48 protein-coding genes and 2 tRNA genes are annotated in these 56,127 nt (G+C 64.7%); 20 read left to right on the top strand and 30 right to left on the bottom strand.

Going from position 1 to position 56,127, the window contains the following annotated elements:
* Positions 1–303 precede the first annotated feature (303 nt).
* Complete coding sequence (locus ACZ92H_RS27765; protein ID WP_465051773.1) at positions 304–702, top strand: bacteriohemerythrin; 399 nt, start codon at positions 304–306, stop codon at positions 700–702.
* A gap of 6 nt (positions 703–708) precedes the next feature.
* On the opposite strand, the gene ACZ92H_RS27760 is transcribed toward ACZ92H_RS27765, so the two are convergent.
* Positions 709–1,587: a hypothetical protein gene (locus ACZ92H_RS27760; RefSeq protein WP_465051772.1), complete on the bottom strand. Its 879-nt coding sequence runs from the start codon at positions 1,585–1,587 to the stop codon at positions 709–711.
* A 335-nt stretch (positions 1,588–1,922) separates the two neighbouring features.
* Here ACZ92H_RS27760 and ACZ92H_RS27755 point away from each other — a divergent pair, with 335 nt between their 5' ends.
* Positions 1,923–4,169, top strand: coding sequence for a TonB-dependent siderophore receptor (locus ACZ92H_RS27755; RefSeq protein WP_465051771.1), 2,247 nt, complete (start codon positions 1,923–1,925; stop codon positions 4,167–4,169).
* Positions 4,170–4,177: 8 nt separating this feature from the next.
* Here ACZ92H_RS27755 and ACZ92H_RS27750 read toward each other — a convergent pair whose 3' ends face one another.
* Entirely contained in the window at positions 4,178–4,936 is a 759-nt protein-coding gene (locus tag ACZ92H_RS27750; protein ID WP_465051770.1) for a nucleotidyltransferase domain-containing protein, read from the bottom strand.
* Positions 4,937–5,045: 109 nt separating this feature from the next.
* Between ACZ92H_RS27750 and ACZ92H_RS27745 the strand changes: the two genes are divergently transcribed.
* Complete coding sequence (locus tag ACZ92H_RS27745; protein ID WP_465051769.1) at positions 5,046–5,612, top strand: methylated-DNA--[protein]-cysteine S-methyltransferase; 567 nt, start codon at positions 5,046–5,048, stop codon at positions 5,610–5,612.
* Between the two features lie 59 nt (positions 5,613–5,671).
* A complete protein-coding gene (locus ACZ92H_RS27740; protein ID WP_131376965.1) occupies positions 5,672–6,046 on the top strand; it encodes a DUF1294 domain-containing protein in 375 nt (124 codons plus the stop codon).
* Between the two features lie 22 nt (positions 6,047–6,068).
* Here the strand turns inward: ACZ92H_RS27740 and ACZ92H_RS27735 are convergent, their stop codons facing one another.
* Positions 6,069–6,791, bottom strand: a complete 723-nt coding sequence (locus ACZ92H_RS27735) for a hypothetical protein (protein ID WP_131376968.1) — start codon at positions 6,789–6,791, stop codon at positions 6,069–6,071.
* A gap of 164 nt (positions 6,792–6,955) precedes the next feature.
* Here ACZ92H_RS27735 and ACZ92H_RS27730 point away from each other — a divergent pair, with 164 nt between their 5' ends.
* Both ACZ92H_RS27730 and ACZ92H_RS27725 read left to right on the top strand, forming a co-directional pair.
* Positions 6,956–7,135: a hypothetical protein gene (locus ACZ92H_RS27730; protein ID WP_465051768.1), complete on the top strand. Its 180-nt coding sequence runs from the start codon at positions 6,956–6,958 to the stop codon at positions 7,133–7,135.
* Positions 7,136–7,260: 125 nt separating this feature from the next.
* Positions 7,261–7,473, top strand: a complete 213-nt coding sequence (locus ACZ92H_RS27725; protein WP_131376982.1) for a hypothetical protein — start codon at positions 7,261–7,263, stop codon at positions 7,471–7,473.
* Positions 7,474–7,544: 71 nt separating this feature from the next.
* Here the strand turns inward: ACZ92H_RS27725 and cydX are convergent, their stop codons facing one another.
* The 5 genes from cydX to cydD all read right to left on the bottom strand — a co-directional run bounded on the left by cydX (position 7,545) and on the right by cydD (position 13,926).
* The gene (gene cydX / locus ACZ92H_RS27720) at positions 7,545–7,661 is read right to left on the bottom strand and encodes a cytochrome bd-I oxidase subunit CydX (RefSeq protein WP_034757467.1); all 117 of its coding nucleotides are present in this window, start codon (positions 7,659–7,661) and stop codon (positions 7,545–7,547) included.
* A gap of 20 nt (positions 7,662–7,681) precedes the next feature.
* Positions 7,682–8,836 (bottom strand): cytochrome d ubiquinol oxidase subunit II, encoded by a 1,155-nt coding sequence (cydB, locus tag ACZ92H_RS27715; protein ID WP_465051767.1) that lies wholly within the window; start codon positions 8,834–8,836, stop codon positions 7,682–7,684.
* 13 nt (positions 8,837–8,849) lie between these two features.
* Positions 8,850–10,427 carry a cytochrome ubiquinol oxidase subunit I gene (locus ACZ92H_RS27710; protein WP_131376988.1) on the bottom strand — a complete coding sequence of 526 codons (1,578 nt, stop codon included), beginning with the start codon at positions 10,425–10,427 and terminating at the stop codon, positions 8,850–8,852.
* 131 nt (positions 10,428–10,558) lie between these two features.
* Positions 10,559–12,241: an amino acid ABC transporter ATP-binding/permease protein gene (locus ACZ92H_RS27705; protein ID WP_465051766.1), complete on the bottom strand. Its 1,683-nt coding sequence runs from the start codon at positions 12,239–12,241 to the stop codon at positions 10,559–10,561.
* Positions 12,238–13,926, bottom strand: coding sequence for a thiol reductant ABC exporter subunit CydD (cydD, locus tag ACZ92H_RS27700; RefSeq protein ID WP_465051765.1), 1,689 nt, complete (start codon positions 13,924–13,926; stop codon positions 12,238–12,240). Before cydD ends, ACZ92H_RS27705 begins: the two co-directional genes overlap by 4 nt.
* Before the next feature lie 139 nt (positions 13,927–14,065).
* On the opposite strand from cydD, the gene ACZ92H_RS27695 reads away from it, so the two are divergent.
* From ACZ92H_RS27695 to ACZ92H_RS27685, 3 genes are all read left to right on the top strand, one after another.
* On the top strand, positions 14,066–14,617 hold the full coding sequence (locus tag ACZ92H_RS27695) for a GbsR/MarR family transcriptional regulator (protein WP_465051764.1): 552 nt from the start codon (positions 14,066–14,068) through the stop codon (positions 14,615–14,617).
* 293 nt (positions 14,618–14,910) lie between these two features.
* Complete coding sequence (locus tag ACZ92H_RS27690; protein ID WP_465051763.1) at positions 14,911–15,486, top strand: PEP-CTERM sorting domain-containing protein; 576 nt, start codon at positions 14,911–14,913, stop codon at positions 15,484–15,486.
* Between the two features lie 124 nt (positions 15,487–15,610).
* Positions 15,611–15,772 carry a hypothetical protein gene (locus ACZ92H_RS27685; RefSeq protein ID WP_290604774.1) on the top strand — a complete coding sequence of 54 codons (162 nt, stop codon included), beginning with the start codon at positions 15,611–15,613 and terminating at the stop codon, positions 15,770–15,772.
* A gap of 32 nt (positions 15,773–15,804) precedes the next feature.
* Here ACZ92H_RS27685 and ACZ92H_RS27680 read toward each other — a convergent pair.
* From ACZ92H_RS27680 to ACZ92H_RS27655, 6 genes are all read right to left on the bottom strand, one after another.
* Positions 15,805–15,879: transfer RNA gene (locus ACZ92H_RS27680), tRNA-Arg, on the bottom strand.
* A 94-nt stretch (positions 15,880–15,973) separates the two neighbouring features.
* Positions 15,974–16,050 (bottom strand) — tRNA-Pro (locus ACZ92H_RS27675).
* Between the two features lie 127 nt (positions 16,051–16,177).
* Positions 16,178–17,515, bottom strand: a complete 1,338-nt coding sequence (gene glmM, locus ACZ92H_RS27670) for a phosphoglucosamine mutase (RefSeq protein WP_465051762.1) — start codon at positions 17,513–17,515, stop codon at positions 16,178–16,180.
* A gap of 40 nt (positions 17,516–17,555) precedes the next feature.
* Complete coding sequence (gene folP / locus ACZ92H_RS27665; RefSeq protein WP_465051761.1) at positions 17,556–18,389, bottom strand: dihydropteroate synthase; 834 nt, start codon at positions 18,387–18,389, stop codon at positions 17,556–17,558.
* A 117-nt stretch (positions 18,390–18,506) separates the two neighbouring features.
* Entirely contained in the window at positions 18,507–20,387 is a 1,881-nt protein-coding gene (gene ftsH / locus ACZ92H_RS27660; RefSeq protein ID WP_131377003.1) for an ATP-dependent zinc metalloprotease FtsH, read from the bottom strand.
* A gap of 201 nt (positions 20,388–20,588) precedes the next feature.
* The gene (locus tag ACZ92H_RS27655) at positions 20,589–21,272 is read right to left on the bottom strand and encodes an RlmE family RNA methyltransferase (protein WP_290604778.1); all 684 of its coding nucleotides are present in this window, start codon (positions 21,270–21,272) and stop codon (positions 20,589–20,591) included.
* A gap of 42 nt (positions 21,273–21,314) precedes the next feature.
* Here ACZ92H_RS27655 and ACZ92H_RS27650 point away from each other — a divergent pair, with 42 nt between their 5' ends.
* Complete coding sequence (locus ACZ92H_RS27650; protein WP_010397237.1) at positions 21,315–21,785, top strand: YhbY family RNA-binding protein; 471 nt, start codon at positions 21,315–21,317, stop codon at positions 21,783–21,785.
* Between the two features lie 213 nt (positions 21,786–21,998).
* Here the strand turns inward: ACZ92H_RS27650 and ACZ92H_RS27645 are convergent, their stop codons facing one another.
* From ACZ92H_RS27645 to ACZ92H_RS27620, 6 genes are all read right to left on the bottom strand, one after another.
* Complete coding sequence (locus ACZ92H_RS27645) at positions 21,999–22,448, bottom strand: DUF4149 domain-containing protein (protein ID WP_465051760.1); 450 nt, start codon at positions 22,446–22,448, stop codon at positions 21,999–22,001.
* Positions 22,448–22,924, bottom strand: a complete 477-nt coding sequence (greA, locus tag ACZ92H_RS27640) for a transcription elongation factor GreA (protein ID WP_034757428.1) — start codon at positions 22,922–22,924, stop codon at positions 22,448–22,450. The genes ACZ92H_RS27645 and greA overlap by 1 nt, the downstream gene beginning before the upstream one ends.
* A 168-nt stretch (positions 22,925–23,092) precedes the next feature.
* The gene (gene carB, locus ACZ92H_RS27635) at positions 23,093–26,332 is read right to left on the bottom strand and encodes a carbamoyl-phosphate synthase large subunit (RefSeq protein ID WP_131377009.1); all 3,240 of its coding nucleotides are present in this window, start codon (positions 26,330–26,332) and stop codon (positions 23,093–23,095) included.
* Entirely contained in the window at positions 26,325–27,503 is a 1,179-nt protein-coding gene (gene carA, locus ACZ92H_RS27630) for a glutamine-hydrolyzing carbamoyl-phosphate synthase small subunit (protein ID WP_092610630.1), read from the bottom strand. The genes carB and carA overlap by 8 nt, the downstream gene beginning before the upstream one ends.
* A gap of 476 nt (positions 27,504–27,979) precedes the next feature.
* Positions 27,980–28,384 carry a GlcG/HbpS family heme-binding protein gene (locus ACZ92H_RS27625; RefSeq protein WP_131377014.1) on the bottom strand — a complete coding sequence of 135 codons (405 nt, stop codon included), beginning with the start codon at positions 28,382–28,384 and terminating at the stop codon, positions 27,980–27,982.
* Between the two features lie 60 nt (positions 28,385–28,444).
* The gene (locus ACZ92H_RS27620) at positions 28,445–29,356 is read right to left on the bottom strand and encodes a patatin-like phospholipase family protein (protein ID WP_465051759.1); all 912 of its coding nucleotides are present in this window, start codon (positions 29,354–29,356) and stop codon (positions 28,445–28,447) included.
* A gap of 182 nt (positions 29,357–29,538) precedes the next feature.
* Here ACZ92H_RS27620 and ACZ92H_RS27615 point away from each other — a divergent pair, with 182 nt between their 5' ends.
* The 4 genes from ACZ92H_RS27615 to ACZ92H_RS27600 all read left to right on the top strand — a co-directional run bounded on the left by ACZ92H_RS27615 (position 29,539) and on the right by ACZ92H_RS27600 (position 34,331).
* A complete protein-coding gene (locus tag ACZ92H_RS27615) occupies positions 29,539–30,201 on the top strand; it encodes a hypothetical protein (RefSeq protein WP_465051758.1) in 663 nt (220 codons plus the stop codon).
* A gap of 14 nt (positions 30,202–30,215) precedes the next feature.
* Complete coding sequence (locus ACZ92H_RS27610; RefSeq protein WP_465051757.1) at positions 30,216–30,485, top strand: barstar family protein; 270 nt, start codon at positions 30,216–30,218, stop codon at positions 30,483–30,485.
* Between the two features lie 364 nt (positions 30,486–30,849).
* On the top strand, positions 30,850–32,556 hold the full coding sequence (leuA, locus tag ACZ92H_RS27605) for a 2-isopropylmalate synthase (protein WP_131377020.1): 1,707 nt from the start codon (positions 30,850–30,852) through the stop codon (positions 32,554–32,556).
* A gap of 167 nt (positions 32,557–32,723) precedes the next feature.
* Positions 32,724–34,331 (top strand): methyl-accepting chemotaxis protein, encoded by a 1,608-nt coding sequence (locus ACZ92H_RS27600; protein WP_465051756.1) that lies wholly within the window; start codon positions 32,724–32,726, stop codon positions 34,329–34,331.
* A gap of 17 nt (positions 34,332–34,348) precedes the next feature.
* On the opposite strand, the gene egtB is transcribed toward ACZ92H_RS27600, so the two are convergent.
* Entirely contained in the window at positions 34,349–35,590 is a 1,242-nt protein-coding gene (gene egtB / locus ACZ92H_RS27595; RefSeq protein ID WP_465051755.1) for an ergothioneine biosynthesis protein EgtB, read from the bottom strand.
* Between the two features lie 121 nt (positions 35,591–35,711).
* Positions 35,712–36,695 carry an L-histidine N(alpha)-methyltransferase gene (gene egtD, locus ACZ92H_RS27590; protein WP_465051754.1) on the bottom strand — a complete coding sequence of 328 codons (984 nt, stop codon included), beginning with the start codon at positions 36,693–36,695 and terminating at the stop codon, positions 35,712–35,714.
* Positions 36,696–37,037: 342 nt separating this feature from the next.
* On the opposite strand from egtD, the gene ACZ92H_RS27585 reads away from it, so the two are divergent.
* The 3 genes from ACZ92H_RS27585 (at position 37,038) to ACZ92H_RS27575 (ending at position 43,900) form a co-directional block, all read left to right on the top strand.
* Positions 37,038–37,730: an ABC transporter ATP-binding protein gene (locus ACZ92H_RS27585; RefSeq protein ID WP_131377030.1), complete on the top strand. Its 693-nt coding sequence runs from the start codon at positions 37,038–37,040 to the stop codon at positions 37,728–37,730.
* Between the two features lie 179 nt (positions 37,731–37,909).
* On the top strand, positions 37,910–38,197 hold the full coding sequence (locus tag ACZ92H_RS27580; protein WP_092799326.1) for a hypothetical protein: 288 nt from the start codon (positions 37,910–37,912) through the stop codon (positions 38,195–38,197).
* A 291-nt stretch (positions 38,198–38,488) separates the two neighbouring features.
* A complete protein-coding gene (locus ACZ92H_RS27575; protein ID WP_465051753.1) occupies positions 38,489–43,900 on the top strand; it encodes a CHAT domain-containing protein in 5,412 nt (1,803 codons plus the stop codon).
* 17 nt (positions 43,901–43,917) lie between these two features.
* Here ACZ92H_RS27575 and ACZ92H_RS27570 read toward each other — a convergent pair whose 3' ends face one another.
* The 5 genes from ACZ92H_RS27570 to ACZ92H_RS27550 all read right to left on the bottom strand — a co-directional run bounded on the left by ACZ92H_RS27570 (position 43,918) and on the right by ACZ92H_RS27550 (position 49,224).
* Positions 43,918–44,682 carry a GNAT family N-acetyltransferase gene (locus tag ACZ92H_RS27570; protein ID WP_131377036.1) on the bottom strand — a complete coding sequence of 255 codons (765 nt, stop codon included), beginning with the start codon at positions 44,680–44,682 and terminating at the stop codon, positions 43,918–43,920.
* Between the two features lie 154 nt (positions 44,683–44,836).
* Positions 44,837–45,664: a formate dehydrogenase accessory sulfurtransferase FdhD gene (gene fdhD / locus ACZ92H_RS27565; RefSeq protein WP_465051752.1), complete on the bottom strand. Its 828-nt coding sequence runs from the start codon at positions 45,662–45,664 to the stop codon at positions 44,837–44,839.
* A gap of 66 nt (positions 45,665–45,730) precedes the next feature.
* Positions 45,731–46,423: a hypothetical protein gene (locus ACZ92H_RS27560; protein ID WP_465051751.1), complete on the bottom strand. Its 693-nt coding sequence runs from the start codon at positions 46,421–46,423 to the stop codon at positions 45,731–45,733.
* Between the two features lie 93 nt (positions 46,424–46,516).
* Positions 46,517–47,974, bottom strand: a complete 1,458-nt coding sequence (locus tag ACZ92H_RS27555; RefSeq protein ID WP_465051750.1) for a Ppx/GppA phosphatase family protein — start codon at positions 47,972–47,974, stop codon at positions 46,517–46,519.
* A gap of 167 nt (positions 47,975–48,141) precedes the next feature.
* Positions 48,142–49,224, bottom strand: coding sequence for a calcium:cation antiporter (locus ACZ92H_RS27550; RefSeq protein ID WP_131377456.1), 1,083 nt, complete (start codon positions 49,222–49,224; stop codon positions 48,142–48,144).
* A gap of 281 nt (positions 49,225–49,505) precedes the next feature.
* Between ACZ92H_RS27550 and ACZ92H_RS27545 the strand changes: the two genes are divergently transcribed.
* Positions 49,506–49,880, top strand: coding sequence for a hypothetical protein (locus ACZ92H_RS27545; protein ID WP_465051749.1), 375 nt, complete (start codon positions 49,506–49,508; stop codon positions 49,878–49,880).
* 5 nt (positions 49,881–49,885) lie between these two features.
* Here the strand turns inward: ACZ92H_RS27545 and ACZ92H_RS27540 are convergent, their stop codons facing one another.
* Both ACZ92H_RS27540 and ACZ92H_RS27535 read right to left on the bottom strand, forming a co-directional pair.
* Entirely contained in the window at positions 49,886–51,037 is a 1,152-nt protein-coding gene (locus tag ACZ92H_RS27540; RefSeq protein WP_131377051.1) for a GGDEF domain-containing protein, read from the bottom strand.
* 37 nt (positions 51,038–51,074) lie between these two features.
* Positions 51,075–51,350 carry a hypothetical protein gene (locus tag ACZ92H_RS27535; protein ID WP_131377054.1) on the bottom strand — a complete coding sequence of 92 codons (276 nt, stop codon included), beginning with the start codon at positions 51,348–51,350 and terminating at the stop codon, positions 51,075–51,077.
* A gap of 218 nt (positions 51,351–51,568) precedes the next feature.
* Here ACZ92H_RS27535 and ACZ92H_RS27530 point away from each other — a divergent pair, with 218 nt between their 5' ends.
* Positions 51,569–52,339 carry a spermine/spermidine synthase domain-containing protein gene (locus tag ACZ92H_RS27530; RefSeq protein ID WP_465051748.1) on the top strand — a complete coding sequence of 257 codons (771 nt, stop codon included), beginning with the start codon at positions 51,569–51,571 and terminating at the stop codon, positions 52,337–52,339.
* A gap of 153 nt (positions 52,340–52,492) precedes the next feature.
* Positions 52,493–55,369 carry a bifunctional diguanylate cyclase/phosphodiesterase gene (locus ACZ92H_RS27525; protein ID WP_465051747.1) on the top strand — a complete coding sequence of 959 codons (2,877 nt, stop codon included), beginning with the start codon at positions 52,493–52,495 and terminating at the stop codon, positions 55,367–55,369.
* 27 nt (positions 55,370–55,396) lie between these two features.
* Here ACZ92H_RS27525 and ACZ92H_RS27520 read toward each other — a convergent pair.
* On the bottom strand, positions 55,397–56,127 hold a 731-nt coding region (locus tag ACZ92H_RS27520), incomplete at its 5' end, for an IS1595 family transposase (protein WP_465051746.1).

Here is a 56,127-nt window from a genome sequence, read left to right as displayed (position 1 = left end):
GCGGCCGAGAAACGCCGCTGGCTGCGTGGCGTTGACTTGCCGTACTAGCCGTACTGTCTGCGTCAAAGACGCCTTGCCAGCGGCTTTTTTCAGCGGCGCTCGGTCACGGGGCGCATCGTGCAAACCCACTTCTGCGTGGGGAGGGAATTTGTACTTTTATTGTTAAGTCATCTGGCCGCCAGTGCCTGCCGCGCCCGCCTCTCTTCATCACACTCTTGATCCAGATCATGGATTTACCTTTGCGCTGCGCCCACACTGGAACAGCCCGCTTCGCATCGGGACGGGCTTAACCGGGAGTTCGGCATGCATGATTCGCATTGGAAAGAGGAGATGGCGCTGGGAGTGCCCGCCATCGACGAGGCGCATGAGGCGCTGTTTCTGGAGCTGGCGCGGCTGTCGCAATTGAGCGACCAGCATTTCAGCGTGGGCTTCCGCGACTTGATCGCGGCGGTCGAGCGCGATTTCCGCGAGGAGGAAGAGTTGATGGAAGAGATCGGCTTTCCCTCGCTGGCGAACCACCGCGAACAGCATGCGCGCGTGCTGAGCGGCTTGCACCACGCCTGGGCCGCCGTCGATGAAGGCGATCTGGCGCAGGGACGCCACGCACTGTCGCTGCTGCCGCAATGGCTGGTGTTTCACCAGGCCACCATGGACTTGGCGCTGGCGGCGGCGCTGGAACTGGTGCAGCGCCAGCCCAACTGAACGGACCTACAGCAGCAAGACCGTGGCTTGCTCCGGCAGCACGACGCGGTAATGGCCCGGGTATTTGTCTTCACCGTCGAAGATCTTGCAAAACACCGGCTGGTTGATGTCATTGACGGCCGGCTCGTTCATCGGCAAGGTGGCGATCAGCTGGTCGCCGTCCATCAGGCGCAGCGCGCTACCCGTTTCTGCCGCGCAAAAGGCCAGCGACTGCACCTCGTTGGCGAACGGCCGCTTGTACCATGGCGTGATGGCCCGCACGGCACGCCTGGCATCGTGCAAGACCTGGCCCACGCGCGTCACATTCCACGCATCGCGCGCCACGGCGGGCTGGATGACGATATTCGCCGTCAGCTCACCCTTGCCCTTATTCACGAGGAACGTGCCATCCTGCGCGGCGATATCGTCGTTGAGGGGCACGACAAACACGCCCCCTTCCGATACCTTGATGGGAATCGGTGCGCCATTGCCTTGCAAGGCCACGCGCACGTCGTCGATACTGGCGCTGAGCTTGGCCGGGATCAGGCGCAAGGCCATGACGACGTTGCCGCTCGACACTTGCCAGACTTTCTTGGCCGTCAGATAACTTTCACGATAGGCCGTGAAGCGCACGCGGGGCGGCTTGGCATCGGCACTGGCCGTGATGGTCACCGTTTGCGGCGGCAGCGGCTCCGCAGCGGGCGCTGGCGCGGCGGCGGTCGGCGGCGCGGCATCGGTCGTGGCGACATGGGTGGACGCTGCCGCGGCAGAGGACGACGCGCTGGCTGCGGCGGATGCGCTGGCACTCTGCTGCGGCGCGGGAACAGCCGGTGGCGGCGCGTGCTCCTGGGCCTGGCCCAGCGAGACGACACACCACCACCCTGCACAGGCTATCCATGTACGCATGCAATTTCTTTCAATTAGGAAAATATTTTGTCAGCTGCATTATCGCAGAAGCCTGCAAAAAACGCCGCGACCGGCCAGCATCCCTCGCCATGCACTCAATTGGTGCGCGCGATTGCTTAATTGGCAAATATCGCTTATATTGATAATGATTCTTATTCACGACAGTGCCACCAAGACGTGACAGGAATCACATGTACGTCCTTTCCATCGTCGCTGCACGATGGAACTGCTATCCGAGCCAGACCCCGGGCCAGCGTCATGCCATCCCCCCAGCTACTGCGCCATCCGCCAGACGAGATAGGAACACTCACGACTAAAAATATCTCAGGAATAAAATGCAATCGACTCCAGAACGTCCCCAACCCGCGTTGCGCCCCCTGCCCCGCTTGTTACACCTTGCCCTGTTCAACCTTGCCGCCGGCGTGGCCAGCGCCTGCCTCTCCCTGCCGGCGCGGGCGGCTGATGCCCCGCCGGACGACGCGCCCCTGACCATGCCGGCCGTCACCGTGCTGGGCCAGTCGACGGCCAGCACGGAAGGCACAGGCTCCTACACGGCGGGCGAGGCGCGCAGCGCCACGCGCATGGACCTGTCGCTGCGCGAAACGCCGCAGTCGGTCAGCATCATCACGCGCCAGCTGCTCGATGACCTGGGCGCCGTGCGCCTGGATCAGGCGCTGGCGCAGACGACGGGCATCCAGGTAGGCCAGAACGATACGGAACGCACGCGCTTTTATGCGCGCGGCTTCGGCATCGACAATCTCCAGATCGATGGCATGGCGCGGGGCGGCAATGCGCCGCTGCAAGACACCATCCTGTACGACCGCATCGAAGTCATCCGCGGGGCCACCGGCCTGATGGGCGGCAAGGGCGACCCGTCGGCCACCATCAACATGATACGCAAGCGGCCGACGAAGACCTTCCAGGCCAGCGCCGGCCTCATCATGGGCCGCTGGGATGACCAGCGCCTTGAAGCGGATATCTCCACGCCCCTGAACGCGGCAGGCAGCGTGCGCGCACGCGCCGCCCTGGCCTGGCAAAAACGCGATTCCTACCTGGACATGTACCACGAACGCAAGACGGTGGGCATGGTCGTCCTCGAAGCCGATTTGCGCCCAGGCAGCATGCTGACGGCCGGCGTCGACTTCCAGGACAACAAACCCACGGGTGCCACCTGGGGTGCCGTGCCCTACTGGAATGCGGACGGCAGCCTGGCCAACTTGCCGCGCAACACGAGCCTCACGACGCCATGGAGCACCTGGGCCAACAAGCAGCATACCGTGTTCACTTCGCTGGACCAGCGCCTGCCCGGCAACTGGAATCTGCACCTGGGCTATGCGCGCACGGAAAGCACGAACCGCACCACGGTCGCCTATGCGGGCGGCGGCCATCCCGACCCGGCGACGGGCGAAGGCATGCTCCTGTGGACGGGCGCCTATGGCCCGGGCAAGACCACGAACGACAACTTCGACGTGTACGCCAGCGGTCCTTTCACCTTGCTGGGACGCAAACACACGGCCATCGTCGGCTGGAACGGCGGCAACCAGCACGCCCGTTCGCTGGGCGGCGAAGCGGAAATCCACTATCCCGATTTCGTCCCCGACTACCGTAGCTGGACCGGCAACATTCCCCGTCCTGTCTTCCATCCTGACGGCTCGCACACGGAAACCGTCACGCGCCTGGCGGGCGGCTTTATCGCCACGCGCCTGAGCCTGGCCGATCCGCTGCACCTGATCATCGGCGCGCGCAGCAGCACTTACCGCACGGACACGCGCAACTACGATACCCAGGGCGTGTACACGGGCAGCAGCGACTTTGCGGAAACGCGCAATGAAGTCACGCCCTATGTCGGCGCCGTCTTCGACATCAACAAGCAGTATTCGGCCTACGCCAGCTTCACGCAGCTGTTCAACCCGCAAACGAGCAAGGACCGCAACGACAAGTTCCTGCCGCCGGAAACGGGCGACAACGCCGAGCTGGGCATCAAGGGCGAATTCTATGAAGGCAAGCTGAACGCGTCCGCCGCCCTGTTCCGCACGCAGAAAAAGAACCTGGCCGAGCTCGACCGCACTGTGCCGCCCGGTTTCCTGCTGCCCGATGGCAGCCAGGCCATGGTGGCCAACGGCGCCGGCATCACGGCCAAGGGCGTCGAGTTCGACGTCTCCGGCCAGATCACGCCGGCCTGGGAGGCGAACGGCGGCTACACCTATCTGCATGCAGCCGAGGCCGATGGCCGCCGCGCCGCCACCACGCAGCCGCGCCATCTGCTGCGCCTGGCCACCAGCTACCGTTTCGACGGCCGGCTGACGGGACTGAGAGTGGGCGGCAGCATGACGGCGCAAAGCGCCACCTACAGCGAGTCGTGGTATGGGCGTCCGCCAGCGGGAGACATCAGCAACATCCCGCAGGCGGGCTATGCCTTGTATAACGCCATGGCCGTGTATACGCTCAACCGGCACGCCAGCGTCCAGCTGAACGTGAATAATCTGCTGGACAAGAAGTACTACCGCAACGTGGGCTTCTTCGACGGCGTCTTCTGGGGTGAACCGCGCAACATCAGCCTCGCCGTGCGCGGCACGTACTGACGTGAACGTCAGGCCGGCGCGCTGCGCCAGTGCGCGGGCGCCGGCAAGGTGAAGCCTGCGAGCAGGGGACCGCCGACGGGCGCCAGCACGGCGGCGCTCACTTGCTGGAACGCCAGCTGGCCGGCGGGCAAGTCGCTGGCCACCAGGCGCAGCGCTCCGTCCAGCCGGGCGGCGGTGGCGGCGTCGAACGCCTGCAGGCGGCGAAACAGGTGCTTGCCGCTGCCGCTCCACTGCCCCGCCGCGCGCAGATGCAGGTCGGCCAGCCATTCGTAGAGCTGGCAGGCAACGGCCAGCGCTTCGCCCTGCTGCGTGCTGTCGACCAGGTCTTCCAGCGCAGTGGTGATGGCGTAGCGGCGCCGCTGCAGGCCCTCCACGTCCAGCACGGGCGGGCCGGCAGCGTCGATGGCATGCGCCAGCCCATGCAGGCGCGCGCAGGCATCGCCGGGCGCGAGAATGTTTTCCCCTTCCACCACCATGCGCGCCAGCGGCACCTTGCCGCCGGGGGCATCGATTTCACCGCAAAAATAGGTGAAGGTGGCCAGGTCGTGCCCGAACAGCTCCACCGTGCGCCCTTCTGCCACGAGGGTGTCGCGCCAGGCGCACTCGACGTGGTCGAACAGCAGCAGCAAATCGATATCGGAACTGGCCGTCTGCCGGCCGCTGGCGAACGAGCCGCCGATGATGGCCGCCACGGCCGAGGGATAGCGTTCGTGCACCAGGCGCGCGGCAATCGCGCGGATATCGTCGTAGGTGGGGATGTTTGCCACAGCCAGTTCTCCATGCCGAAAAACGCTATCCTACACGCGGTGGGCAGCATGCCGCCATCCTGCTACACTGGCGTTCATCTCTTCACCGCGGCGTGTACAAGGAACGACAATGGAATACGTATGTATCGTGGTGCCCTCGCCCGTGGGCGAGCTGACCCTGGTGGCGCGCGGCGCGGCCCTGGCCGCCATTTTGTGGGAAAACGACAAGCCGAACCGCGTGCGCCTGGGCGCGATGCGCGTCGACGACAGCCATGCCGTGCTGCAAGAGACGGCGCGCCAGCTGCGCGCCTACTTCGCCGGCACGCTGCAGAGCTTTGACGTGCCGCTCGACTTTGCCGGCACGGCGTTCCAGCAGGAAGTCTGGCGCGCCCTGCTGACGATACCCTACGGCCAGACGCGCAGCTATGGCGAGATCGCGCGCCAGATCGGCCGCCCCGCCGCCGTGCGCGCCGTGGGCGCCGCCAACGGGAAAAATCCCATCTCCATCATCGCCCCCTGCCACCGGGTCATCGGCGCCACGGGCGAGTTGACGGGCTTCGCGGGCGGCTTGCACGCCAAGGAAACCTTGTTGGCGCTGGAAGGCATTTCCCTGTCCAGCGACCGCGAGGCGCTCAAGACGGGGCATGCCCGGCGCCGCGCCAGGCAGGTCGATACGGCCCAGGGCTGTCTGTTTTAGGCGGCAGCACCGGTTCCCTTGTGGGATACTCTCGCCTTCCGCTCAAGCCAACATTGCCTATGCCCTACCTTGTCATCCTGTTCTTCGCCGTCCTGTATTTGCTGGCCACCTTCTTTTTCCATATCCCTGCCTTGGTCGCCCTCGTGTATGGCGTGCTGAGCCTGAGCTGCTTTGTGGCCTATGCGATCGACAAGTCCGCCGCCAAAGGGGGCCGCTGGCGCACCTCGGAACGCACCTTGCTGCTGCTGGGATTGTTGTGCGGCTGGCCGGGCGCCGTGCTGGCGCAGCAATGGCTGCGCCACAAGTCGAGCAAGCGTTCGTTCCGCACCCTGTTCTGGATCACGGTCGCCATCAATATCGGCGCCTTCGTGTATTTCAGCATGCATTACGCGGCCCCCGATATCGGCACGGACGTGGCGCCCATCGAATTGTAGAACCGGAGAGGCGCCTGGCGCCTTACTCGCCCAGCAGGCGCAGCGACTCCAGCCAGTCCGCCTTCCACTCGCGCAGCAGGGGCTGCGTGGCGAACGCCTTCTTCAGGTGCGCCATCGGCACGCGGTGCACGTCGTGCAAGCCGAACGCCAGCGTCACGGGATGCCACAGGTGGCTGTTCTTGCCGCCGCGTGAATTCTTGCGCACGCGGGCGCCGTCGTCGCCAAAGATGCCCACGCCGCTGGCCATCCCCTTGTCCAGGTCGATTTTGCCCACGCCGGCAAAGGCGATGAGGATCTGTTCGCGGCCCAGGCCCTTCAGGGCGCTGGGCAGGACGACGGGCGCGGCTTTTTCAACGTCTTCCCCGGCAGGCTGCGGATGCTGCAGTTCCTTGAGCAAGCGCAACAGGTCGCGTTCCTGGAAATGCAGGCCGTCCGCCGGCACGCGCAAGCCTTCCCCCTTGAGTTCGATGGCGATATTGCCCGAGTCGCGCGTGAAGCGCAGCCAGACGTCAGGGGCGCCCGAGGCCAGGTGCTGCTTGTCGCCGATGAAGACGACGGGCGCCGCATAGCGCGTCACGCCGTCCTGGAACAGCTCGGCCCATTCCTCGCTGTAGTCGAGCCACACATACGGCAAGCCGCCCTGCTCCAGCAGGCGCGCCAGGTTCCACGGGGAGCCTGTCTGTTCAGCCAGCCAGGCGCAGGCGTCCAGGGCGGTGGCACGGTAGGGCAAAGGGAGGGAGGTCATGGCGGTTCCGTCGATCAAAGTGGAGCGCAGTGTAGCAGACGCAACCATCGGCGCCGTCAACAGGCGCATCTGGCGCGCCTTTTTGACGCGATGTGCTAGGCTGGAAGCATCAGCACGCGCCATGGCCATCCCGGCAGCATGGCGCATCACCGCGAGGGGATATCATGCATTCCAGCACCAACGCCGCCACCGCACCCGCCCCGCCACCGGAGCGCGATTCGCCCACCCCGGCCAGCGAAAGCCACGCCGAGGAAATCCTGGATGAAGCGCTGAAGGAAAGCTTTCCGGCCAGCGACCCGATCGCCATTGCCACGCCCAAACCTGCGCCCAGGACGCCCGCCTGAGAGCGCCAACCCGCCTGCCACCATAAGGTGGCATTTTTTTATCTTCTCCTGAATCCAAACGGCGCGCCCGCGCGTAAATGGCTATGCCATCACCCAAGGAAGTGACCACGCGGAAAGGGAATGCCATGCAGCACTACAGCAAAAAGACGGATCCCATGGATCAGCGCCTGTATCTGGCCCGGCGCATCGACCAGGCCGATGCCCGCTTGCAGCGATTGCACGACGCGGCGGCCCGCGAACGGTGCGCGCAATGGATCACGGCCTGGGCCGTGGCGGCCGGCGCCGACGCGCCGCGCGGCATGAAATTGCGCATCCGCGGCGAATTCATTTTACTCTGATGAAAGTAAAAACCCCGCCCCGTGCAGGCGCAGGGGGCGGGGCTGGTTCATCCGACACGCGGCCAGTCACACTAGTCGCGGTACTGCTCCGGCGTCGTGTCGCCGTCGGCGATTTCGTACCACATCGCATTGAGCACGGCGAAGGTCGCCGCCAGCGGCAGACCCAGTATCCAGGCGAAATACCACATAATGATTTCCTTTCTTAAACTTAGTAAGCGTGACCGCTGTCGTCGGCAATGGCCTTGCCGTCAACCTTGCCCCACAGCACTTTGTACACCCAGGTGGTGTACGCCACGATGAGGGGGATGAAGACGGCAGTAACCACCAGCATGATGAACAGGGTTAGGTGGCTGGACGAGGAATCCCACACCGTCAGGCTGGCGCGCGGGTCGATCGAGGAAGGCAGGATGAACGGGAACATGGCCGCGCCCACGCTGAGGATGATGCCGACGATGCTGGCCGCGCTGGCCAGCAAGGCAGGCACTTCGCGGCGCGCGCGCAGGAAGGCAAAGGCCAGCAAGGGTCCCAGCAAGCCCAGCGCCGGCGCGATCCACGTCCAGGGATGCGCGGCAAAGTTGAGGAACCAGGCGCCCACGTGCACTTCCGCCGTTTTCAGCAGCGGATTCGACGGGCCATCGACGAGAACCGTGCTGGTGAAGCGGTAGCCATCGACCCACAGCCACAGGGCCACGCCGGCCAGCGCGTACAGCACGACGGTCGCCAGCGCCGCCACGCTGCCGTAGTTGCGCGAACGGTCCGCCACGGCGCCGTCCGTTTTCACTTGCAGCCAGGTGGCGCCATGCATCACCAGCATGGCCACCGAGACCAGGCCGCACAGCAGGGCAAACGGGTTGAGCAGCGCGAAGAAACTGCCGTCATAGAAGATGTGCATGTCCGGCGAAAAACGGAACGGCACGCCTTGCAGCACGTTGCCGATGGCCACGCCGCAGATCAGGGCCGGCACGAAACCGCCCACGAACAGGGCCGCGTCCCAGCGGGCGCGCCAGCGGGGATCTTCGCGCTTGCTGCGGAATTTAAAGGCCACGGGACGGATGATGAGCGCCACCAGGATGACGAACATGGCCAGGTAAAACCCCGAGAACGAGACGGCGTACAGCTGCGGCCAGGCGGCAAAGATGGCGCCGCCGCCGAGGATCAGCCACACCTGGTTGCCTTCCCATACGGGGCCGATGCTGTTGATGATGACCCTGCGCTCGAGGTCCGTCTTGCCGGCGAACGGCAGCAGGATGCCCGTGCCCAGGTCGAAGCCGTCCGTGATGGCAAAGCCGATCAGCAGCACGCCGATCAGCAGCCACCAGATCAGGCGCAGTGTTTCGTAAGAAATCATTTCATGCAAAATCATGGTCTGGCCCTCCTCAGGCGTGTTGGGTACGAATGGCTGGGGCCGCTGGCACGGGGGCCGGCGCCGTCTCTTCCGGCCCCTTGCGGATGGCCTTGAGCAGCAGCTTCATTTCGATAATCAACAGCACGGTATAGATGGCGGCAAAGCCGGCGATCGTGATCAGCAAGGTCGTCGCGCCCAGGTTGGACACGGCCACGGCCGTTGGCAGCACGCCCTCGATGACCCACGGCTGGCGGCCCACTTCGGCCACGATCCAGCCCGCCTCGATGGCCACCCACGGCAGCGGAATGGCGAACACGGCCAGCTTCAGCAGCCAGCGGTGCTTGTCCAGGGTGCGGCGCGTCGACAGCACGAAGAAGGACCCCATCAGCAAGATGAAGAACATGCCCAGGCCCACCATCACGCGGAAGGACCAGAACAAGGGCGCCACGGGCGGCACGGTATCGAGCGCGGCCTTGCGGATTTGCTCCGGCGTGGCCTGGCGCGGATCGTCCACGTAGCGTTTCAGCAGCAGGGCGTAGCCCATGGACTGGCCTTTCGATTCGAACATGTCCTTCGCATCCTGCGGCACGGGGCTGCCCGGCGCCACGCCGCGGATGGTCTGCAGCGCGTCATACGCCTTGATGCCGTCGCGTATCAGCAGTTCGCCACGCTCGACCAGCTGCTCGATGCCGGGGATTTCCGTCGTCAGCGAACGGGTGCCGATCAAGCCCATGACCATCGGAATGTGCACGGCGTAGTGCGTCTCACGGGCCTTTTCGTCCGGGAAGCCGAAAGCCGTGAAGGCGGCGGGCGCCGGCTCCGTGGTCCACATGGCTTCGATGGCGGCCAGCTTCATCTTCTGATGTTCCGACGACAGGTAGCCGCTTTCATCGCCCAGCACCACCACCGACAGCGAGGCGGCCAGGCCGAACGAGGCGGCCACCGTCATCGAGCGCTTGGCCAGCTGCACGTGGCGGCCTTTCAGCAGATACCAGGCGGAAATCCCCAGCACGAACACCGCCGCCGCCGTATAGCCGGCCGATACCGTGTGCACGAATTTTGCCTGTGCCACGGGATTGGTCAGCACGGCGCCGAAATCGCTCACTTCCATGCGCATGGTCTGCGGATTGAACGCGGCGCCGACGGGATTTTGCATCCAGCCGTTGGCGATCAGTATCCACAAGGCCGAGAAGTTCGAGCCGATGGCCACCAGCCAGGTGGTCACCAGATGGCCCCGCTTCGACAGCTTGTCCCAGCCGAAGAAGAACAGGCCGACGAAGGTCGCCTCCAGGAAGAAGGCCATCAAGCCTTCGATGGCCAGCGGCGCGCCGAAAATGTCGCCCACATAATGGCTGTAGTAGCTCCAGTTCATGCCGAACTGGAATTCCATGACGATGCCCGTCGCCACGCCCATGGCGAAGTTGATGCCGAACAAGACACCCCAGAACTTGGTCATGTCGCGCCAGATGGGTCGGTTCGTCATCACGTAGACCGTCTCCATGATGGCGAGGATCACTGACAGGCCCAGCGTCAGCGGAACAAATATAAAGTGGTACAGAGCTGTCAGCGCAAACTGCAGTCTGGATAAAGCGACAATATCGAAGTCCATATGATTTCCTTGGTGTTTCCCTGCTGTAATTGTAAACTTGGTATCTATCTGATGCTGTTCGATTGGCGCCGCTGTTGTAAAGCTGTCAGGCGGCACCGCCTGCGTCTCCCCTATTCTTCGCTTGTCCTTCGTCAATCGCCGCGCAAGCCGGCCAGCGCCGCCTCGTAGGCCGGCGTGCCGCGCCGCGCCTCGCCGACGATGCGGCCATCGCGCAATGTCAGCAGCCGGTCCGCCAGCGCCGCTTCGCGCCGCAAGTGGGTTGCGATCAGCAAGCTGCGCCCTGCGCTGCGCGCGCGCAGGCGCTGCAGGACATCGATCGCCGTCCGCGCATTGAGCGCCTCGGTGGCCTCGTCCAGCAGCCATAAATCTGATTCATGCAGGAACAAACGCGCCAGCGCCAGGCGCCGCGCTTGCCCGCCCGACAGGCCCAGGCCACCCTCGCCCAGCATGGTGTCGAGGCCGCCCGCGAAGGCCCGCACCTCGTCCTCCAGTCCGGCCGCGTGCAGCGCTTCCCACAGGCGCGCGTCGCTGGCGGACGGCGCGGCCAGGCGCAGGTTGTCGCGCACGCTATCCTGGAACAATTCGGTTTTCTGGGTAAACAGGCAGGCGCGGCCCGCGCGGACCGTGCCGGCCAGCGGCGCCAGCTCGCGCGCGGCAATGGCCAGCAAGGTGGACTTGCCCGCGCCGCTGGGGCCGATCAAGGCCACGCGTTCGCCGTCCGCGATGTGCAGCGAAATGTCATGCAAAATGGCCACCTGGCTGCCCGCATGCGCGGCGCTGACATGTTCCAGATGCAAACCCGGCGCGGCATCGACGGGCGGCGCGGCAAGGTCTTGCGGGGCCAGGCGCGGCGCCAGGCGGCGCATGGCCAGCAGCATGCGTCCCGCTTCCAGCGCGCCACGGCGCAGGCCGGCAAACGGTTCCACGGCCGTCAGGGCGATCAGCAGGGCCAGGGCCGCCAGCGGCACATCCAGCGCTTGCTGCTGCACCAGCGCGGCGGCGGCCAGCAGCACGCCAGCCAGGGTCACGCTGCCGGCCACGCCATACGCGGCACCGGCAGCCGTTTCCAGGCGCTGCAAGGCAACATCGGCTTGCGCCAGCGACCGGTCGATCTGCGCCAGCGCGGCGCACTGGGCATCGACGCGCCCGGCCATGACCAGATCGGTCTGGCCCGCCACCAGGTCGATGGTGTTGGAACGCAGTTTTTCGATGGCGCGGCTACGCACGATGGCGGGACGGCGCGCGCGGCGCGCGACGATCCAGCTGATGCCGCCGCCGGCCGCCAGCAGCCATGCGGCCAGGCCGACACCCAGCTGCCACTGCATCAGGCCCAGCGCCACGCCCGCCAGCAAGGCGGCGCACAGGGCCGTGAAGGCCGGCACCAGCAGGCGCAGGTACAGCGATTCGAGCGCGTCGATATCGGCCGTCAGACGGAACAGCAGCTTGGCGGGCTGGCGCAGCAGCCGGCTGGCCGCCGCGGGACGCGACCAGCCACGGAACAGCTGCACGCGGATGCTGGACAGCGCGGCAAACGTGGCGTCATGCGTGACCAGCCGTTCCGCGTAACGGGAACCCGTGCGGCCGATGGCCAGCAGGCGGATGCCGGCCGACGGTCCGAATACATCGAAGACGATGGCCGTCGAGGCGTGCAGGCCGGCAACCGAGGTGGCCGTAATGAACCAGCCCGACAGGCCCAGCAAGGCCATGCCGGCCACCGCCGTCAAGGCCGCCAGCATGGCGCCGCCGATCAGCTTGCCGGGCTGGGCCAGCAGCAATTGACGCAGCACCGGGTTGAGAAGCCGTGACTTGTTCATGCGCGCAGCTCCCGTGCCTGTGCCAGGGCGTCGACCAGCACCGTGCGCTGCAGGCGCCCGGCCAGCACGGGATCGTGCGTGGCGACGATCATCGTCTTGCCCTTGGCCAGGGCCAGCAAGGCGTCCGTCACGCGCGCCGCCGTCTCGCTGTCCAGGTGGGCAGTCGGTTCATCGACGAGCAGCACATCCGCATGCGGATGCAGGGCCACGCGGGCCAGCGCCAGGCGCACGGCTTCGCCGCCGGACAAGCCCTGGCCCCCGTCGCTGAGCATGACGTCCGGCTGCGCCTGCGCCACGGCAGCCAGGTCGGCCAGGTGCAGCGCCTGCGTCACCTGCGCGGCGTTGGCGCCGGTGCGGCCCAGGGTCACATTCTGGCTGACGGAGGCGGCAAACACGTGGGGACGCTGGCCCATCCAGGCCATGCGCTGGCGCAAGGTATTCACGCTGGCGTCATTCAGGCGCACGCCGCCGATGCGGATCTCGCCGCCGCTGGCGGGCAGCAAACCGGCCAGCAGGGACAGCAAGGTGGTCTTGCCGGCGCCGCTGGCGCCCAGCAGGGCCACGTGCTCGCCCGGGCGCACGGCCAGGTCAAAGCCGTCGAATACGGGCGCTTCGCCGGGATGGGCAAAGCGCAGTCGATGGATCTCGACGGCGGGCGCCGGCGCCTGGGCCATGGCAGCGGGAGAAACCACGGCCGCCGCCACCTCGGCGCCAGGCAAGGGCACGCCGCCGTCGGCCAGGTCGCGCATGCCGGCCAGGCCCGCTTCGCCGGCCGCCTTGTCATGCCAGACGGCGGCCAGTTCGCGCAGCGGTTCGAAGAAGGCCGGCGCCAGCAGCAGGATGAACAAGCCCTGTCCCAGGCTCAGTTCGCGGCCCCAGGTGCCGAAATGGATGCTGCCCAGGAGAGAAAAGCCGATGAAGGCCGCCACCATGGCGACACCCAGCGCGGAAAACAGTTCCAGCACGGCCGATGATAAAAAGGCGATGCGCAGCACCACCATCGTGCGGCGGCGCACGGATTGCGACGAGGCATCGAGCCGCTCGGCCGTGGCGTCGACGGCGTCCAGCGCGCGCAGGGTGGCCAGGCCGCGCAGGCGGTCCAGCAAAAAGGCGTTCATGCTGCCCATTTCCACCATCTGCGCGCGGCTGGCCGCTTGCGCGCCCATGCCGACGAGGGCCATGAAGACGGGGATCAGGGGCGCGGCAATGAGCAGGATCAGGGCGGCGATCCACGACAGGGGCGCCACCACGGCGAGGATCACGAGCGGCACGATCATCACTTTCCAGCGCGCCGGCTTGTAGCGCACCAGGTAAGGCACGATCGCCTCGGCCTGCTCGGCCATGACGCTGGCCGCCTGGCCCGACTGGGCGCGCTGGCGGTCCAGCGGCGAACGGCGCGCCAGCGCCTGCGCCACGTGCGTGCGCAGGGTCGACAGGTGGGCACGCGCCGCGCCGTACATGCGCCGCGCGCCCCACGCCTCGGCCGCGGCCCTGAGCACGCCCAGCAGCAGCACGCCGGCCGCCGGCGCCAGCGCGGCGCGCCAGCCGGCGCCATCGAGCATGGCTTGCACGGCCCACGCCAGCAAGGCCGCCTGGGGCAGCCACAGCAAGGCGGCGCCCCCTTGCACCAGGCTGGCAGTACGGGGAAGGACAAAGCGGGGCAAGGACAAGGGTGCAGTCGGCATATTTTATACTTCTTGAGTTTTCAGAATTTTCTGTAAATTCGATTTTTTGTATAATACTGCGAAACATGACATATATCAATTGACCCCGTCAATATGCCGTGAAAAAATTCAAACACTTATGAAAACTCAACATATCCAAATGACGCCGCTGATCCTGACCTTCGTCAGCCATTTTGGCGAGATGGGCAGCCGCTGGGGCTTTAACCGCACGGTGGGCCAGGTGTACGCGCTGTTGTTTGTCGCGGAGCATCCGCTGCACGCGGATGAAATTGCGGAGCACCTGAGCTTTTCGCGCTCCAACGTGAGCATCGGCTTAAAGGAATTGCAGGGCTGGGGCCTGATCCGCCAGTCGCGCATTCCCGGCGACCGGCGCGAGTATTTCTCTTCCCTGGGCGATGTGTGGCAAATCTTCCGCGTCGTGGCCGCCGAACGCCGCCGCCGTGAAGTGGCGCCCACCCTGACGGTGCTGCGCGAATCGCTGCTGGCGCCAGCGACGGAACCGGTGGACCAGTATGCGCAGGAACGCATGCGTGAAATGTACGAGCTGGTCGACCTGGCCAATACCTGGTTCGACGACTTGCAGCGCCTGTCGCCCGAATCGATGGCGCAACTGATGAAGATGGGCGCCAAGGTACAGAAACTGCTCAATGCCAAGGACCGTCTGTTTGGCAAGAGTCCCGAAGAAAGCTGATCGATCCCCCGGCCAGGCGTACGGCGCCTGCGCTCCCCTCCCCCATCCGTACGCTTTGCCCCGCCATGACTGAACCATTCATAGCGGCCAGCGATATTGTCAAGTAAGACAATAGAATTATTTAAATTACATTAATCCACATCAAGCTTAAGCTTGCATATGTGCAGTCATCGCACGCACAGCAGCAGGGGCCGGGACGACCGCCTCGCCGAGAAGGCGCGCATCTTGCCGCAGTCAAGCTAGCCGCAGTCAAGCCGGCCGCAGTCAAGCCAGCATATAACAAGGGGATTTTCATGAAGAGCATCGAGCATATCGCCCTCAGGGCATCCGCATTCGCCACCATGGGCCTGCTTGCGGGGGCGGCGCAAGCCGCCACATGGGTCGACCTGGGACCGGCCAGCGGATTTCTCATCGGATCGAGCAGCGTCACGTATACGCCGTCGCCGGCCGTGCAGGTAAAATACTACAATGACAATATCACGCCACAGAGTCCGGCAAATATCCGCAGCATCGTCAATGCCCAGTTTGGCTTGAGCGGCCTGAATGCCGTCGGCGCAGCCGCGTCCTATTGCGACAATCCCACGTCAGGCTGTACCGCCGGCACCAGTGGCAGCTTCAGCGGCGGCGTGAATTCCTATACGAGCGCGGCCGCGTATGACTACCTGGCCATCCATTTTGGCAAGGGAGAACTGCTGTTTCACTGGGCGGCACCCGTGGCAGCCGGCACCACGTTCACGATCGCCGGCCTGCCCAAGGACTTGAGCAACTACCGCGCCTTCATCTCCCCCGTGCCGGAACCGGAAACCTATGCCATGCTGCTGGCGGGCCTTGGCATGCTGGGCTGGATGGCGCGGCGCCGCTCTTCGTGAGCGGCACGGCTATCGCCAATGCGGTTTTTACGCCGCATTGATGCCTGCCTGCCCATTCTTTACGCAACATTGATACCTCTCCCGCTATGCTCGATGACATCATCGATCATGCGGGAGAGCATGCATGCACAAGCCACCATTCCAGACGCGCACGCGATTGCCCGTGCGAGAACGGCTGCGTCTGACGCAGCTGGCGCGCAAGAAAATGCGGCCGCTATGGTCCGCGCTGTTGTGCGCGCCGCCGCTGCTGTATTTGCTGAGTGAGGTATTGTTTGCGCGGCCGTGAAGCGGCACGCAGGGAAATGGCCAGTCTGAAACTGGTCCGCCCAGAGGGAATCGAACCCCCATTCACGGTTTAGAAGACCGTTGTCCTATCCGTTGAACGATGGGCGGAAAGGTGCAGTATTTTAATCCATGCGCGTCAGCAATGACATGGCTGCGCGGAATAGAAAACGGGCTGTCATTTCTGACAGCCCGCTTATGACTTTGGTCGGAGTACAAGGATTCGAACCTTGGACCCCCTGGTCCCAAACCAGGTGCGCTACCGGGCTGCGCCACACTCCGAAGACAAGATAATAACGCCCCCACCCAATTTCGTCAATTGCCATAGGCGAATTAGATGGAAATAACTATCACCCCTACCGGGAGAAGCTTGCTGAAAACGTTCAGTGCAGCGCCGCCCTGGACGTTTTCAGCCTCCGACCTTGTCGGCGATGCGGCGCGCCATCGACTCGGCCTTCTCCTTGTCCTTGGCTTCCACCATCACGCGGATCAGCGGTTCCGTACCGGAAGCGCGGATCAGCACGCGGCCCGTGTCGCCCAGCTCGGCCTCGACCTGCTCCTTCTCGGCCACCATGGCGGCGTTTTTCTGCCAGTCGAAACCGGGCGCCACGCGCAGGTTGATCAAGGTTTGCGGGAACAGCACCAGTTCCTCCAGGCATTGCTGCAGGCTCTGACCGCTGCGCTTGAGCGCGGACAACACTTGCAGCGCGGAGACGATACCGTCGCCCGTCGTGTGCTTGTCCAGGCACAGCAGGTGACCCGAACCTTCGCCGCCCAGTATCCAGCCCTTTTCCTTCATGACTTCCAGCACGTAGCGGTCGCCCACCTTGGCGCGCGCGAAGCCGATGCCTTGCTGCTTGAACAGCACTTCCAGCGCCATGTTGGTCATCAGGGTGCCGACGGCACCGGCCACGGGTCCCGTCGCCAGGCGGTCCTTCACCATCACGTACAGCAATTCATCGCCGTTATACAGGCGGCCCGTGGCGTCGCACATGATCAGGCGGTCGGCGTCGCCGTCGAGCGCGATGCCCAGGTCGGCGCCATGCTCGACCACGGCCGCGGCCATGGCGGCCGTCGCCGTGGCGCCAAAGCCCGCGTTGATGTTGAAACCGTCAGGCTTGTTGCCGATGGCAATGACTTCCGCACCCAGCTCATGGAAGACGTGCGGCGCGATATGGTAGGCCGCGCCGTGGGCGCAATCGACGACGATCTTCAGGCCACGCAGGTCCAGTTCGTTCGGGAAGGTGCTCTTGCAAAATTCGATGTAGCGGCCCTGGGCATCGTCGAGGCGCTTGGCGCGGCCCAGCTTGTCCGACGTCACGCAGGCCATGGGCGCGTCGAGCGCCGCCTCGATTTCCAGCTCCACGCTGTCGGGCAGCTTGGTGCCCTGGCCGGAAAAGAACTTGATGCCATTGTCCTGGTAGGGATTGTGCGAAGCGGAAATCACCACGCCCGCCGCCAAGCGCAGTGCCCGCGTCAGGTAGGCGATCGCCGGGGTCGGCATGGGGCCGGCCAGCATCACGTCCACGCCGGCGGCCGACAGGCCCGCTTCCAGCGCCGCTTCCAGCATATAGCCGGAAATGCGCGTGTCCTTGCCGATCAGCACCGTCGGGCGCGCCTTGCCGCCCTGCGACTCGGCCAGCACCTTGCCAGCCGCATAACCGAGGCGCATGACGAAATCGGGGGTGATCGGAGTCGTGCCCACCAGGCCACGGATGCCATCGGTACCAAAATATTTACGCGTCATAGTATTTCTCTTTTATTGTGTATATTATAATTTTACAGGGTCAGTGGGCCATGCGCCAGACCTTCAGCGCATCGACAGTTTCAGCAACATCATGCACACGGATAATTTCTGCACCTTGCGCTACCGCAGCCAGGGCGCCCGCGACGCTGCCGGCCAGGCGCTGCTCGACGGGGCGTCCCGTGACGGCGCCTATCATCGACTTGCGCGACAGGCCGGCCAGCACGGGCAGGCCCAGTTCGCTGCGCAACTGGCGCGTGGCGCGCAATAAGGCGTAATTCTGCTCCACCGTCTTGCCGAAACCAAAGCCAGGATCGATGCACAGGCGTTCGCGCTCGATGCCGGCCGCCACCATGGTATCGACCCGCTCGCGCAGGAAGGCGATGACTTCGCGCACCACATCCTCGTACCGGGGCTGGTCCTGCATGGTTTGCGGCACGCTTTGCATGTGCATGATGCACAGCGCACAGTCGCTGCCCTGCACCGCCTCGATGGCGCCCGGCGCGCGGAAACCGTTGATGTCATTGATCATGTCGGCGCCGGCCAGGATGGCTTCGCGCATCACTTCCGGCTTGTAGGTATCGACGGACAGGGGCTTGCCGCAGTCGCGCAAGGCGTACAGCACGGGCATGACGCGCTGCAGCTCATCCTGCAGCGGCAGCGGCGGCGCGCCAGGGCGGCTCGATTCGCCGCCGATGTCGATGATGTCGGCGCCGTCGGCAATCATCTGCTCGGCGCGCGACAGGGCAAACTCCAGGTGTTGATATTGCCCCGCATCGGAAAACGAATCGGGCGTGATGTTCAGGATGCCCATCACCAGCGCCTGCGTGCCCTGCAGGTTGAAGCCGAAGCGGCCGAATTGCAAATAGTGTCGCATGTAACTCTTTTTAGTCGTCAGGAAAAAACTGCGGCAGCAACGAAAAAGGGCAAGGATCGCTCCTTACCCTTCTTGCTCACCCTTCTATTGCCGCCACTAATGAAGCAGCGGCTGCTATCAGGCCGGTGCCGTCACGTTGGGCGAGATGCCGCCCGTGCCGCTGTCGCCCGCATTGCGGCGCGGCGGAATGACTTTCGGTGGACGCGGCTCCAGGCCGGCCATGATGTCATTGATTTGCTCTGCATCAATGGTTTCCCATTCCAGCAAGGCTTTGGTCATCATTTCGACCTTGTCGCGGTTCTCTTCCAGCAACTTGCGCGCCAGGGCGTATTGCTTGTCGAGGATGTTGCGGATTTCCGCATCGACCTTTTGCTGGGTCGCTTCCGAGATCGTCTTCGTCGCGCCACCGAAGAAACCTTCGTTTTCGCTGTCTTCGTAGACCATCACGCCCATGCTGTCGGACATGCCGAAGCGGGTCACCATGGAGCGGGCCAGCTTGGTGGCGCGCGAGAAATCGTTCGACGCGCCCGTGGACATCTGGCCGACGAAAATCTCTTCCGCGATACGGCCGCCGAACAGGATGGAAATTTCTTCCAGCATCTTGTCCTTGTAGGCGGACAAGTTATCGTGTTCCGGCAGCTGCCAGGTCAGGCCCAGGGCCCAGCCGCGCGGCATGATCGTTACCTTGTGCACGGGATCGGCCTTCGGCAGCAGCTTGGCCACCACGGCGTGACCGGACTCATGGTACGCCGTATTGCGACGCTCTTCCTCGCGGATGATCATCGACTTACGCTCGGGACCCATGTAGATCTTGTCTTTCGCGTCTTCGAAGTCGATCATTTCCACCAGACGCTTGCTGCGGCGCGCGGCGAACAGGGCGGCTTCGTTGACCAGGTTGGCCAGATCCGCGCCCGAGAAACCAGGGGTGCCGCGGGCCAGGATATCGGCTTTCACGTCGGTACCGATAGGTACTTTGCGCATGTGCACGTTCAAGATCTGTTCACGGCCGCGGATATCGGGCAAGCCGACGGATACCTGGCGGTCGAAACGGCCTGGACGCAGCAGCGCCTTGTCGAGCACGTCGGCGCGGTTGGTGGCGGCCACGACGATGACGCCGGAGTTCGCTTCAAAACCGTCCATCTCGACCAGCAGCTGGTTCAAGGTCTGTTCGCGTTCGTCGTTCCCGCCGCCCATGCCGGCGCCACGGTGACGGCCGACAGCATCGATCTCATCGATGAAAATGATGCACGGCGAATGCTTTTTCGCGTTCTCGAACATGTCGCGGACACGGGAAGCACCCACGCCGACGAACATTTCCACGAAGTCGGAACCGGAAATCGAGAAGAACGGCACCTTGGCCTCGCCGGCGATGGCGCGCGCCAGCAGGGTTTTACCCGTGCCCGGAGGACCGACCATCAGCACGCCGCGGGGAATGCGGCCGCCCAGTTTCTGGAATTTGCTCGGGTCCTTGAGGAAGTCCACCACTTCGTTGACTTCTTCTTTCGCTTCGTCGCAACCGGCGACATCGGCGAAGGTGACGGTGTTGCTGGCTTCATCCATCATGCGCGCCTTCGACTTGCCGAACGAGAATGCCCCGCCCTTGCCGCCGCCTTGCATCTGCCGCATGAAGAATACCCACACGCCGATCAACAGCAGCATGGGGAACCAGGAAACAAAAATAGTTTGCAGGAAAGACGCTTCCTCGGGCGGGCGCACGTCGAAATGCACGCCATTGTCGCGCAAGTCGCCGATCAGGCCCTTGTCGAGACTCGTTGCGGTGGTACGCACCTTGGTGTCGTCCATCAGCTTGGCGGTGATCGACGAACCTTCGATCACGACATCCTTGACGCGCTTGGCTTTGACTTCATCCAGCAAATCGGAATAAGCGATGGCCTTGCTGCCGCCTGTGGCGCCATGACTGTCGAATTGCTTGAACAGCATGAACAACAGCAGCAATACGACTACCCAGATGGCAGATTTGGAAAACATGTTATTCACGAAGACTCCTTGGATGCAGTGCGCATCTCTTTACCTATAGCTAGAAACACGATTTTACTCGCAATAAGCGGGCCGTGCCAAAGCCCGCCGATCCGTGCGCGCGAAAAAATCGCGTTCACGCAAAAAAATGCAGTATAAACAATTTAGGCTTTTACGCCATCGTTCCTACAGCACTTCTCGTTCCCATGTGCGGATTCGGCCTTAAATATCAAGAGCGGAATCATCTTCTTCAACGGCATTTTTCAGCGGATTCTTGATTCCACGGCCCATCAGGAAGATTTCCGATGATTTATCGCGGCTGGCCTTGGGCTTTTTCTGCACCACGACCTTGAATTCGGCGCGGAATTTCTCCACGATCTGGCTGAAACCCATGTCTTTGAAACATTTCACCAGCAGCACGCCGGACGGTTTCAAATGCAATTGCGAAAATTCGATGGCCAGGTCGATCAGGTGTTCCATGCGCGCGGCATCGGCCGTGGCGATGCCCGACAGGTTGGGCGCCATGTCCGACAGGACCAGGTCGACCTTGCGGCCTTGCAACACCACTTCCAGCTGGCGCAGCACGCGCGACTCGCGGAAATCGCCCTGGATGAAGTGGAAATCGGCGATCGGCTCCATTTCCAGCATGTCCAGGCCAATCAGGGTACCATTGACCCCGCCGCCATCCTTGCCGGCCAGCTTGCGCCGCGTGTACTGGGCCCAGCTGCCAGGAGTGCAGCCCAGGTCGACGATCACCTGGCCAGGTTTGATCAGTTTTTCGTCTTCATCGATTTCTTTCAGCTTGTATGCTGCCCGGGCACGGTAGCCCTCTTTTTGCGCCAACTTCACATAAGGATCATTTATGTGGTCGTGCAACCAGTTTTTGTTTAATTTCTTCTTTGCCATTCGCGTAGAATACTGCTTTTAAGGGAATTACTAAATATTATTATGCTAAAACTTACACCCGTAGAGCGCAGCGCACTGCGCGCCGAAGCACACGCGCTGAAGCCTATCGTCATCATTGGCGAAGCGGGCTTGACACCTGCTGTCCTCAAAGAGATCGACCTTGGCCTGGATTCGCACGGCCTGATTAAAGTCCGCGTGTTCGGCGACGACCGCGAAGCCCGCGTCGGAATGTACGATACGATTTGCGGCAATCTCGGCGCCGCCCCGGTACAACATATTGGCAAACTGCTGGTAATCTACCGTCCGAAAAAAGAAGTGGTTAAGGAGAAGGTCAGCGCCGGCAAAGGCATGCGCGAAGTGACCATCGTCAAGGCCAGCGCCAGCGGCACCAAGCGCCCCAGCGTGACGAAAGTCATGATCAAGGGCAACGAGCGCGTTACCGAAGGCGGCTCCATCAAGCGTGCCAAGCCACGCCAGAAGAGCGCCAAGAAAAGCGCACTGGGCAGCAAGTAAGCCTGTTCACCCGGCCACCGCAAGGCGGCCGGGCTTGAAACAAGAAGCGGAGCATGGGATTTTCCATCGCTCCGCTTTTTTATTGCTATTACGATATTCACACCCCGGCGCTTGTCGGATTACGCGTGGCCTGCGGCCTCGCAAAGCCGACCTACGTGTAGCCAGGTAGGTCGGATTAGCGCGCAGCGCGTAAGCCGACAACACGCGAGGCGATTACTGCTGTTTCCAGATCAGCACGCCTGCGAGCAAGCTCTGCACGGCAAAGATCACGGTCGACACGCCATGCAGCAGGCCGAAACGGCTGCGCATGGCCTCGTCCATGATGCCCGCCGAACCCTGGGCTTGCGCCTTGAGTTCCGCCATCAGCGGCGTGATGCCGAAATGGCTGAGCAATGCGCACACCAGCATCGACAGCACCAGCGCGCCCAGCAGGCGGCGGCGCTTCGGCTCCAGCGCGCCGGGACTCCATTGCAGCAAGGCCAGCAGCACCAGCGCACAGACGATGGACAGCCAGGCTTCGGCGCGGAACATGCTGCCGGCGATATTGCCAGCCAGCACGCGGTCGCCCAAGCTAGCAAACAGGGTGGGCGCCACGATGAAGCCGATGGTCCACAGGCTGCCGGCCCACAGGGTGGCAACGAGGATGCGCACGCGGCTCAGCATCAGATGTACAGTACTTCCAGGATTTCGTATTCGCGCGGGCCGGACGGCGCCTGCACTTCCACCACGTCGCCGGCGTACTTGCCGATCAGCGCGCGGGCGATCGGGGACGTCACGGACACCTTGTTCATTTTCAGGTCCGCTTCATCGAGGCCGACGATCTGGTAGGTGACTTTCTGGCCCGACTCCAGGTCTTCCAGGTTCACGGTCGAGGCAAACACCACGCGGCCTTCCGCGTCCAGCGCGGTCGGGTCGATGATTTGCGCGGCGCCCAGCTTGCCTTCGAGTTCGGCGATGCGGCCTTCCACGAACGCCTGGCGCTCCTTGGCGGCGTCATATTCGGCGTTTTCCGACAGGTCGCCATGCGAACGCGCTTCGGCGATCGCATCGATGACGATGCGGCGTTCCTTGGTCTTCAAATGATGCAGCTCTTCTTTCAAGAGTTCTGCGCCGTATTTGGTCAATGGGACTGAAGTCATGTTATCTCTACTATCTGCTAGTTATCGGCGCCGTTGCCTGTGTTTAATCACGGTAACGGACTTACCAAGTGAAAACCACAGAGGCCGCGCGCTGCTCTGCACGGAACTCTGTGGTTGATAAGCATGCAGTGTACCGCCTAACGGCGGCCACTGCAAATGACACGCGGACTACTCAGCTTGCTGCAGGGTCTTGTGCAGGCCTTGCAGATCATACACGCGCAGTTCGTCGAGGTGACGGATGCCTTCGACGGCCGCTTCCGCGCCGGCGATGGTGGTGTAGGTCGTCACGCGCGAGGCCAGGGCCGAGGTGCGGATGGCCCGCGAATCGACGATGGCGCTGCGTTTTTCTTCCACGGTGTTGATCACCAGCACGATTTCATGGTTCTTGATCATGTCGACCACGTGCGGACGGCCTTCGATCACCTTGTTCACTGGCGTGACGGCGATGCCGGCAGCAGCGATCACGGCGGCCGTGCCCTTGGTGGCGACCACGGTGAAACCGGACTCGACCAGGTCACGCGCCACTTGCACGGCGCGCGGCTTGTCCGACGCTTTCACGCTGATGAAGACCTTGCCCGACTTCGGCAGGTTGACGCCGGCGCCCAGCTGCGACTTCACGAACGCTTCGCCGAAGGTCAGTCCGACGCCCATGACTTCGCCCGTCGACTTCATTTCAGGGCCCAGGATGGTGTCCACGCCCGGGAACTTGACGAACGGGAACACGGCTTCCTTGACGCTGAAGTATGGCGGCACGACTTCCTGCGTGATGCCTTGCGATGCCAGCGACTGGCCCACCATGCAGCGCGCGGCGATCTTCGCCAGTTGCAGGCCCGTGGCCTTCGACACGAAAGGCACGGTGCGCGAGGCGCGTGGATTGACTTCCAGCACGAAGACGACGTCTTTCATCTGGCCCTCGATCTCTTGCTTCTGGATCGCGAACTGCACGTTCATCAGGCCGACCACGTTCAGGCCCTTGGCCATCAGCGCCGTCTGGCGCTTCAGTTCCTCGATGGTTTCCGGCGCCAGCGAATACGGCGGCAAGGAGCAAGCCGAGTCGCCCGAATGGACGCCTGCCTGTTCGATGTGTTCCATCACGCCGCCGATGAACGTTGTTTCGCCGTCGGAGATGCAGTCGACGTCGCACTCGATGGCGTCGTTCAGGAAGCGGTCCAGCAGCACCGGCGAATCGTGCGAGACCTTGACGGCTTCGCGCATGTAGCGCTCCAGGTCGCGCTGCTCGTGGACGATTTCCATGGCGCGGCCGCCCAGCACGTACGATGGACGCACGACCAGCGGGTAGCCGATTTCCTGCGCCAGGGCCAAAGCGTCGGCTTCCGTGCGCGCCGTGCGGTTAGGCGGCTGGCGCAGCTCCAGCGTGTGCAGCATTTGCTGGAAACGCTCGCGGTCTTCGGCAGCGTCGATCATGTCCGGCGAGGTGCCGATGATGGGCACGCCATTGGCTTCCAGGTCCAGCGCCAGTTTCAGCGGCGTCTGGCCGCCGTACTGCACGATCACGCCCACCGGTTTTTCGATGGCGACGATTTCCAGCACGTCTTCCAGCGTCAGCGATTCAAAGTACAGGCGGTCCGAGGTATCGTAGTCGGTCGACACGGTTTCCGGGTTGCAGTTGACCATGATGGTCTCGTAGCCGTCTTCGCGCATGGCGAGGGCCGCGTGGACGCAGCAATAGTCAAACTCGATGCCCTGGCCGATACGGTTCGGGCCACCGCCCAGCACCATGATCTTTTTCTTGTCGGTCGGATTCGATTCGCACTCTTCGTCGTACGTGGAATACATGTACGCCGTGTCGGTCGAAAATTCCGCCGCGCACGTATCGACGCGCTTGTAGACGGGACGGATGTTCAGCGCATGGCGCTGCTGGCGCACGGCCGTGTCGGTCGTCTGCAGCAGGAAGCCCAGGCGGCGGTCCGAGAAGCCCTTCTGTTTCAGCTTGTACAGGGTGTTCTTGTCCAGGTTTTCCAGCTTCTGCGTGTCCAGCCACAGTTCCAGGTCGACGATTTCCTTGATCTGGATCAGGAACCATGGGTCGATCTTGGTCAGCTGGTGCACTTCTTCCAGGGTAAAGCCCTGGGCAAATGCGTCGCCCACGTACCAGATGCGCTCAGGACCAGGCTCGCCCAGTTCCTCTTCGATCTTTTCGCGGTCCTTGGTTTTTTCGTTCATGCCGTCCACGCCCACTTCCAGGCCGCGCAAGGCTTTCTGGAACGATTCCTGGAAGGTACGGCCGATGGCCATCACTTCGCCGACGGATTTCATCTGCGTCGTCAGGTGGTGGTCGGCAGTGGGGAATTTTTCGAACGTGAAACGGGGGATCTTCGTGACGACGTAATCGATCGACGGCTCGAACGATGCCGGCGTGGCGCCGCCCGTGATTTCATTGCGCAGCTCGTCCAGGGTGAAACCGACGGCCAGCTTGGCGGCGATCTTGGCGATCGGGAAACCCGTCGCTTTCGACGCCAGGGCCGACGAACGCGACACGCGCGGATTCATCTCGATGACGATCATGCGGCCATCGACGGGGTTGATCGAGAATTGCACGTTCGAACCGCCCGTGTCGACGCCGATCTCGCGCAGCACGGCCAGCGAGGCGTTGCGCATGATCTGGTATTCCTTGTCCGTCAGGGTCTGCGCTGGCGCCACCGTGATGGAATCGCCCGTGTGCACGCCCATCGGATCGAGGTTTTCGATCGAGCAGATGATGATGCAGTTGTCCGCCTTGTCGCGCACCACTTCCATCTCGTACTCTTTCCAGCCCAGCAGCGATTCTTCGATCAGCAGCTCTTTCGTCGGCGATGCTTCCAGGCCGCGCTTGCAGATGGTTTCGAATTCTTCTTCGTTGTAGGCGATGCCGCCGCCGGAGCCGCCCATGGTGAACGATGGACGGATGATGGTCGGGAAGCCCAGGGTGCGCTGCACGGCCCACGATTCTTCCATCGAGTGCGCCACGCCGGAACGGGCCGAACCGAGGCCGATCTTGGTCATCGCGTCCTTGAACTTGGAACGGTCTTCCGCTTTGTCGATGGCTTCCGGCGACGCGCCGATCAGTTCGACGTTGTATTTTGCCAGCACGCCATTGTTGAACAGGTCCAGGGCGCAGTTCAGCGCCGTCTGGCCGCCCATCGTCGGCAGGATGGCGTCAGGACGCTCCTTGGCGATGATGCGCTCGACCACCGACCAGGTGATCGGCTCGATGTAGGTGACGTCGGCCATTTCCGGGTCGGTCATGATGGTCGCGGGGTTGCTGTTGACCAGGATGACTTTGTAGCCCTCTTCGCGCAGGGCCTTGCACGCTTGCGCGCCGGAATAATCGAATTCGCAGGCCTGGCCGATCACGATCGGGCCAGCGCCAATAATCAGAATACTTTTAATATCTAAACGTTTAGGCATTTTTCTTTTTCTCCTCCGCAGCCATCAGGTTGATGAAGCGGTCAAACAGGTAAGCAACATCCATCGGGCCCGGCGACGCTTCAGGGTGACCCTGGAAGCAGAAGGCCGGCTTGTCCGTGCGGGCAAAGCCCTGCAGGGAGCCGTCGAACAGCGATTCATGGGTCACGCGGCAGTTCGCGGGCAAGGTTGCCGCGTCGACTGCGAAACCGTGGTTTTGCGAGGTAATCAAGACTTGCTTGGTTTCCAGGTCTTGCACCGGGTGGTTGGCGCCGTGGTGGCCGAACTTCATCTTCAGCGTTTTTGCGCCGGAAGCGATGGCCATGATCTGGTGGCCCAGGCAGATGCCGAAGGTCGGGATGCCCTTCTCGATCAATTCCTTGGTCGCCGCGATCGCGTAGTCGCATGGTTCCGGATCGCCGGGACCGTTCGACAGGAAGATGCCGTCCGGGTTCAGCGCCAGGGCGTCGGCGGCCGTCGCTTGCGCCGGCAGCACGGTGACCTTGCAGCCGCGCGCCGTCAGCATGCGCAGGATGTTGCGCTTGACGCCGTAGTCGAAAGCGACCACGTGGTATTTCGCGTCGGCGTCCGCCAGCTGGCCATAGCCTTCGCCCAGGGTCCATTCCGTTTCGCGGTATTCGTAGGCATCCTTGCTGGACACGACCTTGGCCAGGTCCATGCCGGCCAGGCCAGGGAAGGAGCGGGCCAGTTCCAGCGCTTGCGCGGCGGATGGCTCGTTGCCTTGCGTACCGACGAGGATGGCGCCGCCCTGCGCACCTTTTTCACGCAGGATGCGCGTGAGCTTGCGTGTATCGATGCCGGCGATGGCGACGATATTTTCAGCTTTCAGGTAGTCGGACAGGGAAAGGGTGGAACGGAAATTGGATGCCAGCAATGGCAGATCGCGGATGATGAGGCCAGCGGCGTGAACCTTGGAAGACTCGACGTCTTCCGGATTGACGCCCGTATTGCCGATATGGGGATAGGTCAGGGTGACCATCTGGCGGCAATAGCTTGGGTCGGTAAGGATTTCCTGATACCCGGTCATGGAGGTGTTGAAAACAACCTCACCCGTGGTATGACCGGCGGCACCGATCGAAAAACCTTTAAAGATCGTTCCATCAGCAAGCGCTAATATGGCTGGAACGGCAGGGCCAGAAAAAAATGGCGGCAAGGGCAACTCCTGATAAAGTTACCGTAGCTGCGCCACGTCAGACCGACCGCCTAGATACCCGAGCCAGATGCACTCAGGGCGTTTCAACGGTCATTTTGAATGAGGGGATGGGTAGTCGCTACGGTATATGTGTGATTGGCTAAACCTTTGAATTATAACCAAAAGGAAGCTTTTCCACAAGGAAGAAAATTCAAGATCGGCGGCATTTTTTGCGCGGCAGCATAAATTCCCTGCCCCATGAAAAAAGCCGCCCGGCTGGCGCGGGGCGGCTTGTTCATTCTTCTGAACTATGCAATTGCGGTTATTACTTAAAGCAGATAAATCACAGTTGACGTCACGACACCTGGCAAAACCGTAGCGAGCGGATGTGAGGCTCGGCGCCCCCCCCTTGCGGCCAAGAAGCGCAACCGTACTAAAGTACGGTGAGCATCGCCGGCCGCACAGCGCGCCGCGCAGTAGGTTTGGCCACGTGTCCATCACACCAAGGCGGCGATACCGGCTTTGGCGATCTGCGCATCTTCCGTCGACTTCACGCCCGACACGCCGACGGCGCCCAGGTGGTGTCCTTCAAAGACGATGGGCACGCCGCCTTCCAGCATGCCTTCGATTTCCGGCGCGCTCAGGAACGACACGCGGCCGCCATTGATCAGCTCTTCATAGATGCGCGATTCGCGGCGGCCCAGCGCGGCCGTCTTGGCCTTGGCCGGCGCGATGTGCGCGGAAATCGGCGCCACGCCATCGAGGCGCTGCAGCCACAGCAGGTGGCCGCCGTCGTCGACGATGGCGATCGTGACCGCCCAGTTATTCTTGAGCGCTTCCGCTTCGGCGGCAGCAGCGATTTTCTTCACGTCTTCCAGGGTCAAAACCGGTTTCGATTGCATGGGGCATCCTTGTTATGTTGAAGCAAAATTGTATACGAAATGCGGGGCCGGAATCGGCGCCTACTGCTCGCGCTTTGCTTTCAGCTTTTGCTTGAGCTGCGCCATCACGGCAAAGGTCGCCTGTTCGCCCGCCAGGATGGCCTGGTTGCGGCTATTGAAATCATTGCCCTTCATGGTGCCCAGGCTGGGCTGGATGACCACGTCCGCATCCTTCAGCTCGAACTGGTTGATGCGCTGGCCCATGATGGCGAACGTTTGCATCAGCACTTCCATCGAGCTGATGGCTTTTTGCGTATCCGTTTGCGACGAGATATTCACGGCGATGATGAAATCGGCGCCCATGTCGCGCGCAAAGCGCACGGGCACGGGAGCGACGAGGCCGCCATCGACATAGGTGTGGCCGGCAATGGTGACGGGCTGGAACACGCCCGGCACGGCCGACGAGGCGCGCACGGCCATGCCGGTATTGCCGCGCTGGAAGAGGATCGGCTGGCCATTTTTCAGGTCGGTCGCCACCACGCCAAACGGGATTTTGAGTTTTTCCAGCGGCACGCCGCCGACAGCCTTGTTGACATAGCTTTGCAGCGCCTCGCCTTTCAACACGCCGGACGACTTGCCGAACAGGGGCAAGGCCCAGTCGGAAATGGCCGCCTCATCCATGTCGAACGCCATCTTTTGCAGGGCGAAGCCATTGTTGCCCGCCGCATACAAGGCACCCACCACGCTGCCGGCGCTGGTGCCGGTGACGATATCGGCGTGGATGCCCTGCGATTCAAGCGCCTTGATCACGCCGATGTGCGCGAAACCGCGCGCCGCGCCGCCGCCCAGCGCCAGCCCGATCTTGATCTTGCGCGGCGTGACGACCATGGGCTCGGGCGGCGTCAGTACTTGTACGGGTTTCGGGGCGGTGGTATCGCAGCCGGCCAGCGCAAAGGCGGCCAGGGCAAGCAGGGTCAGGCGTTTAGGGAACATGGTGGCAGGAGAGAACCGCACGCGGCAGTGGCAAACTAAGGAGAGCCGATTGTAGCGCAAGCGGGGCCGCCGCCACTGAAGCCTGTCTTAAATGTTTACAAATGACAAGTTTCAGAAGCGCGCGGCGCCACTGCCGCCCAGCGGCTGCTAGACTGGCGCCTGGCTTCTTACTTCTCAATACCATGTCCAACGCATTGCAATTTGCCGACAGCCGCGCCCTGCACGCACCGTTTGCGCAGCAGCTGTCCAGCCACCCAGCCGACGGCGCCCTCGCCTGGCTGACCGCCGTGCTGGCCACGCAGGCGCCCGCCCTGCGCTCGGCAAACGCCATCTTGCTGGCCTACACGGGCAACGGGGATGCCATCGCCTGGATCGACGCCAACGTCGGCTCGCCCGTGGCGGGGCAATGGGGCGTGGCGGCAGCCCTGCTGGGCACGCCCTGGCCCCGCATCGCCGGCTGGCTGCGGCAAGGCGGCGCACACCGGCTGATGGCGCTTGACAGCTTGCGCGCCTGCCGCATGCCGGCAGTCAATATGTCGCCATTGGAACAGATCGCCGCGCCCGTGCTGCCGCAAGCGCCATCGCGCGCCGAACTCGACGCGGCGCTGGCGGCCTGCCTGGCCACGTCCACCACGCCGCGCATCCAGGCCGCAGTGAGCGCCATCAACAGCCATGCGGACGAAATCCTGCGTGGCGGCCCGCGCGGCGTGGCCGTGGCCGACTTGCCGCTGCTGTACCTGGACCCGGCACCGTTCAAGGACGCGCCCGCCATCCTGCGGCAGCACGACTCGGTGGCCGCGGGCATGCGGCAAAACCTGCAGAACTTGCTCAAGGGAATAGTGTGAGCCGGCAAGCCTGCGTGACAATCGACTTAAGCGGGATCAACTCGCCACGCCCCCTGCATGCCGCGCTGGCAGCCGCGCTGGGCTTTCCTTCCTTCTACGGCATGAACTGGGATGCATTCCACGATGCCATCACGGGTCTCGTGGACATGCCGCAACAGCTGGAGCTGCGCGGCTGGTCGGCCTTCGCGGCACGCCTGCCCCGCGATGCGGCCATCCTGCAACGCATCCTGGCGCGCATGGCGCAGGAAATGCCGGATGGGGCGGCGCAAGTGCGTTACGTGTGACACAAGGTGGCGCCAGGAAACGCTTGACAGCCCGCCACCACTTCCCTTACATTGAGTGCATGTCCTCCTTCAAACATCCATCCCCTTCCCTGCTGTCGCTATCGCGACTACTACTAGCACGCGCATAAGTTTGCCGCATTGCTTCGCCTGGCCACACGCCGGCGTGTTTCAAAAACCCTGGAAGGTTTGATGATGTTTGCACCATCCCCATTCGTACACGTAACTCCCCCTGCGACCGCCCCCGCTGGCGCCGCTGCTGCACTGCTACCGCTACCGATCGCTTGCCTGGCCTAGTGTCTCGTGGCCGCCCGGCAAGCTTGCGCCACAACCATTGATTTCCCCCTATCTTCAGGAGTACCCGATCATGATGTTGCAGAACCCAGCTTCCAAATACCGCGCCTTTCCTCCCGTCAAATTGACCGACCGTCAATGGCCGAACCAGATCATCAGCAAGCCGCCTATCTGGATGAGCACCGACTTGCGCGACGGTAACCAATCGCTGATCGAACCGATGAGCGCGGAAAAGAAGCTGCGCTTCTTCGAGATGCTGATCGCCATCGGCCTGAAGGAAATCGAGGTGGGCTTCCCTTCCGCCTCGCAGACGGACTTCGACTTCGTGCGCAAGCTCGTCGATGAAGGCCGCATCCCGGACGACGTCACCATCATCGTGCTGACCCAGTCGCGCGAAGAGCTGATCCGCCGCACGGTGGAATCCGTCGTCGGCGCCAAGCGCGCCATCGTCCACCTGTACAACTCCGTGGCGCCCGTATTCCGCAAGGTCGTGTTCGGCATGTCGCGCGAGGAAATCACGCAGATCGCCACCACCGGCACCACCCTGGTCAAGCAACTGGTGGCGCAGCATCCGGAAACGGAATGGGGCTTTGAATACACGCCGGAGTCGTTCTCCACCACGGAACTGGATTTCTCCAAGCACATCTGCGACGCCGTCAGCGCCATCTGGAAGCCGACACCCGCCAACAAGATGATCATCAACCTGCCATCGACCGTGGAATGCAGCACGCCCAACGTGTATGCGGACCAGATCGAATGGATGTCGCGCAAGCTGGCGCGCCGCGATTCCATCATCATCAGCGTGCATCCGCATAACGACCGCGGCACGGCCGTCGCCTCGGCGGAACTGGCCGTGATGGCGGGCGCCGACCGCGTGGAAGGCTGCTTGTTCGGCAACGGCGAGCGCACGGGCAACGTCGACCTGGTGACCCTGGCGATGAATCTGTATACGCAGGGCGTGCACCCGGGCCTGGATTTTTCCGATATCGATACCGTGCGCAAGTGCGTGGAAGAATGCAACCAGCTGCCCGTCCACCCGCGCCACCCGTATGCGGGCGACCTGGTCTTCACGGCATTTTCCGGCTCGCACCAGGATGCCATCAAGAAAGGTTTCGCCAAACAACAACCGGACAGCATCTGGGAAGTGCCGTACCTGCCGATCGACCCGGCCGACCTGGGCCGCAGCTACGACGCCGTGATCCGCGTCAACAGCCAGTCCGGCAAGGGCGGCATGTCCTACCTGCTGGAACAGGAATACGGCCTGGTCTTGCCGCGCCGCCTGCAGATCGAATTCTCGCGCGCCGTGCAAGCCGTCGCCGATGCCACGGGCCGCGAAATCGCCGCGCAGGATATCCATGAAATCTTCCAGAAGGAATACCTGGAGCAGGTGGCGCCGTATGCCTACGCCTCGCACCGCATGGTGGAAGACACGAGCAGCGATGAATCCGTGCAAATCGACATCAGCCTGTCGCACCGCCAGTCGCCGCTGGCCCTGCAGGGCGGCGGCAACGGCCCCATCGATGCCTTCGTCAATGCGCTGGGCCTGGACATCAAGCTGATGGACTACCATGAGCATTCGATCGGCTCGGGCGCCAATGCCAAGGCCGCCTGCTATGTCGAATTGCGCCTCGATAACGGCCCTACCCTGTTCGGCGCCGCCATCGACAGCAACATCGTCACCGCCTCGTTCAAGGCCGTGCTGTCGGCAGTGAACCGCCGCATCAAGCAAACGGAAGCGGAAAAAACAACAGCGGCCGACGTCGCCGCCAGCGCCGCCTGAGTACGCTGCAGCACCTCCGCATAGGGAGAAAAAGCGGTACGGCTTGATCGCCGTGCCGCTTTTCATTTCTGTTGGGCAATTAGTAGTGCCAATCAGGTATGCCAACCGTATAATCATTTCATAACAAGACCACCGGAGACAGAATATTAGCTACCGAGGGAATCACCATGAAATTGACGGACATGAAGATAGGCGCGCGCCTGGGTGCGGGTTTTGGCGTGGTACTGCTGCTGATGGCAGTGCTGGTCGGCACGGGCCTGTTGCGGCTGGACCGGATCGGCGCGCTCAGCGATGCCATCATCGAGCGCGACTGGGCCAAGGCCGACGCCATCGCCACCATCCGCAGCACCACGCGCTCGAACGCGGCATTGGTCCTGGAACTGTTCATCCACGAAGATCCGGCCCGCGCGACCGCCATCCACGGCGAAATCGACGCCAACAAGGCCACCATCACCGATGCGCTGGCCATCCTCGACCGCTTGATCATCATGCCAGAAGGCAAAGAGCTGCTGGCCACCCTGAAACAGCAGCGCAAGGCCTACGTCGCGTCGTTCAGCCAGGCCGACAAGCTGCTGGGCGCCGGACAGCGGGCGCAAGCGGCCATCCACGTGCGCGACGATACCCTGCCCGCCCTCACGCGGCTGCAGGCCACCGTCAATCGCCTCAATGACATCCAGCGCGAAGTCGTGCTGAACGGCGGCCGCCAGATTCACCAGAATATCTCCACGGCCAATGTCCTGATGGCCAGCCTGGGCGCGGCCGCCCTGCTGCTGGGGATTATCTTTGCGTGGCGGGTGACGCGCTCGATCACCACGCCCGTCGCGTATGCCCTGCGCGTGGCGCAAGCCGTGGCCGCCGGCGACTTGAGCAGCAAGATCGTGGCCGAAGGCAAGGATGAAACGGCGCAGCTGCTGCACGCGCTGCGCGACATGAACGACAACCTGGCCACCCTGGTGGGACAGGTGCGCAGCGGCACGGGCACCATCGCCGTGGCATCGAGCCAGATCGCCAGCGGCAACGCCGACCTGTCGGCCCGCACGGAGGCCCAGGCCAGCGCCCTGGAGGAAACGGCCTCGTCCATGATCGAACTGACGGGCACCGTGCGCAGCAACAGCGACAATGCGCGCCAGGCCGACACCCTGGCCCGCTCGGCGTCCGCCATTGCGCAGCGCGGCGGCACGGCCATGGCCCAGGTGGTCGACACCATGGATGCCATCAACGCCTCCTCGCGCAAGATCGTCGACATCATCGCCGTCATCGACGGCATCGCCTTCCAGACGAATATCCTGGCCTTGAACGCGGCCGTGGAAGCGGCGCGCGCAGGCGAACAGGGACGCGGCTTTGCCGTCGTGGCCTCCGAAGTGCGCAATCTGGCGCAGAGGTCCGGCCAGGCCGCCAGGGAAATCAAGGAGCTCATCGCCGATTCCGTCGGCAGGGTCGGCCAGGGGGCGCAGCTGGTCAGCCAGGCGGGCGCGACGATGGATGAAGTGGTGGCCAGCGTGGGCCGGGTCAGCGCTATCGTCGGGGAAATCAGCGTGGCCAACCACGAGCAGAGCGAAGGCATCGAGCAGATCAACGCGGCGATCATGCAGATGGACCGGACGACGCAGCAAAACGCGGCCCTCGTCGAGCAGGCGGCCGCCGCGGCGGCGGCCATGCATGCACAGGCGGGCGAACTGGAAACCCTCGTCAGCCAGTTCAAGCTGGAGCGGCCGGAGCCAGGCAGCGCCAAGGCACCGGCCCGCCCTGCCCCTTCCGCCCCGCGCTTGAACTAGTCAGGCGACGACATAAACTATTCCACCTGGCGCGCCAGGCGGATGCCCGAAAATTGCCAGCGCGCCCCGGCCGGAAAGAAGTTGCGGTAGCTGGCGCGCGCATGGCCGGCCGGCGTGGCGCACGAGGAACCGCGCAGCACGTACTGGTTCAGCATGAACTTGCCGTTGTATTCGCCGAGCGCGCCCGGCGCCGGGCGGTAGCCCGGATACGGCGCATAGCTGCTGCTGGTCCATTGCCAGCAGTGGCCGAACATCTGCCGCAAGCCTGCGCCGGGCGCGTCCGCCGCCGGATGCAGCCGGCCCACTTCCATGTCGACGCCTTGCGCGGCCACTTCCCACTCCGCTTCCGTGGGCAGGCGCGCGCCCGCCCAGTGCGCGTAGGCATCCGCCTCGAACAGCGACAGGTGCGTGGCAGGCGCCGCCGCGTCCAGCGGGCGCAAGCCAAATAAAGTGAATTCCTGCCAGTGGCCGGCCTCATCGCGCTGCCAGTACAGCGGCGCTTCCAGCTGCTGCGTGCGGACCCAGTCCCAGCCTTCGGCCAGCCACCAATGGGCCGTGCGGTAGCCGCCAGCATCGATGAAGGCCAGGTACTCGCCATTCGTCACCAGGGCCGCCGCCAGCTGGAATGGCGCCACGTATTGCGGATGGCGCGGCAACTCGTTGTCGAAGCAAAAGCCGTCGCCGGCATGGCCGATCTGCGCCAGGCCGCCGTCAAAGGCCAGCCAGGCGGGCGACGGCGCGGGTGGAGGCGCGGGCGCGGGCGGCGTTGCGGCGCTGTCCAGATAGGCGGGAAACAAGGGGCTTTGCGCCAGCAGGTGCTTGACGTCCGTCAAGAGCAATTCCTGGTGCTGCTGCTCGTGTTCGAGGCCCAGCGCCAGCAGCATGGTCAGCCGCTCGCGCTCGGGCCGCGCCAGTTCGCTGGCCAGCAGGCGGCCGATGCGCGCATCGACGTCAAGCCGGTAGGCGCGCACGACGTCCATGCCGGGCCGCGTCAGCAAGCCCCGCTGCGCGCGCGGATGCTTGTCGCCCACGCCGTTGTAATACGAGTTGAACAGCACGCGGAAGGCAGGATGGAAGGGCGCAAAGGCCGTTTCCATGCTTTCCAGGATGAATGTTTCAAAAAACCAGGTGGTATGCGCCAGATGCCATTTGACGGGGCTGGCGTCGGCCATCGACTGCGCGCCGCAATCCTCGTCGGACAGGGGCTCGGCCAGCAGCAGGGAATGCTTGCGTACTTTCTGATAATGATCGATCAGCATGGTCGTTTTTTTATGTCATGTTGGTACTTTGAACGCCTGACGGCAGCGTCGCGAGCGGCGGTGCCGTGCGGCCAGGAAGCGCAACCGCGCCAGGCACGCGGAGCGCCGGGCTGGTGGGCAGTTAGTCTCTGATGACTTTGGCATACAGCACGGCAAACCACTGCTGCGGGTCCGTCCACACTTGTACGGTGGAAAATCCCGCTTGCTCCAGCAAGCCGACGAAACCGGCGCGCGTGTATTTATAGCTGTCCTCCGTGTGGATGCGCTCGCCTTTCGCGAAGCGCCGCTGGCCGCCCTGCCAGCGCACGAGCTGCTCGCTGCGCGCTTCCAGGTGCATCTCGACGCGGCTTTCATCCGCATTGAAAAAGCCGTGGTGGCGCCACGCGCGCACGTCGAAATCGGCGCCGATCAAGCCATTCACGTGGCGCAGCATGTTCAGGTTGAAGGCGGCCGTGACGCCCAGCGCATCGTCGTAGGCGGCGTCGAGGATGGCGTCTTCCTTGATCAGGTCGACGCCGATCAGCAAGCCGCCGTCGCTGTCGGCATTCGCGCGCAAGCGGCGCAGGAAGGCGATGGCTTGCTCGGGCGCAAAATTACCGATCGAGGAACCTGGATAAAAGAACAGGCGCCGCGCGTCGCGCACGCTGGCCGGCAAGTCGAGGCGGCTGGAAAAATCCAGGCCCAGGCCCGTCATCTCGATGTGAGGAAAGCGCTGCTGCAAGCGGCCCAGCGATTCGCTGAGAAAATCATAGGAAATATCCACGGCCACGTATTGCGCCGGATGCAGCAGGGGGAACAGGCTGGCCGCCTTGGCGCAATTGCCCGCGCCCAGGTCGATCAGGGTGCTGCCCGGCCCCACCGCGTGGGCGATATCGGCGCCGTGCTGCGCGAAGATGGCCGCCTCCGTGCGCGTCGGATAATACTCGGGCAAGGCGCAGATGGCTTCGAACAGCTTGGAGCCGAGGGTATCGTACAGATACTTGGGCGAAGTCCACGCGGCGGGCGCCAGCAAGCCGCCGCTGAGCTCGGCGAGCGTGGCGGCGGCCTGCGTGGCGTGGCCGGCGGGGGGGGAATCGGAGTGCTGCTGCGCAAGTGGCATGGTCATGGGCTGGCGTCGTCTCTCTGGGTTCACGAAGGGCTTGCTTGGCTTGCATCTGGCAACGGGCCGCGCCGCCCGCTGCGCTGGAGTACCTGGCGGGCGCCTTTGCCTATGCTTGCCGATGACTTTTTCCCATCATAGCGGAATCCTGCCGAGCCAGCCGTGCGGCAGGTAACTTAAGGTCAAAGCCCGTGCGCGCCAGCCCCGCACACGCAAAAGTGGTATTGCCAAGCAAAAATGATAAGGCTGTCGTATACTACACATTGCCGGCCAAACAATCCGCGCGCCATTGCAGTCCCAGGCCCCCCTCTCCCCCGCGTGCCTCCCTTTACGATAGTCGTTTACACCATGCTCGAATTGCGCCATCTGTCGAAGTCCTACGCCAATGCACGACCCGTGCTGGCTGACCTGTCCTGCCGTTTTGCGGCGGGAGAATTCATCGCCATCATGGGCGACTCCGGCGTCGGCAAGTCGACCTTGCTGAACCTGATCGCCGGCCTCGATACACCCGATGCGGGTACCGAAGCGCACCCTATCCTGGTGGACGGCATTGCCATGTCCAGCCTCGATGACGCCGCCGCGACCCGGCTGCGTCGCGCCCGCATGGGCTTTATCTTCCAGGCGTTCCACGTCTTGCCGCACCTGACCCTGCTGCAAAACGTGGCCCTGCCGCTGCTGCTCAACGGGCTGCCCCAGGAGCGTGCCGCCAGCATGCTCGAGGCGGTCGGCCTGGGCGGACGCGGCGGCGACTTTCCGCAGCAATTGTCGGGCGGCGAAATGCAGCGCGTGGCGATCGCCCGCGCGCTCGTGCACAAGCCGGCGCTGGTGCTGGCCGATGAGCCCACCGGCAATCTCGACCCCGATACGGCGCACAGCATCCTGCAATTGCTGCGCGCCGAGATCAAGGCCAACGGCAGTTGCGCCATCATGGTGACGCACTCGCTGGCCGCCGCTGAAATGGCGGACCGGACCATGATTCTGACGAAATCGGGCTTACAAAATACAACAAACGTCAACCGAATTGATCAAACAATCAGTTAATTTAACTGACCATGTATCACAAGTTTTGTTATCGTAGTATTATTGAAAACACTTGCCTGGTTATCAATGTTTTAACGCGAATGTTGTCACGTCACCCGGACAGCCGTACTGCGATGACGAACTATAGCCGGGACCGCTTTCACCGGTCCCGTCCCTTGCATAACCTGAAGGAGGAGTAAATGAACGTTCGGCAAAAGAAGCTGGAAATGATTGAAGCGATGAACCGGGCGCGCGCGCTCGAACCATCGAGTTTTGTGCCCAACAAGCTGCTCGATACCCTGATCGAGAAAATGAACCTGAAAAATGATGCGGAACTGTGCCGGGTACTGGAAGTCCAGCCCCCCATCATCAGCAAGATTCGGCACGGCAAACTGGCGGTCGGTGCGACGATTTTATTGCGCATGCATGAAAAATCGGAGATCACCATCCGCGAACTGAAGGAACTGTCCGCCACCCCGGTCCATTGAAACGCCCCGCTGTTGTCTTGCCCTGCCAGGCACCCAGGTTCCCGGCGCCATGAACTTTTGCCATGAAATTCGCGTAGTTCGCTCAGTACAGAGCACCCGAGCACGATAGCGAAGAAGCCCAGCCCAAACCTTGCTGACCGTTTCTGCCGCCGCTCGCCGCCACGCAGTCCCTCCCCGCCTTCCCCTTGCACCGCCCTTCGCCAGCAACAACCCCCTCCTTGCTTGATCTGACGCAACACGCTCTGCCGCCTGACGTATCAAGGTCTGCTTTTATCCCATCCATTCATCAGCATGCCCAGCGAGCCCATCGCGCCGGCTGCGCCGCCTGTGCTGCGCCTGACGCTCACCCGCGACCCGCTCGCCAGCGCCGGCGACTGTCCCGCCGCGCCCGGCTGGCAAAGCGAAAGCCATGTACTGTCGGGGGCGCGCGGCATCGGCAGCAGCCGCATCACGCTCGATATCGGTCCGGCCGACGTGGTACAGCTGTTGCTGCACGACGGCAATTCACTGCTGGCAAGCAGCCTCGACTTGCCGCGCTACCTGGGCCCGGCCACGCAGTCCCGCGATGGCGCGCCGGCCGCCATCGAAGTGGGCCTGGCCCTGCGCCCGCAAGCGGCGCGCCAGCCGCCGGGCGCCAGCCGCGACGGCCTGGGCGCGTGGATGCTGCGCGCCGTGCGCGTCTACCGCAGCGGCGCCGGCGCCATGACGGCGCTGGCCGCCGCGGGCGCCTTCCAGGACCGCCAGCTGGAGCAGCGCCTGGGCCTGTACCGCTGCGGCATCGAGCAACCCGGCATGAGCGCCGTCGCCAGCCTGCCGGCGGGACCGGAGCCGCTGCTGCTGCTGTTGCACGGCACGGCGTCATCCACGCCGCGCAGCTTTGCCGGCCTGTGGCGCAACGGCCTGGCGCCGCGGCTGGCGGCGCAGTACGGCAACCGCATCTTTGGCTACGAACACCGCAGCCTGAGCGAAAGTCCCATCCACAATGCGCTGGCGCTCGTGCGCCAGTTGCCGCACGGCGCCGTGCTGCACCTGCTGGCCCATTCGCGCGGCGGCCTGGTGGGCGAACTGCTGGCGCGCGCGCAGCGCATCGACAGCCGCGGCGCCGTCGACCTGGCCGGCGATGGCCTGGCGCGCCTGAGCGAAAACACGGTGGGCGGCGAAGCGTTCAACAGCCACGATATCGAGCACTTCACGGCGCAATCGCGGCTATGCGGGCGCGTGGGCTATGCCGAGGATGCGGCGCGCCTGCGCGAACTGAGCATGGAACTGAAGACGCGCGCCATCCGCATCGCCCGCTTCGTGCGCGTGGCCTGTCCCGCGCGCGGCACCACCCTGATGTCGGGCCGCCTGGACCGCTGGGCCAGCGTGATGCTCAATCTGCTGCAGGACAGCGGCGCGCCCGATGGCGCCCTGGCCTTCCTGCTGGCCGTGGTGCAGCAGCGCTGCGACGCGCGCATCCTGCCCGGGCTCGAGGCGATGATGCCCGACTCGCCGCTGGTGGCCCTGCTCAATGCGCCCGACGTGCGCGTGGCCGGGCCCCTGCACGTGCTGGCGGCCCACTGCAGCGGCGACAGCCTGCTGGGCTGGCTCGGCGACAGCCTGGGCGAGATCTTTTATGGCGGGCAAAGCGACCTGGTGGTCAATTGCGCCTCGATGGCCGGCGGCGCCACGCGCAGTGCGCCGGTGCGCCAGCTGCTGCTGTGCGGCCCGCAGGCGCACCACCTGAACTACTTCGAGCGCATGCCATCGGCCATGGCGGCCGTGCAGGCGCTGGCCGGCGACGATGCGGCGTGGCTGCCGCTGGCGGGCCTGGAACACGGCTTGCTGGCGCGCGGCGGCGAAGTGCCGAAGCGGCGCGAGCATGCGCCCATCGTGCTGCTGCTGCCCGACATCATGGGCAGCCACCTGCAGGTGGGCAGCAACCGCATCTGGTTCGATCCCGTCAACCTCGTCGAAGGGCGCATCGAACGCCTGGCCGTGGGCCAGCCGCACATCGTCAGCGCCGGCTGGCTGGAGTCCTGCTACGAACCGTTCGCCCGCTTCCTCGCGCAAAGCCGGGAAGTGCGGCCCTTCACGTATGACTGGCGCCTGTCCCTGACGGCGTCCAGCGCCGCCTTCCTGCCCGTGCTCGACGCGGCCATGCACGACGCCGAGCAGCGCGGCCAGCCGCTGCGCATCCTGGCCCACGGCATGGGCGGCCTGGTGGCGCGCCTGGCCCTGAAGGAGCGCTGGCAGCGTTTTGGCGCCATCGCCGGCAGCCGCCTGCTGCAGGTGGGCACGGCCAACCGGGGCACGCAGACCATGGTGCAGGTGCTGCTGGGGCGCGATCCGCTGGTGCGCATGCTGGCCAGCTGGATCAGCTGGAAGCATGCGCAACGCCAGTTTCTCGGCTTCGTGCGCGCCTTTCCGGGCGTGCTGGAAATGCTGCCCTGGCCGCAGGCGGACGGCGCCACCGCGAGCGACAGCATCGACTATTTCGATCCCGAGGCCTGGACCAGGCTGGCCGCCGGCGACCCGCAGTCAGGCCTGCCCGGCGGCTGGCAGGCGCCCGAGGCAGCGGCGCTGGCCGCCGCGCGCGCCACCCTGGAGCGGCTGGCCGCCGCGCCGCTCGACGCGCGCCTGTGCAGCTACCTGGCCGGCTGCGCCGAGACGCCGGTGGCCCTGCGCCTGCACGCCGGCGGCATCGAAGTGGCCTGGTCCATGGATGGCGACGGGCGCACGCCGTGGCAAGGCGCGGTGCCGCCCGGCGTGACGCCCTGCTACCTGCCCGTGGCGCATGGCGACCTGCTGGCGCAGAAAGAGCACTACCCGGCCATCGCGCAGCTGCTCGACACGGGCCAGGACGGCGCGCTGGCGCAGCGGCCACCGCACGCGCCGGGCAGCGTGCCGCCGCGCTTTCGGCCCTACACGCCCGAGGTGCCGCCGCTGTACCCGCAGCCGCAGGAATTGCTCGACGCGGCCGTCGGCGCCGCGCGCCCCGCCATCGCGCGCGAGCCGCATGCGCCGCGCCTGAGCATCTCCGTCATCCATGGCAGCATGGCCTCGGCCGACGCGCCCGTCATGAGCGGCTGCTACGCCTACGAATCGCTGCGCGGCAGCATGAGCTTTCTCGACCGCCTGCTGGCGGGCAAGCTGCAGGAAATCCATGCGCTGGGCCGCTTCCCGCAGCGGCCCGACTCCGCCCTCGTGGTGCTGCAGCCCGACGCGGCGCGGCGCCCCGGCGGCGCCATCGTCATCGGCCTCGGTCCGCTGGGCGAACTGACGCCGGGCGAACTGGCGCGCGCCTTTGCCGGCGGCCTGCTCGAGTACGCGTGCGTCTGCCTGCAGGTGCGCGCGGCCGGGCATGTGACGGCGCCGGCGATGGGCGAACATGGCTTGCGCGTGGCCAGCCTGCTATCGGGCTCCGGCTACGGCGGCTTGAGCATCGCCCTGTGCGCGCGCGCCCTGATCGACGGCGCGCGCAGCGCCAACCGGCGCCTGGAAGACGCGGGCATGGCCTGCCGCATCGGCCATATCGGCATCTACGAACAATCCGAGGCGCGCGCCATCGCCGCCGCCGTGGCCATCGAACAGATCATGGCCGAAGCGCGCTACCAGGGCAGCTTCACCTTCGAGCAGCGCATCCGCCACAGCCCTGGCGGCTACCGGCGCATCCTGCCCGCCCTGAGCGGCGACAATGGCTGGCGCCGCGTGCAGATCGTCGCCGCCGATCTCTCTGGCGCCCTGCGCTTTACCCTGCTGACGGACCGCGCCCACAACAGCGTCGATGAAGAGCCGAACCAGCGGCAAGCCGTCGATGGCCTGATCATGGATGCCACCGACAACACCACCGACCAGCCGGGCCTGTCGCGCGCGCTGTACGAACTGATGCTGCCCAACGGCCTGAAGGCGGCCATTCCCGAGATGCGCGGCCTGATCCTGGCCGTCGACCAGAGCGCCGCCATCTATCCGTGGGAACTGATGCGCGACGAGGCGGACGGCGAGGAAAGCCCGCTGTCGACGCGCATCGGCATGGTGCGCCAGCTGGCCAGCCTGCGCGAACAGCCGCCCGCCATCAGTCCGCCCAGCAGCAACGTGCTGGTGATCGGCGACACCGATTCGGGCCTGCCCGAGCTGCCCGCCGCCCAGGCCGAGGCGCAGGACGTGGCGCGCATGTTCGGCGCCTACGGCTACCAGGTGCGCGAACTGCTGCGGCCACAGGCCCAGCGCGTGCTGGTGCATTTGTTCGACGAGCGCTATTTCGCCATCCACCTGGCCGGGCATGGCGAAGTGGCCGGCCCCGGCATCGCCCACACCGGCCTGGTGCTGGGACCGAAGACGCGGCTGACGGCGGCGCAGGTGAGCAAATTGAAACGCGTGCCGCAATTCGTCTTCGTCAATTGCTGCCACCTGGGCGACATGCGCCCGGACGCCATCGCCCCGTGGTCGAAGCTGGCCGCCAGCCTGGCCAGCGCCTTCATCGCGATAGGCTCGCAAGCCGTGATCGCGGCGGGCTGGCGCATCGACGACCAGGCGGCCAGCATCTTCGCGCACAGTTTTTATCATGCCATGCTGAGCGGAGAATATTTCGGCGACGCCGTGCGCCTGGCGCGCGAGGCGGCATACCTGCAATTTCCCGCCTCGAACACCTGGGGCGCCTACCAGGCCTACGGCGACGACCATTACCGCTTCCCGAATACCCAAAGCCGTCCGTGGCAGGCGCCCGACTACCGCTATCACGGCCACCTGCTGGCCGACCTGGAAACCCTGCATGCGCGCCTGGCGGGCGCCGACGCGGCGCGCCGCGCGGCCATCGAGGAAAAGCTGGCCAGCATCGAGGAGGCCGTGCGCGCGCGCTTCTTCGGCTGCGCCGACATCCGCGAAAACATGGCCGCCACGCGGGCCGGCCTCGGTGGCCTGGACAACACCCTGCGCGCCATCGAACACTACCGGGCGGCGCACAGCGCGGCCGACGGCAAGGTGGCGCTGCGCGCGCTGGCGCAATGGGCAGAGCTGGAAATACGCCAGGGCGCGGCCCTGTGCGGCGTGGATGCGGGCGCGGGCATCGAGGTGCCGTCCGTGCGCGATCCGGCGCAGGGGCGCCAGCTGCTGCACGATGGCAAGCGGCATATCGATCTGCTGGTGGCGCTGGCGCCGACGGCGCAGCGCCTGGCCCTGCTGGGGAGATACTGGGCGCTGCAGGCCTTGCTGGCATGCCGCGAAGGCCGCCCCGGCCTGCCCGCGCTGCGGGCCATGAGCGCGGCCTGCCTGGCGGCGCTGGAAGAAGCGCGGCTGCGCAGCGGCGTGGCCGACTGCGACCTGATATTCCAGGTGCTGGCCGGCGCCCTGCTGCTGGCCGCGCATGGCGACGACAGCGCCTGGCAAGCCTTGCACCCGCAACTGGGCGACTTGCTGCACGACGCCATCGCCTATGCGCGGCAGCGCCACGCGGACGAACACCGCGCCATCGACGCCGGCGCGCCCGTGCGCGCGGCGCTGCTGGCGGCCCTGTGGCAGGTGCCGCATGGCCAGCCCTTCGACGCCCAGGCGCGCGCCGCCTTCCTGGCGCTGTACCGCGACGCCGTGCGGCGCCATGGCAGCATCGGCGAACCGGAAGCCGTCATGGCGCCGCTACGCTTCCTGCTCGACCTGCTGCCGCCGGATGGCGCCGACGGCGGCCTGCGCGGCGCCGTGCAGGCGCTGGCCAGCGCGCTGCCGGCGTGACTGCGCCGCGGCGATCGTCAGTTGGCCGGCACCACGCCGTAATGGCGCGCATAGCGTTCATCGAGGTTCGCCAGCGGCATCATCATGAACATGTCGGCGCTTTCGAAATCGGGGTCCCATGCCGGTTCGCCGCAAATCCATGCGCCCGAACGCAGGTAGCCCTTGATCAGCGGCGGCACCTGCGGCTTGTGCGCCGCTTCCACCTGGTGGATGGGGAACGGCAGGTGCGGCGTGACGCGGTATTCGCTTGGCGCCATGTGCTTTTCGGCCAGCGCCTGGTAGACGGCAACGGCATTGTGCCCGCCATCGGCCAGGCTGATGCTGGCGCAGCCCACCAGGTAGTCGCAGCGCTCGCGGCGCATGTATTCGGCCAGGCCGGACCACAGCAGCATGATCACGCTGCCGCCACGGTACTTCGGATGGATGCAGGCGCGGCCCGCTTCGACCATGCGTCCGCGCAGATTGTTCAGGCGGCTCAGGTCGAATTCATTTTCCGAATACAGGCGGCCGATCTTGGCGGCCTTGGCGGCGCTCAGCACGCGGTAGGTGCCCACCACTTTCAGGGTATCGGCGTCGCGCACGATCAGGTGATCGCAGTGCGCGTCGAATTCATCGCTGTCGAGGCCATCGGCGTTGGCCAGCGACGTCAGGCCCATGGTCTCGATAAACACTTTGTAACGCAGACGCTGCACTTCACGCAACTCGGCGGCCGTGGTGGCCTGGCTCAGCACCAGTTGCACTGGCCGCGCCTTGGCGTCGTTTGATGCGATTATGTTTTGCATGGTTTCATCCCCCTGTGATCAAGACGACTCCAGCGTACTTGTCTAATATGTCAGGAAAATGACAGCCGAATGTCATTTCCATGACGCAAGTCAATGCCAGGGGGAGAGCGTGCGGAATTACCACACTCGCGTGCGCCGCCAGTGACGACGGCGCTTACAGGACGATGCCGGGCGTGTAGTCGACGAAGGCATCCTGGCGGCAGAAGCCCACCAGCTTCATGCCCGCCTGCGTGGCGATATTGATGGCCAGCGAACTGGGGGCGGAAATCGTCGCCAGCAGGGGTATGCCCATGCGCGCCGCCTTGCGCGCCAGCTCGTAGCTGCCGCGGCTGGACAGGAAGACAAAACCGCGCCGCATGTCGACGCCGTTCAAGGCCAGGTGGCCGATCAGTTTATCGAGGCCGTTGTGGCGGCCGATGTCCTCGAATACCTGCACGATGGCGCCGTCGGGCGTGCACCACGCGGCCGCGTGCACGCCGCCGGTGGCCTGCATCAGGGCCTGGTGCTCGCGCAAGCCGCTCGACGCGCGCGCCAGCGCCGCGGGCAGGTCGACCTGGATCAGGGATGGCGGCAGCGCCTCCGGCCGCAGGTCGAGCATCTCGATGCTGTCGATGCCGCACACGCCGCAGCCGCTGCGCCCCGTCAGCGCGCGGCGCCGGTCCTTCAGGCGCATGAAATCCTCCTGGGCGATGGTCAGCGCCACTTCGGCCGAGTCAGGACGCAGGAACACCTCGCAGTCGAAGATGGCGGCGGCCGACGTGACCACGCCTTCCGTCAGCGCGAAGCCATAGGCAAACGCCTCCAGGTCGCGCGGGGTGGCCATCATGACGACGTGGGAAATGCCATTGAAGACCAGCGCGACGGGAATTTCCTCGGCGACGTGGTCGATGGCGGGAATGGCATCGCCCGCGCGGTGGCGGACGATGGCGCGCTCGATGAAGCCGGCGCGTTCGGCAGGGGTTTCTTCAGACATGGCAACCATGGGGGAACTATCACAGGCCCCATGGTAAACCAGAACGGCCAGGCGGGTGCTGCCCCGCCCGCGCCATCAGTCCTTCTTCGGGCGGCCGGTTTTGAGTTGCGGCAGGCCGGCCAGCACGTTTTGCAGGGTCGCCAGGTCGATCTGGCTGATCAGCGCCACGCCAATGCGCAGCAATTCGCTTTTCTTGATCTCGAAGCCGGCCTTCAGGCACGCCTTCTTGACCTGGCCCAGCACTTCATATTCCGCTTCCGGCATGGTGAAGCTGTCGCGCACCAGCTTCGGCTTGCGGGCTTTTTCCTTGACGGCGGCCACCTTGGCGGCTGGCGCTTTTTTCACGGCGGCGGGCTTGGCGGCGGCCTTGGCCGCCGGCTTGGCGACGGCCTTCGCTGCCGGCTTGGCGGCTGGCTTGACGGCGGCCTTGGCGGCAGGCTTGGCTGCGGCCTTGGCTACAGGCTTGGCCACAGGCTTGGCCACAGGCTTGGCCACGACGGCCTTGGCCGCCGGCTTGGCGGCAGGCGCCTTGGCAACGGCTGGCTTGGCGGCCGGTTTCGCCGCTGGCCTGGCCGCTGCCGGCTTGGCGGCTGCCGGCTTCGCAGCGGCGGGCTTGGCGGCAGCCTTGACCACGGGCTTGGCGGCGGCTTTTGCCGCCGGCTTCGCGGCCGGGGTGCTCTTGGCCGCTGCCGCATTCATCGATGCGCTGGTGGGGAACATCGATACGGGCGCGCTGTCGGCTTTTTTCTCTGGGGCGGTTTTGGTCATGGATTTTCCAATCTAATAAATAATATAAACAATATATACTGTTTTTTGAAACCTTGCTTGCTGCACATCAAGTCATGCGCACCGCATGACCGGTCAGGCACTGGCGCGGATGGTGAAATCCACCCCGACCTCATCCCAGAATTCCTGTTCCTTTTCGATCCAGAACGACACGGTGGGATGGTGCGCCACCCAGCCGCGCTTGATATCGAGTTCGATGCGGCTCTTCATGCGCAGCCGCAGTTCGCTGAAATCGGCCTCGATGCGCGCATGCATGAGCAGGATGGACAGGCGCAGCGCCAGCACGGCCTTGGCGAAATCGGGGTCCGACAGCACTTCGCCGATCTTGCGCAGGTTGCCCTTCTGCGCCAGGATCAGGCGGCTCATGGTCTTCTGCTCGCGCGTGGTAAAGCCGGGCAAGTCCGCATTTTCCACGATATAGGCCGCATGCTTGTGGTAGCCCGTCTGCGACACGGCCAGGCCCACCTCGTGCAGCAGGCTGCTCCAGCGCAGGCATTTCACCAGCGCTTCGGAAGTCGGCTTGAGCTGCGCGTACATGGCCAGCGCCTGCTCGGCCACCCTGCCGGCGCGCTGCTGGTCGATATGGAATTTATCCATGCAGCCCTGCACCGACTGTTCGCGGCGGTCGCGCTTGGTCGAACGCAGGTACAGATCCCACATCACGCCCATGCGCAGGCCCGCCTCGATCGGCGTCATGACGGGGATGTCGAGTTCGCGGAACAGGCCGATCAGGATGGCCAGGCCGCCGACGATGGTGCTGGCGCGGTCGGGCCGCAGGCCGGGCATGTCGATGCGGCTGGTGTGCCCCAGCTCGATAAAGCGCCGCGCCAGCGCATCGAGGCTGGCGCCGGTGAGCAAGCCATCGCCGAGCCGGTTGCGGGCGATGATGTCGGCGATCGTGCGGATGGTGCCGGACGAACCGTAGGCCGTCTTCCAGTACTGCGGATGGTAGGGCGGCGCCGCATCCTCGAAATGGCTGCGCGCCGACAGGATGGCCGCCTCGAACGACGGCGCGTCGATGCGCCCGCCGATGAAGAACGACAGGCTCTGCTTGACGGTGCCCAGGCTGAAGGACTCGACGCGCTCGATATCGTGGCCGCGCCCCAGTATCAGTTCGGTGGAGCCGCCGCCGATGTCCATCACCAGCCGGCGCTCGCCGGGAATCGCCAGCGAATTGGCCACGCCCATGTAGATCAGGCGCCCCTCTTCCTCGCCCGAGATGATCTCGATCGGATAGCCGATGGCTTGTTCGGCCAGCGGCAGGAAAACGGCGCCGTTGCGCGCCACGCGCATGGCCGACGTGGCCACCACGCGCACGGCATCGAGCTCGTAGCCGGCGAGGATGGCGCGGAAGCGCTGCAGGCAGGCCAGCGCGGCCTGCATGGCCGTCTCGGTCAGGTCGCCATTGGCGTCCAGGCCGGCGGCCAGGCGGATCGGGTCGCGCACGCTCTTGATGACGCGGATGGTGTCGCCATCGTGCTTGCCGACGTGTAAACGAAAACTGTTGGACCCCAGGTCCACCGCTGCATACATACTGACCTCTTGTCTTGTCATTGCCGTGCCAACCGCCGAAAAATTATCAAACTGAGTTGGCAAACTATATAAATCATTTAAACGATTTAAAAATCCTACCACACTACCCTCATCGTATGACAGCAGCGTGACAGGATTGTGACAAAACGGCGACCGGCAATTGCGGTCTAGGGCACGATGGTGGTGAACAGGTAGACGGCGAAAATCACCAGGTGCACGGTGCCCTGCATGACCGTGGTGCGGCCCGTGCCCAGGGACAGCGTGGCCACCATCAGCGACAGCAGCAGCAAGACTGTCGATTTGATATCCAGGCCCAGGGTGATCGTCAGGCCCGTGGCCAGCGACACCACCACCACGGCGGGTATCGTCAGGCCGATGCTGGCCAGGGCGGAGCCCAGCGCCAGGTTCAAGCTCGTTTGCAGGCGGTTGGCGCGGGCCGCGCGCACGGCAGCCAGGCCTTCGGGCAGCAGGACGATGGCGGCGATGACGATGCCGACCAGGGTTTTCGGCGCGCCCATCGCGGCGATCGCCGTCTCCAGCGCGGGCGCCAGCGACTTGGCCAGCAAGACCACGGCGCCCAGGCACACCAGCAAGGCGCCGGCGCTGATCCAGGCAACGGCGGGCGTCGGCGGTTCGGCATGCACTTCCTCGTCGCCCACGGCTTCCTTGGGCAGGAAGTAGTCGCGGTGGCGCACCGTCTGCACCAGCACGAAGGTACCGTACAACACCAGGGAAATGACGGCGATGAAAATCAGCTGGCTCGAATTGTAATAGGGGCCGGCCGCGCTGGAGGTGTAGTTCGGCAGCACCAGGGTCAGGATGGCGATGGCCGCCAGGGTGGCCAGCGACGCGCTCACGCCCAGCAGGCCGAAGGTCTGCTCCTTGTGCCGGCCGGCCCCCAGCAGCAGACAGATGCCGACGATGCCGTTCAGGATGATCATGATGGCGGCGAACACCGTGTCGCGCGCCAGGCCCGTGGTTTCCGGCCCGCCCGCCAGCATCAGCGAGACGATCAGCGCCACCTCGATCAGGGTCACGGCCAGCGCCAGCACCAGGGTGCCATACGGTTCGCCGATGCGGTGCGCCACCACTTCCGCGTGGTACACGGCGGCCAGCACGCTGCCGATCAGGCCGGCGACGAGCAGAATCTGGTAGGCCCCGCCGAAGTTGAAGGTGGAGCCGAACAGGAACAGCCAGCCGGCAAGCGGCGCGGCAAGGGGCCATACAGGCAGGGATTTGAGACTTTTCATCATGGGCCTTGCAAGAGTAAGAAAGAGGGGTGCGGCGCGGACGGCACAGCGGGGCAAGCATCCGCCCCACAGCATAACTTGCTTTGCTTAAATGAAAGTTAGGGTATTCACATGTCTGTGGCGGGTGCCCGGCGCCCGGACAAACTTGCTGCGGCGCACCTGCCTGTTAGCTGTAACTATAGTCCCTTTGGTAACATGCGGTTGCAATTTTCTTGCCTTTTTGCTTGCGGATCCCGCCATACTGCGGGGCACGCCTTTGCGGCATCGACCCAGGAGCAAGCATGATTTCATTGAACAATACAGCCACGCGCAGCGTCGCGTTCGCGTTCGCCGGCAGCCTGCTGTGCGCCGCAGCCCAGGCGCAGGCGCCGCGCGGGGACGCGGCTGCCGCGCATGCCGGCGCGGCGCCGGCGCAGCAGGTGGACGCAAACTGGGCCACCCCGCCCGCGCCGGCCGCCGCACCCCGGTGGCAGGACAGCCTGCCGCCCGCGCCGCCGGTGGCGCCGCGCGAAGAAAAAATCCTGCCCAGGAGCGAATGGCTGAGCGTGGAACCGATGAAGGCGCCTGACCGGCGTTGCGACCCCGGCCTCGATGCCCTCTTCCTGAGCAAGGAATGCGGCAAGGAGCCAAGCTGGCTGGGCTCGCCCAAGAAATAAGCGGCCTACCCGTCCAGGGGGCTGGCGTCCTGCGCCTCGACGACCTTGTTGCGGCCCGCCTGCTTGGCCGCCTGCAGCGCTTCGTCGGCGCGCTTGAACAGGCTGACGGTACTGTCTTCGGCGCGGATGGTGGTCACGCCCAGGCTGGCCGTCAGCTGCAGCACGGCGCGTTCCGTCTTGACAGGCAGCGCGGCGACGGCGGCGCGGATGCGCTCGGCCACCATCAGCGCATCGGCCAGATTGGTGCGCGGCAGCTGGATGGCGAATTCGGCCCCGCCCAGGCGGCCCATCAAATCACTGTCGCGCAATTGCTGGCGGCAAGTGTCGACGATGGCTTTCAGCACGGCGTCGCCCACCGGATGGCCATAGCTGTCGTTGACGCGCTTGAAATGGTCGATATTGAGCACCACCAGCGCCGTCGGCAGGCCGGGGCGGCGCGCCAAAGCCATCCATGGCGCCAGCGCCTGGTAAAAGCCGCGCCGGTTCGGCACGCCCGTGGCCGTGTCGATCACTTCCAGGCGCGCCAGTTCGCCGCCCAGCTTTTCGCGCGACAGCAGCAGATAGCCGAAGGCATTCGTCAGCATCATCAGGTACAGCGCGCCGAAACCGGCCAGCTGCATCAGTTCCGCATCGAAGCCCGGCACGGCCGCGGCCAGCACGCCGCGCGCGGCGATCAGCAGCGACAAAATGCCCATGCTGACGACGAGGAAGCGGCGCAGCATGCTCGCTTCGCGCCACTTCAGGCACAGCGCGGCCACGCCGGCGAGGAAGAAACCGGCGACGATCAGCGAGCCGCCGGCGCTGCGCAGCAGCGGCGCCACGTCGAACAGGTAGCAGCCGGCGAACAGCCCGATCGACAGTCCCAGGGCGGGCAGCACGTAGCGGCGCCAGTTGCCGCGCCCGGCCGCCTGCCACAGCGCGCCCGCGTCGAGCGCCATGCCGGCAAACAGCAGGCTGTTGCCCAGCAAGATGGACAGCACGTCGGGCAGCACGCCGCGGAAATACAGCAGGCACCAGGCCACGGCCTGGCACTGCTTGGCCACCGCCCAGGTGGACATGCTGAGCGACTTCTTGCGCTCGTATTCGAAGAAGAACAGGGCCGCGCACAGGCTCAGGTTGCCGAGCGCCAGGGCCAGTACCAGGGTCTTGATATCCATGGGCTATGCGATCGCCGCGCTGGCGCGGCGCGTTGTGTCAGATTTCGTGTTCGACATTGGTGCTGCCGTCGCCGACCTTGCTGGCCCAGGCTTGCACGAAGTACTGCTTTTCCGCCTCGCTGGGCGCCTCGTGCCAGAAGACGATCAGGGTGCCCTTGTGGTCGTGGATCTGCGCGACTTTTTCAATGAACACAAAGTTGGCGGCCTGGTCGGCCAGCGCTGCCGCGTAGCCATACACGCGCGTCAGCCGCTCGATGCGGTCCGGCTCGGTAAAACTGTTTGTGGCCGTAATGATGGGGTGATCCAAAAACATGCGTATCTCCATGGTGCCCGGCTGCGCGGCCATGCCGGCGCCAGCCTCGTGATGCCTTGCGCCGCGCTCGAAACCACGCGTCCAATGGCAGGTGGCCAGCCCGCCGCGCCATTGCGCACACAGTGTGCGGATTACAATTCGGGTATGCTCTCGGGAGCTTATCAGATTTCTCTGAATGCAACAAAACATCCACCCACGTTCACTCAGCGATTTCAGCCATGCCGGAAAGCCTGCCCTCCCCCCTGCCCGCGCCCCAGGTGCATACTTGCGGCGACCGGCGCCGCCTGGAATTCCGGCCCGGCATGATCCAGAGCGAAATGCTGCTGTCGCGCCCCGACCACCTGCTGCTGCGCTATGCGCGCGCCATGATGTGCTTTACCCTCTTCGTGCCGCGTCCGCGGCACATCCTGATGGTCGGCCTGGGCGGCGGCTCGCTGCTGAAATTCTGCCACCGCCACCTGCCGGAGGCGCGCATCACGGTGCTGGAACTGCGCGCCGACGTGATCGCCCTGCGCGAGCAATTCATGCTGCCGCCCGACGATGCGCGCCTGCGCATCATCGAGACGGACGCCGTCAGCTATATCCGCCAGCATCCGGGCTGCGCCGACGTGCTGCTGCTCGACGGCTACGACGAGACGGGCTTGCCGCCGGCCCTGGGCAGCGCGCGTTTCTATGCGGACTGCCTGCGCACCCTGCTGCCCGGCGGCGTGCTCGTCGCCAACCTGTTCAGCTATGACGAGCACTACCCCGCCATGCTGCAGCGCCTGATGCTGACCTTCCGTGGCGCCGTGTGCAGCTTCGACGGCATCGCCGGCAACAACCGCATCATCTTCGCCGCCAGGCCGGAGCCGCACGGCGGCGGCCGCGCCATGCGCGCCGTGCGCCTGGCGCGCTGGCGCCGCGCCGCCGGCCTGTCCCTGCTGAACCGGCTGCTGCCGGCCTGGCAGCTGTGGCGATTGCGCCGCCGCTCGGGCGCCGCCAGCGACTGATAGTCATTCTCCATGGGCAACTATATTGTTGCTTATTAGCAGGGAATTGGTGCAAAATCAGCATGCTTGATGTGGTTTATGACAAACTACCGCCTTCGCGCGCCGGCAGGCGCTGCCGAATGATGCTCTCCATGAAGTGAAATAGGAAAACCCATGTTGCGTGGCCGCCTGCCATTGTCGATCTCCACCGCGGCCGCGCTGACCTTTGCCTGCGGCGTCAGCGTCACGGCCGTGCTGTTCGCGGCCATCAGCCAGCTCGAATACGACAAGATGAGCCTGAGCCTGCAGCAGCGCGCGGGGGCACGGGTGGCCGCCATCGAGCAGGGACTCGATGACGCCGTGGAAGTGCTGACCACCACCAACCAGCTGTTTGCCGCCGTCGTGCCCGTCACGCGCAGCCAGTTCCACGACTTCACCACGCCCCTGCTGCAGCGCCACCCGTTCATCCAGGCCTTCAATTTCCACCGCCTCGTGCCGCATGCGCAGCGCGCCGCGCTGGAGGCCGAACTGCGGCGCATCGTGCCCGATTACGCCATGACGGAAATGCGCGACGGCGCCATCGTGCCGGCCGCCGCGCACGCCAGCTACCTGGTGGTCGACTACCTTGAACCACTGCAGGGCAACCGCCCCGCCTTTGGCCTGAACGTGCGCCCGGACGGCTTGCTGGCGGGCGCGCTGGAGCAGGCGATCATCAGCGGCCAGACCACGGCCACCGGCCTGCTGGCCCTGGCGCAGGGACCGCAGCGCGGCTTCGTCATCCTGCGTCCCGTGTACCGCCACGGCGTGCCCTTGCAAACGGTAGCGCAGCGGCGCGCGGCGCTGGTCGGCGACACGGCGGCCGTCATCCGCGCCAGCGAACTGGTACAGAGAATCCTCGAGGGCGCCGACCTGCTGGGCGACCCGCAGCTGGAAATCAGCGTGTATGCGGATGCCGGCGCCGATCCCGGCCAGCGCATCTTCCAGCACGGCGAGGCACCTGCCGACCAGCCAGGCAGGGCCTGGGAATCGCTGCCGCCCTGGCTGCAATTCGCCTACCACAGCCACTACGACCGGGCATTCTCGTCGGCGGGCCGTGCATGGCACGTGCGCGTGGTGGCCCATCCGCGCCCTTTCCTGGCCGACCACCTGGGCTCCCTGTTCACGCTCATCGGCGGCTTTCTGTTCAGTCTGCTAACGGCCGCCTTCGTGCAATCGCTGACGCAGCGCTCGCGCCGCGTGCAGCTGCTGGTGGAACAGCGCACGGCCGACCTGAAGCGCAGCAATGAACTGCTCAGCGCGGACGTGCGCGCGCGCCAGCGCACGGAACGGGCGCTGCAGGAAAGCGAAAAGCGCTTCCGCCGCCTGCTGGCCCTGTCCTCGGACTGGTACTGGGAACAGGACGTGCACTTCTGCTTCACGCACATCACCAGCGGCTTCACGGACAAGTCGAACATGCCGCTGGAGCGCTTCATCGGCATGACGCGCTGGGACAACAACCCGGAGATGCGCAATTCGCGCTGGGGCAAGCAGCATATCGCCAACCTGGAAGCGCACCTGCCGTTTTCCAACCTGGAATACGCGATGCACGACCGCGACGGCCAGCTGCGCTGGTTCAGCATCAATGGCGAGCCGCTGTTCAATGAACTGGGCGAATTCCGCGGCTACCGGGGCACGGGGTCCGAAATCACGGAACGCAAGCTGGCCGAGCAGCAGATCCAGCATATCGCCCACCATGACGTGCTGACGGGCTTGCCCAACCGCGCCCTGCTGCGCGACCGCCTGACGCAGGCGATGGCCCTGTCGCGCCGCAAGAACCGCGCCCTGTGGGTGCTGCTGATCGATCTCGACCGCTTCAAGTTCGTCAACGACAGCCTGGGCCACAAGGCGGGCGACCTGCTGCTGAAAACCATCGCCGCGCGCCTGCAGGCCAGCCTGCGCGAAAGCGATACGGTGGCGCGCCTGTCGGGCGACGAATTTGTCGCCATCCTGTGCGAACAGGCGGATGAAGTGCTCAGCAGCGCCATCGTGCAGCGCGTGATGGATGCCGTGGCGCAGCCGGTGCTGCTCGACGGCAAGGAATTTTTCGTCACCTGCAGCATCGGCGTGGCCGTCTACGACATCTCGCGCTACGACGCGCCGGGCGACGTGACCCTGAATGGCGAGACGCAGAACCTGATCGAACAGGCCGACATCGCCATGTACTGCGCCAAGAAGCAGGGCCGCAACAACATCAAGTTCTACACGACGGCCATGAACCAGGCCACCCTGGAGCGCCTGCGCATCGAAACGGCGCTGCGCAATGCGCTCGAACGCGAGCAGTTCGTGCTGCATTACCAGCCGCAGGTGGACCTGGCCAGCGGGCGCATCGTCGGCGTGGAAGCGCTGCTGCGCTGGCGCCATCCCGACCTGGGCATGGTGGCGCCGCAGCGCTTCATCGCGCTGGCCGAGGATACGGGCCTGATCGTGCCGATCGGCGCCTGGGTCATGCGCCAGGCCTGCGCGCAGATGCAAGCCTGGCATGCGGCGGGACTGGGCCCGCTGCGCCTGGCCGTGAACCTGTCGGCGCGCCAGTTCAATGAACCGAACCTGGTGGCCACGATCGCCGCCGTGCTGGCCGAGACGGGCCTGGCGCCCGCCTGCCTGGAACTGGAATTGACGGAAAGCCTGTTCATGCACGACGTGGCGCTGGCCGTCAGCCAGCTGCACGACATGAAGGCGCTGGGCGTGCAATTGTCGATCGACGATTTCGGCACGGGCTATTCCAGCTTTGCCTACCTGCGCACCTTCCCCATCGACGTGCTGAAGATCGACCGCAGTTTTGTCGGCGACGTGGCGCGCGACGCGGACGACGCGGCCATCGTCGTCTCCATCATCGCGCTGGCGCACAATCTGCAACTGCGCGTGGTGGCCGAGGGCGTGGAAACGGCGGAACAGCTGGAGTATTTGCGCCGCCATGGCTGCGACGAAGCGCAAGGCTATTACTTCAGCCATCCGCTGCCGGCGCGGGAAGTGGAGATGCTGCTGGGCAGCGAGACGGTCACGGCTGCATGACGCGCAGGCGCCAGGCAAAAATAATGGCTATGTCACCGTCAGATGTGGGAATGCGCCCAAGGTTGCTTTCAATAACGTTTCTGGTGAACGGATGCGTCTGGCGTCGAGTATCCAGCGCCATCCCAGGTAGTTCGGCAGGTAGCGCGTCGCCACGCCGTGAAACGCTCTTAGCCATTCGCGCAGGCGGCTGTGATACGCATTGACGTTCTGCACGTGCGCGGCACCGCGCACGCGGATGCCTGCGTGCAAGTTGACGGCCTGGTGGCTGATCCCCGCTGTGCGCGCGAAGTCCCGGTAGGCGGCATGGCCGTCCGTCACCAGCAAGACATCCTTGTCGATGACGGGAGACAAGCAGTCATGCAGCTGCGCCGTCGTCAGCGCGCCTTGTCCGGTGACGAAAGCCAGGGTTTGCCCCGTGCGATCGCGCGCCACAAGGATGCAGACTTGCGCACTGGAAATGCCACGCTGGCGGGCATGGCCGCCCCGGCGGCGCGCCGGACGCGTCAGATGCCGCGCGCCTTTTTGCGATTCCAGCACATACAGTTCGTCGGCCTCGGCGATGCCATGCAGGCAATGCGGCCGGTCCGTTTTTGCCAGGGCTAAAAAGCGGTGGCGCCAGCGGAATGCGGTATTGCGGTGCACGCCCAATTGGCTGGCTGCCTGGCGTACCGAGCGGGAATCGAGCAGGCAGTCGGCATAATCGAGCCACAGCGATTTATGCCGCAGGCGAGCCAGTGGCGTGCCGGTGAGCGCATTGA

The organism is Janthinobacterium foliorum, assembly GCF_978021625.1.
This window is presented reverse-complemented; position numbering and strand designations above follow the sequence as displayed.

What these genes read in the sequence shown, in the direction of transcription:
- ACZ92H_RS27765 (WP_465051773.1), top strand. Translation starts at nt 304, where the DNA reads ATGCATGATTCGCATTGGAAAGAGGAGATGGCGCTGGGAGTGCCCGCC.
- ACZ92H_RS27760 (WP_465051772.1), bottom strand. Translation starts at nt 1,587, where the DNA reads ATGCGTACATGGATAGCCTGTGCAGGGTGGTGGTGTGTCGTCTCGCTG.
- ACZ92H_RS27755 (WP_465051771.1), top strand. Translation starts at nt 1,923, where the DNA reads ATGCAATCGACTCCAGAACGTCCCCAACCCGCGTTGCGCCCCCTGCCC.
- ACZ92H_RS27745 (WP_465051769.1), top strand. Translation starts at nt 5,046, where the DNA reads ATGGAATACGTATGTATCGTGGTGCCCTCGCCCGTGGGCGAGCTGACC.
- ACZ92H_RS27740 (WP_131376965.1), top strand. Translation starts at nt 5,672, where the DNA reads ATGCCCTACCTTGTCATCCTGTTCTTCGCCGTCCTGTATTTGCTGGCC.
- ACZ92H_RS27735 (WP_131376968.1), bottom strand. Translation starts at nt 6,791, where the DNA reads ATGACCTCCCTCCCTTTGCCCTACCGTGCCACCGCCCTGGACGCCTGC.
- ACZ92H_RS27730 (WP_465051768.1), top strand. Translation starts at nt 6,956, where the DNA reads ATGCATTCCAGCACCAACGCCGCCACCGCACCCGCCCCGCCACCGGAG.
- ACZ92H_RS27725 (WP_131376982.1), top strand. Translation starts at nt 7,261, where the DNA reads ATGCAGCACTACAGCAAAAAGACGGATCCCATGGATCAGCGCCTGTAT.
- cydX (WP_034757467.1), bottom strand. Translation starts at nt 7,661, where the DNA reads ATGTGGTATTTCGCCTGGATACTGGGTCTGCCGCTGGCGGCGACCTTC.
- cydB (WP_465051767.1), bottom strand. Translation starts at nt 8,836, where the DNA reads ATGATTTTGCATGAAATGATTTCTTACGAAACACTGCGCCTGATCTGG.
- ACZ92H_RS27710 (WP_131376988.1), bottom strand. Translation starts at nt 10,427, where the DNA reads ATGGACTTCGATATTGTCGCTTTATCCAGACTGCAGTTTGCGCTGACA.
- ACZ92H_RS27705 (WP_465051766.1), bottom strand. Translation starts at nt 12,241, where the DNA reads ATGAACAAGTCACGGCTTCTCAACCCGGTGCTGCGTCAATTGCTGCTG.
- cydD (WP_465051765.1), bottom strand. Translation starts at nt 13,926, where the DNA reads ATGCCGACTGCACCCTTGTCCTTGCCCCGCTTTGTCCTTCCCCGTACT.
- ACZ92H_RS27695 (WP_465051764.1), top strand. Translation starts at nt 14,066, where the DNA reads ATGACGCCGCTGATCCTGACCTTCGTCAGCCATTTTGGCGAGATGGGC.
- ACZ92H_RS27690 (WP_465051763.1), top strand. Translation starts at nt 14,911, where the DNA reads ATGAAGAGCATCGAGCATATCGCCCTCAGGGCATCCGCATTCGCCACC.
- ACZ92H_RS27685 (WP_290604774.1), top strand. Translation starts at nt 15,611, where the DNA reads ATGCACAAGCCACCATTCCAGACGCGCACGCGATTGCCCGTGCGAGAA.
- glmM (WP_465051762.1), bottom strand. Translation starts at nt 17,515, where the DNA reads ATGACGCGTAAATATTTTGGTACCGATGGCATCCGTGGCCTGGTGGGC.
- folP (WP_465051761.1), bottom strand. Translation starts at nt 18,389, where the DNA reads ATGCGACACTATTTGCAATTCGGCCGCTTCGGCTTCAACCTGCAGGGC.
- ACZ92H_RS27655 (WP_290604778.1), bottom strand. Translation starts at nt 21,272, where the DNA reads ATGGCAAAGAAGAAATTAAACAAAAACTGGTTGCACGACCACATAAAT.
- ACZ92H_RS27650 (WP_010397237.1), top strand. Translation starts at nt 21,315, where the DNA reads ATGCTAAAACTTACACCCGTAGAGCGCAGCGCACTGCGCGCCGAAGCA.
- ACZ92H_RS27645 (WP_465051760.1), bottom strand. Translation starts at nt 22,448, where the DNA reads ATGCTGAGCCGCGTGCGCATCCTCGTTGCCACCCTGTGGGCCGGCAGC.
- greA (WP_034757428.1), bottom strand. Translation starts at nt 22,924, where the DNA reads ATGACTTCAGTCCCATTGACCAAATACGGCGCAGAACTCTTGAAAGAA.
- carB (WP_131377009.1), bottom strand. Translation starts at nt 26,332, where the DNA reads ATGCCTAAACGTTTAGATATTAAAAGTATTCTGATTATTGGCGCTGGC.
- ACZ92H_RS27625 (WP_131377014.1), bottom strand. Translation starts at nt 28,384, where the DNA reads ATGCAATCGAAACCGGTTTTGACCCTGGAAGACGTGAAGAAAATCGCT.
- ACZ92H_RS27620 (WP_465051759.1), bottom strand. Translation starts at nt 29,356, where the DNA reads ATGTTCCCTAAACGCCTGACCCTGCTTGCCCTGGCCGCCTTTGCGCTG.
- ACZ92H_RS27615 (WP_465051758.1), top strand. Translation starts at nt 29,539, where the DNA reads ATGTCCAACGCATTGCAATTTGCCGACAGCCGCGCCCTGCACGCACCG.
- leuA (WP_131377020.1), top strand. Translation starts at nt 30,850, where the DNA reads ATGATGTTGCAGAACCCAGCTTCCAAATACCGCGCCTTTCCTCCCGTC.
- ACZ92H_RS27600 (WP_465051756.1), top strand. Translation starts at nt 32,724, where the DNA reads ATGAAATTGACGGACATGAAGATAGGCGCGCGCCTGGGTGCGGGTTTT.
- egtB (WP_465051755.1), bottom strand. Translation starts at nt 35,590, where the DNA reads ATGCTGATCGATCATTATCAGAAAGTACGCAAGCATTCCCTGCTGCTG.
- egtD (WP_465051754.1), bottom strand. Translation starts at nt 36,695, where the DNA reads ATGACCATGCCACTTGCGCAGCAGCACTCCGATTCCCCCCCCGCCGGC.
- ACZ92H_RS27585 (WP_131377030.1), top strand. Translation starts at nt 37,038, where the DNA reads ATGCTCGAATTGCGCCATCTGTCGAAGTCCTACGCCAATGCACGACCC.
- ACZ92H_RS27580 (WP_092799326.1), top strand. Translation starts at nt 37,910, where the DNA reads ATGAACGTTCGGCAAAAGAAGCTGGAAATGATTGAAGCGATGAACCGG.
- ACZ92H_RS27575 (WP_465051753.1), top strand. Translation starts at nt 38,489, where the DNA reads ATGCCCAGCGAGCCCATCGCGCCGGCTGCGCCGCCTGTGCTGCGCCTG.
- ACZ92H_RS27570 (WP_131377036.1), bottom strand. Translation starts at nt 44,682, where the DNA reads ATGCAAAACATAATCGCATCAAACGACGCCAAGGCGCGGCCAGTGCAA.
- fdhD (WP_465051752.1), bottom strand. Translation starts at nt 45,664, where the DNA reads ATGGTTGCCATGTCTGAAGAAACCCCTGCCGAACGCGCCGGCTTCATC.
- ACZ92H_RS27560 (WP_465051751.1), bottom strand. Translation starts at nt 46,423, where the DNA reads ATGACCAAAACCGCCCCAGAGAAAAAAGCCGACAGCGCGCCCGTATCG.
- ACZ92H_RS27555 (WP_465051750.1), bottom strand. Translation starts at nt 47,974, where the DNA reads ATGTATGCAGCGGTGGACCTGGGGTCCAACAGTTTTCGTTTACACGTC.
- ACZ92H_RS27550 (WP_131377456.1), bottom strand. Translation starts at nt 49,224, where the DNA reads ATGAAAAGTCTCAAATCCCTGCCTGTATGGCCCCTTGCCGCGCCGCTT.
- ACZ92H_RS27545 (WP_465051749.1), top strand. Translation starts at nt 49,506, where the DNA reads ATGATTTCATTGAACAATACAGCCACGCGCAGCGTCGCGTTCGCGTTC.
- ACZ92H_RS27540 (WP_131377051.1), bottom strand. Translation starts at nt 51,037, where the DNA reads ATGGATATCAAGACCCTGGTACTGGCCCTGGCGCTCGGCAACCTGAGC.
- ACZ92H_RS27535 (WP_131377054.1), bottom strand. Translation starts at nt 51,350, where the DNA reads ATGTTTTTGGATCACCCCATCATTACGGCCACAAACAGTTTTACCGAG.
- ACZ92H_RS27530 (WP_465051748.1), top strand. Translation starts at nt 51,569, where the DNA reads ATGCCGGAAAGCCTGCCCTCCCCCCTGCCCGCGCCCCAGGTGCATACT.
- ACZ92H_RS27525 (WP_465051747.1), top strand. Translation starts at nt 52,493, where the DNA reads ATGTTGCGTGGCCGCCTGCCATTGTCGATCTCCACCGCGGCCGCGCTG.